This window comes from Streptomyces goshikiensis (assembly GCF_014650555.1).
GTDB classification, from domain to species: domain Bacteria; phylum Actinomycetota; class Actinomycetes; order Streptomycetales; family Streptomycetaceae; genus Streptomyces; species Streptomyces goshikiensis.
Genome location: NZ_BMVE01000002.1, coordinates 933,807 through 991,085, shown reverse-complemented (window position 1 = coordinate 991,085; position 57,279 = coordinate 933,807). Strand labels below are relative to the sequence as shown.

The following is a 57,279-nucleotide window of genomic DNA, read 5'->3' as shown; positions in this document are numbered from 1 at the left end:
ATGGGACCGACCAGACGCAGGCGTGGACGCCCCTCACCACGCGTGGCGTTCCAGGCCGTTCAGGCCCTCGGCGGCCATCGCGTCCTCCCACTTCGCCTTCAGTTGGTCGGCCCAGGCGGCGTCCACGCCTCGGGCGTAGGACAGCAGGCCGTCGATGTGGTTCACGAACCCCTGGAGCGAGCTGTATCCGGCATGAGCGACGTGGGCGGTGAGACCGAAGGACGTCGTGCCCCGGATGTGGTCTTCGAGCCTCCTGCGCGTATGGCGGGGCAGCCGGACCCTGTCGCCGTCCACGAGGAGGCCCAGGACGATCTTGCGGGCGCCCGGCGGGACGATCCGCGTCTTCTTCCTGTGGAGTCGAAACCGTGTCCTCGCCACCGTTGCCGAGATCTCGGCGACACAGCGGGTGAGAACGGAGCGGTCGAGGTTCCGCGAAGTGGAGAGCGTCATGTCGTCCGCGTAGCGGGTGTACGTCATGTCGTACCGGTCGGCGATGGCCACGAGCGAGTCGTCCAGGGTGCGAGCGATCAAGTTCGCGATGGCCCCGCTCGTAGGGGCTCCCTGGGGAAGGAACCCCAGGGTCCCCGTTCTGTACGTGGGGATGCCCTGGTACGCACTTCTGGTGTACGGCACGGTGTTCCCACCCGGGAGCCGGGTGCAGACGCGGGCGATCTCGAAGGAGACCAGCCGGTTGTAGCCGGACTCACGGACGAGTGCCTGGACCGCGCGCTCGTCAATGGAGTGGAAGAAGTCGTGCAGGTCGAACTTCAGCAGCCAGGAGGCGCCGAGATGACGCTGCGCGCACTGCACGGCAGAGCGGCCCTGTTGATAGGCATAGCTCGCTCGATGGGGCTGAATCCTGCCGAACAGGCCTGCCAGCAGCCAGCGCTGCACGTCCATCAGGACACCGTCCGGTGCGGCGATCACACGGGCCTTGCCGGGCTCGCGCTTGGGACGGGAGAACTCCGCGTAAGGGTCCCGGACTCGCTGGACGATCTCTCGCAGGTAGATGTACGGCGCGCCGGTCTGATGAGCGAGGTGCGCCAGCGTCAGCACGGGCGTGAGATCGCGCCCCTGTAGCCGCCGCGTCTGCGCCAGCGCCTCTTCGATGACGTCGGACGGGACGCCTCTCCGTCGGCCTTCGCTCCGGTAGCGCGCGGGAGAGTCGATGACGGCCTACCTTCGGTGCATGCCGCCAGGCGCTCGCGAGTCGCGCGCCAGGCCCACGTAGGAGCACCGGCGCCTCGCGAGATCCAGGCGTTCGACAGCTTGTCCACAGCATGCGGTTCACGACCGCAGCCTGACCCGCGCGTGCGGGTCGTTGACTCGGCGATGACCTCGCCGATCGCGCTAGACGTCACCGACTCTCTCGCAAGGCAACAGGGTAGTAGGGCTCCTGACTGCCCTGCAAACGGCTGACGACTTGTCGCGGACGGATCTTGGCGGCTCGAAGTTCATCCCGTCCCGCGTCGGTCAACCGGGTCTGGTCATCCACCAGGCCCCACCGTCGAGCTTGCGCGAGGATCTCCCTGGCCGCCGGAACGGAGACCGCCACCGCGCTCGCCAACTGCTCCGGATGCCTACGGCCCTTGGAGACGTGGGCCAGCACCTCGACGAGGTGACGGATCCCGCCGCGCGCATGGGTGTGGTGCTCGCCGGCCCGCGCGAGGCGCACCTGCCCCACAGCGCGCAGCCCCAGCAGCGGATCGTATGCGGGTCGGTATCCGACGAGTTCCCGCATGAGTCCCGGCGGGACCACACGGTTCATGAAGAACGGCGCCCACTGTCCGTCAGGACGCCTACTGCGTCCCTTCGTCTGGCGCAGGATGGCGGGGAGGTTGTTCGGCACCGTGTGCTCGAACACCAGGAGTCCCTCACTGCGCGACCAGCCCAGGCCCTCTTCCGGGCGCCGTGCGTACTCCAAGCACAGTTCGCTCACCTGCTTGACCTCTTGCCGACTCCACTGCATCGAGGCGAAGTCCATCCCGTGATGGATCACTGACACCTGGTCGTAGAGCCCACTGGAGCGGATGCGCCGCAGCCCGGCCGTCGTCGACGCGAAGAGCATCAGGTGCAGCCGGATGAGCTTCAGAGAGCGCCAACTGCGGATCGTCGCATTCCGCAGCCAGGCCCTCGCGTATGCCAGACACTCCTCGCCGGAGCCGGCGTAGTCGGAGACGAACACGAGGCTCCGGACACGCCTCGCCCGGAGGACGTCGATCGTCGTGGCGTTGCGCGTCAGGACGGCGGTGTCCAGACTCCGCTCCGTGGCCCGGAGGATGTTCTGAACGATCAACTCGCTGCCGCCTCCGTCGCCGCTGGAGACCAGCGGCGAGACGTCGCCGATGAACATCGTGTCCGTCGGCCGGCAGGAGCGGACGCTGTACAGAGCCGCCGGCACGTTCACCTCGGCCGTCAACGTCGACCTCAGCTGCTCCGACAGTTCCTGCCTGAACGTCGTCTCCGAGACGACGTGCAGGCTGTTGAGCAACAGCTGAGCGGCGGCGGTGTCCCCCGGGGCGAAATTGGTCAGCCACTCGATCCCCTGGCGGGTCTCGCTCGGCCTCGTCGGTACCCGCTCGCCCCGCATGCGCATCGCCATGTGACAACCCTGCCTCCGTCAGCAGGGCTTGCGCCAGGTGTCCAGTTCGGGGTTCTTGAGCATCGAGGAGAGTTTGAGGCGGCGGGAGTCGGCGCAGAAGGCGGCGGTGGAGCCCTCGTACTCGACGTGGAAGACGGCCTTGTCCGCCTTGACGAAGGGGGTGAGGGACGCGCACTCGTCGAACTGGGCGCACTCCTCGTTGACCGCGAAGTCGAAGTCGCCGACGAGTTGCGGGATCTGCGGCAGGTCGTTCTTGAGGCCGACCGAGAGGCCTCGGGCGTGGGCGATGGCGGCGATCATGCGGTTGAACGCGAGCTGGTGGTCGGCGGTGAGCGGGAAGCCGGTGTCGTTGCCGTAGCCCTCCATCAGGTCGGGCTCCACCGCGTCGAAGCCCTTGGACCGGCACATGTCGAAGCGCTTCTCCATGATCGGGCGCAGCAGGTCGATGCGGCGGATGTCCAGCCAGCGTTCGCCGCGCCAGCCGTTGGGCCGGCCGAGGAGCGCGCGCGGGAAGTCGGCCTGGTCGGGGCGGAAGTCCTCCCAGGCGCCCACGTTGATGTAGCAGATCACCTTGCGGCCGGCCTTGTGCAGTACGGCCACGTCGGCCGCCGAGTTCTCGAAGCCGTCGATGTCGTAGACGGGTACGTCGACCGAGGGGTCGGAGCGGCCGTCGAGCTGCCACTGCCAGGCGAGGCCGGGTTCCGGGTGCCAGCGGGACTTCGCCTGGTCGGGTGGTGCGGCTGATGTCCCCGGGGACTGCGAGGGTGTTCCCGGTGCCGGTGTTCCCTTTGATGGCTCCGGCGACGGTCCGTCCGACGGCGCCGGGGTCGCGGACCGGGAGGGTTGCGCGGGGGCGGTCGGGGGCGGGGGCTCGTCGTCGTCCGAGGTGGAACAGCCCGTCAGGACGAAGGCCGTCAGGGCGGTCAGCAGGCCGGCTCGGGCCAGTATCGTGCGGCTCATCGCTCCATCCCGGTGAGTGCGGGGGTCAATTTGTTCCAGGGGTTGGGCGGTTCGCCCGTGACCGGCCCCGACACCGCGGCGCCGCGTTCGCGCGCGGTGCGGACGGCGAGCGGGATCAAGGCCTCGGGTACCCCGTAGACGAGGTGGCAGAACCGCTCGGGAGGATGACGCGCCGTCCACGCCGGTCTGGTGAAGGCCGAGACGTACGTCGACCAGTGCCCCTCGAAGGTGACCGTCAGGTCGGCGAGGCGCACGTACCCGGCGGCCGGGTGGACGCCCGGGTTCAGCACCACGGTGGCCGCCCCGAGCCGGCGCAGCGACCGGACCAGCCGACGGCATTCGCCGAGCCCCTCCGGGGTCGCCGTCACCCGGTCGAGGAAGCAGCCGTCGGCGTCGTACCACTCCTGGTGCCGGCGCATCTCGTCCACCATCTGCGTCCGGTTGCGGGCCCCGTAGTCGGTGTCCACGTAGCCGAGCAGCCGTGCCCCGGCCGCGCGCAGCGCCGCGGCGGCCGCGGTGAACGCCGGGTCGGGGCGGGTGCCCGGTCCGTCGGCGGGGTTGAGCACGACCCCGTAGGTGCCGGCGGCGTCCGTGATCAGCCGGTGCCACAGGCCGGGTTCCTCGGCCGGGTGGACGTACAGCGGTACGAGCAGGCTCACGGTGCTCCGCTGCCTTCCGCGGCCGTCGCCGCCCACAGCGCGGCGAGCATGTCGCCGAGCCCGTGCGCGGGGCGCCAGCCGAGGGCTTCGCCCGCCGCCGTGATGTCGGAGCACTGCCACGACACCTGGGCCGAGCGGGCCGAGCCGCCCTCCTCTTCCTCGATCCGCCCCCGGAACCCCGCCGCGGCGGCCAGGGTGTGCACCAGGTCGCGGACCGGTACGGCGCGCCCGGCGCCGATGTTCAGTACGGGCGGCAGCGGTCCGGGCGTCGTGACCGTGAGCGCCACCGCCCGGGCGACGTCGCGTACGTCCACGAAGTCGCGGTGGGCGGACAGGTCGCCCAGCCGCAGCACCGCGTCCGGGTCCGGCCCGGCCCCGAGCAGCAGCGCGGCGATCCGGCCCGGCAGCCCGGTGACCGGTGCGCCGGGTCCCACCGGGTTGCCCACCCGCAGGACCACGCCGTCCAGGCCGGAGGCGGTCACCGCGACGGTGCCGGCCAGTTTCGTCGCGCCGTACGGGGTGACGGGGCGGGTGGCGGCCCATTCGGCGACCCGGGTGTCGGGCTCGCCGGGGCCGTACTCGGCGGCCGAGCCCAGGTGGACCAGGCGGGCCGCGGGCGCCGCTTCGTGCAGCGCGGCGCACAGCAGGGCGGGACCGCGGGCGTTGACCTCGGCGAGGGTCACGGCGTCCCCGCCGGTGGCGCCCGCGCAGTTGACCACCGCGTCGGGTGCCGCGGCGGCCAGGACCGCCGCGAGCCGGTCGGGCGGGTCGGCGGCGAGGTCGACGCCGAAGTCGGCGTCGGGAGAGCGGCCGCCGTCGAACACCCGCGCGCCCGGGAGGGCGCGCAGGCGGTCGGCGACGTGGGCGCCCAGGTAGCCGGTTCGGCCCAGGACGAGAATGCGCATGACGTGCTCAGGCTCCCTTGAGAAGCAGGGACTTGCGGCTGGTGAACTCGGCGTTGGCCCGGTCGTAGTCGTCGGGACGACCGATGTCGAGCCAGTAGCCGTCGAAGGCGTAGGAGTGCGGCGGGTTCTCGGCGCCGAGCAGGTCTATGACGAGTTCGTCGAAGCCGAGCGGCAGACCGGGTGTGTAGCCGTCGAGGGTGGACCGGCTGAGCCCGTACACCCCCATGGAGACGTGGTAGTCCATGCTGGGCTTCTCGGTGAAGCCGACCACACGGCTGTCGGCGGTGGTGAGCACCCCGAAGTCGATGTGCACCTTGCGGGGGTAGGTGGCGATGGTCAGGGGGGCTCCCGACGCCTCGTGGCTGCGGAGGACATCCGCGTAGTCCAGGTCGGTGAGGACGTCTCCGTTCATCACGAGGAAGTTCTCGGGGAGCCGGTCGCGCAGGTTCAGGAGCGGGCCCATGGTGCCGAGCGGGCTCTCCTCGGTGGCGTAGTCGATGTTCATGCCCCACTGCGAGCCGTCGCCGACGTACGCCCGGATGATCTCGCCCAGGTGGCCGATGGCGATGGTGCAGCGGGTGAAGCCGGCCCCCGAGAGCTGGCGCAGCACGATCTCCAGAATGGCGTGCTGGTCGCCGATGGGGACGAGCGGCTTGGGCAGGGCCGTGGTGTAGGGCCGGAGCCGGACGCCCTTGCCGCCCGCCAGGATCACTGCGTACATGGGTCTCCTCCTAGGTTGCGTGGGGGACGTTGCGTGGCGTGGGGATGTGGGTGTGCGTCGGCGGAACGCCCGGCGGTCAGATGTTGTAGATGCCGGTCTTGTAGCGGGCCAGGTTGGCCGGGTCGCGGAAGAACTCGACCGTGTGCGCCAGGCCCTGCTCCAGGGTGTGCGCGGGCTGCCAGCCGGTGGCGGCGGTGAGCCGGCTCGCGTCGGCGACCAGCCGCATCACCTCGGAGGCGGCGGGCCGCAGCCGCTCGCTGTCCTCGCGGACCTCGATCGGGGCGTCCATCACCTTGCCGATCAGCTGGACCAGGTCGCCGACCGAGATCTCCCCGCCGGTGCCGGAGTTGAAGGTGCGGCCCACGACCTGCTCGGCGGGGGCGGTGCCCGCCGCGAGGAAGGCCTGGGCGGTGTCCTTCACGTAGCTGAAGTCGCGGGTGGGCCGCAGGTCGCCGAGGGTGATGACGCGTTCCCCGGCCGCCACCTGGCCGATGACGGTGGGGATCACGGCGCGCATCGACTGGCGCGGTCCGAAGGTGTTGAACGGCCGGAGCGTCACCACCGGGGTGCCGAAGCTGGCGTGGTAGCTGTCGGCGAGCCGGTCCCCGCCGGCCTTGGAGGCGGCGTACGGGGACTGGGTGTTGATGGGGTGGTCCTCGGTGATCGGCACGGTCTGGGCGGTGCCGTAGGTCTCGCTGGTGGAGGTGTGCACGAGGCGCGGGGTGCCGAGCGCGCGGACGGCCTCCAGCACGTTGAGGGTGCCGGTGACATTGGTGTCGACGTAGCTGTGCGGCGCCCGGTAGGAGTACGGGATCGCGATCAGCGCGGCCAGGTGGTAGGCGGAGTCGGCGCCTTCGAGCAGGCCCCGGACGGAGCCGGGGTCGCGGACGTCGCCGAGGACGATCTCCACCTGGTCGAGGACGTCGGGGGCCAGCGTCTCCAGCCAGCCGTACGAGGAGAAGGAGTTGTACTGGGCCATGGCGCGGACCCGATGACCACGGGCGACCAGGGCCTCGGTGAGGTGGGAGCCGATGAAGCCCTCGGCTCCGGTGACGGCGGCGAGCGGTGCGGTGGTCAACTGAGGTGTCCTTCTTGTTGGTTGACGGGTGTTCGGACGGGAGGTCAGGCGTGCCGGGCGGGGCGGCCGAGGACCCACAGCGCGCATCCGGCGAGGCACAGCGCGGCGGCGCCGCAGCACAGCGGCAGGATCAGCGGGCCCCGAATCGGCGCGAGGAAGGTGACGAGGCCCGCCACCGCGGCGGCCGTCAGGCAGACGACGGCCGGCGGCCAGCCCACCCCGAAGGCCTGGAGCAGCAGCGCGGACCACAGGGTGGCCGCGAGCAGCAGCAGCGCGGCCGGTGCGGCGCCGGTCAGCAGGGCCACCGGCAGCAGGAGCAAGACGTAGGAGAACAGGCACAGGCCCAGCACTCCGGCCGATCGCAGCAGGAAGCCGAGGGGTGTCGCCGCCGCGCCGAGGGCGGTGACCGACAGCCCGCGGAAGCGGTAGAGCAGCCATTCGGCGGGACCCATGCTCACGGTCAGCGCGATCACCGCGTACGGAGCCTGCCGGCCCTCCAGCAGCACCAGTACGGCAGCCGCCAGCCCGAACAGCCCGTACGGGAGGGACCTCCGCAGCGGTGGCCGGGCCCCCGCCTCCCCGGCCGCGGCGGGGGCGGTGTGGGCGGCGCGCAGCGCCCGGCCGGCCGCGGCGAGCGTGGCGGCGAGCGCCAGCGCCGGAAGCCCGGTGCGCAGCAGCGGGCCCGGCTCCCACCAGGGCAGTACGGCGGCGCCGGCGATCAGCGGGGTGAGCGCGGCCAGCAGCAGCCGCTCCCGGCCCAGCACGAGCAGGACGCCCGCGGCCGCCAGGTAGAGCGACTGGGCGGCCGCCGCCCAGGTCACGGCCCCGCCCCAGGCGGCCAGCGCAGCGCCGGCGGTGGCGGCGGCGGCCCCGGCCGGGGCCCCCACCAGCAGGGTCCGGCCAGCCTCGCGCTGCCCGGCCACCATCCGCAGGTAGGCCCGGTGGCCGAGGGCCTGTCCCCAGGCCCATGAGATGACGCCGGCGACGATCAGCGCGGCTGCGTGCCGGCCGGGGTGCCACAGGGGTGCGGTGAGCAGGTACGCCAGCCCCGGGAGGGCGAAGAGCACGCCGCGCAGCAGGCAGCGCACGTGGTCCGGCCGCCAGGGGTCGGGCGTCGCGGCGGGCTCGGGGAAGACCCGGGGCACCCGTTCGTACAGGGCGGCCGCGAGGGAGAAGATGTTGGGGTGCCCGTACCGCTGCCGGATCATGTCGGCGGAGAGGCCGTCGGCCTCCAGCAGGGCGGCCACCTCGTACGGGTGGACGGCGGGGCCGACGCGGTCGGCGAGTTCGGCGGCGAGCCGGCTGACCTCCTCCTCGTTCGGGCCGAAGCCGGGCAGCCGCAGGGTGAGGGTGGCGTCGGCGGGCAGCCTGCGCGGGACGCGTCGGCGGGTGTCGGCCAGCCGCAGCGCCAGCGTGTCCTGTTCCGTTCCACCGGGTTCGAGTGCCATGGGTCCGCTCATCCGGCCAGACTCCCCGTGCCGGTGACGGAGGTTGCCTGGGCGTCGCGCGGTGACGGTCCGTCCGTCGCGCCCAGCCGGATCGCCGGTGCGGGCGTGAAGGCTCCGGCGGCATGCCCGGCGTGCGCGGCATGCCCGGCGGACACGGCGTGCGCGGCGACGGGCGCCGGGCCGGCCGGTACGGGCGCCACGGAACGGACGGCGGCGGCCCGCCGGGTCCGGCCGAGCGTCGGCAGGTCCTGGTAGATGGAGCGGAAGGTGTCGATGGTCTGGCGCAGGGTGAACTGCTCGATGACGCGCAGCCGCGCCGCCTCGCCCATCGCCGCGCGCCGCCCGGCGTCGCCCAGCAGTTCCAGCGCGGCTTCGGCCATGGCGGCCGGGTCGCGCGGCGGGACCACGAGACCCGCGTCGCCGACGGCCTCCCGGACCCCGCCCACGTCGGTGGACACGGTGGCCCGCCCGCAGGACATGGCCTCGATGAGGGTGAAGGGGAAGCCTTCGCTGATGCTGGAGAGCATCACGACGTTGCCCGCCGCGTAGGCGTCCTTGATGTCCTCGACCCGCCCCTCGAACGTCACGGCGTCCGCGTGTCCGAGGTCCCGGGCCAGTGCCTCGCACCGCTCCCGGTAGGCCTCGCCGCCGCGCGGGGTGCCGCCGAAAAGCCGCAGCCGGGCCTCGGGCACGCGCTCCCTGACGAGGGCGAAGGCTCGGATCAGGGTCTCCAGGTCCTTGATGGGGTCGACCCGCCCGGCCCAGCTGAGCGTGGGTGCCTGCGGCTCCGGCCCGGCCGGCGGGAAGGCCGCGGGATCGACGCCGTTGTAGACGGTACGGATGGCCTGCGGGTCGGCGCCGCCCTGTTCCTCCCACAGCCGGTTGTAGCGGTTGCCGGGGGTGATCAGCGCGGCCCGGCGGTAGCTCTCCTCGGCCAGCAGCCGGAAGAACCCGAGGACGACGGCCTTCACCGGCCAGCGGTACGGGGCGGTGCGGTACCCGAGGTAGCGCTCGCGCAGGTAGACGCCGTGTTCGGTCAGGAGCAGGGGTACCTCGTACCGGTCCAGCCCGGCCAGCCCGGGGAGGACAGCGACGCCGCCGCTGACGGCGTGCGCCACCCCCTGCTGCGGCGGCGGGGCGGCCAGCGGGCGCAGGGCGTGTTCCAGCAGTGAGGTCGCGGTCAGCGCGTCGCGCAGGGTCGGCCTGGCCTCGCGGGCGGCGATGCCGGGCCGGTTCCAGACCGCCGCCAGGATGGCGACGGCGTGGTCGCCGCGGAGGAAGGGGCTGAGGGCCCCGTCGGCGGCGGCGCGCGCCATCGCGTAGAGCGAGGGCCCGAACCGGTCCTCGGCGCAGGGGTCGAGCAGCGCGGTCAGGAACTGTTCGTAGACGGCGGACAGCCGGCGGTGGGCGCGGCCGCGGGGGGCGTGGCCCTCCGGCGGGTCGCCCCACATCGGGACGGGCCGGACGCCCACGACGTGGCCGGGCAGGTCCCAGACCACGGGTTCACGGCCGGTTCCGGTGACCGCGATGACGTCGAAGTCGAAGTCGGGCATGCCCTGGACGAGTTGGTCGCACCAGACGCTGACACCGCCGTGACTGTGGGGATAGGTGCCTTCGGTGAGCAGGGTGACGCGCGCCGCGCCGGGGCGTCGCGCGCCGTGGTGAACGTGCATGGGTGTGCTCCACGGCGGTGTGTGTGGGGTGGGCCGGTCCGGTCCCGGCCGCGCCGAGGCGGCCGGGACGCGCGTACGCCGGTCAGCTCCGGGCGGCGTCCGAGGAGCCGCGCTCGCGCACGGCGGCGGGGACGCGGGTGCCCGGGGCGGGGGCGGTGGCCGGAGCCGGCCGGGCGGCGGGCACCGCGGCGGTCGGGGCCGCGGGGGCCGACGACGGCAGGGTGAAGGTCAGCGGGGTGCCGGTCGAGCCGGTCCAGCCGGAGACCTTGCCCGCGTACGGGCTGCCGTAGGCGGCGGAGCCGATCAGGCTGCCGGTGGGCAGGGTCGCGGTGACCGCGACGCCGCTCGGAGCCGTGACGGTGACGCTGTCGCCGATGCGGTAGGCGCTGACCTGGCCGGCCTGGAGGGCGGACTTCCAGGCCGCGCGGCGCTGGAGTTCGGTGCCGATGTCCTTCATCCGCTGGTTCACCAGGGGCGTGTTGGCGGCGAACAGGGCGTCGTAGCCCTCGATGACGCCGTTCAGCACCGGGTACGCGAGGCGTTCCTCGGCCAGGTTGGACTGGTGGATGAAGTGCGGCTTCGGGTCGCCCGCGAGCACGTGCCCGAGGGCGGTGCGGATCTCCAGCGGCACGATGTGGTCGGCGTATCCGGTGGCGGTGGCGAGGGGCGCGGGCAGACAGGTGGTGGTGTCCGCGTGGTCCTCGCAGATCCCGCTGCCGCCCTGGGCCCGGGAGGTGTAGATCCAGTTGTACTCGTCGGCCGCCTCGGCGGCCTTCCCGACGTTGTAGTAGACGTTCATCGGGTAGCGGGCGACGGTGGCGGCCGAGCCGACCTGGCGCTGCTCGGGGTCCCGGGAGTTGTCGGAGGCGAGCCACTTGACGCCGTTGCCGGTCAGGGACAGGGCGAGGTTGGGGTTGTCCTGGGTCTGCTGCGGCAGGACGGCCATGCCGGAGTGCTCGCCGGTGACCAGTTCGTCGTTCTCCAGGGGCAGCCCGAGGCTCTGGCCCCAGACGCGGTTGAGGACGATCTCGTCGTCGATGGCGGTCCGGCTGACCCACTTGGTGCTGCCGCCCGGGTTGGTGGCGCACTTCCAGGGCACCGCGCTGATGTCCTGCTCGCAGCCGAGGAAGGCGTGCGTATAGGTGTGGTTGACCCAGCGGAACGCGCTCCGGTCGGCCTGGAGCTTGTCGGCGAGTTCGTCGACGCCGTTGTGGTCCTCGCGCTGGTCGAGGCTGCCGGCGCCGTTGTAGACCATGTCGAGGGTGATCCCGTGGGCGGCCTGCCAGGTCTTGGCGTACTCGGCGTCCGCAGCCGTCATGCGGATCGGGTTGGGCGTGCCCGCGCCGTTCGCGCAGTCGACGTCACCGGGGGTGCAGTTGAGCTGGGTGTCCCAGCGGTCGTCGGCCGCGAACACGTCGTCCACGTGGACGGAGAAGTTGTTGCGGGTGGAGCCCAGGTGCACGCCGCCGGTCATCCACTCGACTATGCCGCGGGCGAGCAGCCGGTACTGCTGCTGGTAGCGGTTGTACACGAAGGTCACGACGAGTTCGCGCCGTCCGTCGTGGCGGTACTCGCCGACGAGCGACCCGCGCCGCGACGAACCCGGGATGGGCGCGTCGACGTACGGGGTGAAGTCCGCGCCGGGAGCGGGCTGCGCCAGGTAGGCGTAACTCTCGCCCACTGAGGGCGAGTTGTCCTCGAAGGGCACGGCTCCTTCGAGGTAGCCGAAGGGCCCGGAGCGGCCGGCGGTGGTGATCGCGGCCTGCGCTCCGTCGACGCTGCCCGCGTAGCCGCCGGCGACGAAGTACTGGAGGCCGACCTGGGGGCGCGCGTAGGTGTACGCGTCGACCTGCGGGATCGCGTAGGTCTGCTCGTAGGCCGTCAGGGCCGTCATCTCGGCGGAGCCCGCCGTGAACGGGTTGTCGTTGGGCAGGACGACGGCCTGGTACTTGGCTCGCGGCCGGCCGTCCACGGTGTCGGCCAGGAACGCCGGGTTGATCGTGGGCCGGTCCGACCGGGTGAGGTCGACCTGCGTGTACGGCGTTCCCGTCGAGTCCAGCTCCGCCGTGATGGCCTGGACGGCCGGACCGCCGTCGGTCACGACCAGCACCCGCAGATCGACGCGGGGCGTGGTGGTGTCGGCGTGTGCCGCGGCGGTCGGCAGGCCGAGGGCGGCGATGAGCGCGCCCACCGTTAACACGGCGGTGCGAGTGCTTCGCTTCATGCGGTGAAAGTCCCCTCCCCGGGCAGGGGTGAGCGCAGCGCACGCGAAGCGGACGCTCCCCCTTGCGTGACGCCGGTGTCCCCCTCAGAAACCAGTCGTCGACGCATCCGTCGCGTCACATAGTGGTGCCTCTGTGTAGCTTTCGTGGTGGTGTTGCGAAAACCGACGGAAAAACGCAGGTGGACAACGGGGCGCTCGGGAGGGCTCGTTGAGGGTTCACACACCACCGGCACCCCGGCGGACCGGGACGGTCCGCCGGGCCGGGTTCCAGTGGTCCAGGCCAAGCCGGGTGGGCGCCTTCCGGCGAATTCAGGCCATCCGGGGCGGGACGACTGGACAGTGCGTCAGGCGCAGAGTACGCGCGTCTCGGGCGTGAAGGCCGGGCCGCCGCTGGTGCTGGAGCTGTCGCTGAACTCGGCGTAGTAGTACGAGTAGAAGCCGATGTTGCCGTTGCAGCCGGAGTCGGCGGCGACCTGGAGGGTCAGGGTGACGGTGCGGCTCTGGCCGGGCGGGATGGTGGCGCCGTAGTTGCCGCCGAGGTCGGACGGGCCGACACCGGAACAGGAGGCGGCACCGGTGGGGGTGGCGAGGCTGCAGCCGGTGAAGCTGTACTTCAGGTCCGGGCGCTGCGTGGTGAGCCAGGTGGGGCTGATGGTCTGGTAGACGAACCAGATGTCGTAGGTCTTGTTGTTGGTGATCGTCATGGAGAGGTTCACGGTGCCGCCGGGGGTGGTGGTGGCACTGCTGCTGGAGAACGTCAGGGCGGCAGGCGCGGGGTCGGCGCTCGCGGCGGGCGCGAGGCCGAACAGGGCCAGGACGAAGGCGAGGACGGTGGCGAGGCCGAGGCGGCTCTTCAGAGGTGATCTCATAGCCCGGGAGGCTAGGCAGCGCACGCGCGCGCCGTCTGCCCCCGCCGGGAGGCCGGAAGCGCGGAACGGCCGGAAGTGTGCGCCCTGTGAAGCTCTCGCGATGAACCCGTGATGAGTGATCACGTAAAGTATACCGGCAGTCCACACAGGGTGTCGGGCGGGGCGGGCGGTACCGGACGGGCCCTCGGGGCCACGGAGGCACGATTGGCGCGTACATGACGTGCGATAGGTGCGGAATTGGGGACACCGGTTACCGCTTCGGACCACTGTCGGCCGCCGCCCGGGCCGGATCCGACCCGGGCGGCGGCGCGGGGTGCCTCACAGTGTGCGGCGCACTCCCGCCTGGCGCTCCAGGTTGCGCAGCTGCACCGCCAGGTCGCCCTCGACCGCCGTGTGGGCGGGACCGCTGCGGCCGATGGGGAGCACCTCCTCGCTGCGCATGTCCTCCAGCATCAGGGCGTACGCGGCGTACGTGGCGACCAGCGCGACCGCCAGCCCGAGGGCCCCGGAGGCCCGGACGAGCCACTCCGCGCCGGTCAGCCCGGCCAGCCCCGTGGCCGCCCAGCGGGGCAGGGAGACCACCAGGACGAGCCACAGCGCCCGCTTGGGCCGGGTCACGGCGGCCATCAGCGCCCCGAAGCACAGGAACGCCAGGTTGAACACGCCGAGCACGCGCGGCCCGCCGGCCGCGCCGCTGCCCATCACCAAGGCGTACGCCAGCCAGCTCCCGGCGAAGGTGCCCATCAGGGTCGCCGCGATCACGTCCCGGGCCCCGAAGGCCAGCACGCTCACCAGGAGTTGCAGGGCGAACGCGGGCAGGACGCAGAGGGCGACGGCGCGCCGGTCGGCGGCCTCGAAGACCCCGAGCTGCATGCAGCCCGTCATCACCGAGGCGATCGCGACCGTGAAGAAGCCCAGCGGCATCGGCGAGGCGATGGGCCGCAGGTTGATCCGGGTCATCGACCGCAGGTCCGGTTCGAAGCGCCGCCCGGGGGTCTCGCCGGGTTCCGTACTCATCTGCTGGGTTCCCCTGTTCAGTGCGTGAAGCACGGGTCGACGAAGGGCGGCGCCGTCTCGGCCGGCGCGGCGCCGCGCGCGACGCGCCACAGCCGGTGCCGCTCGGATTCGGCGACCGCCTCGGACATCAGGTCCGCCTGGCGGGCGCCCGCCGCCTGGTACCCGCCGAAGTGGGCCACGGGGCTCCACGCCGGGCTGACGGGCGGGACGGCCTCGTCGAGGCCCTCGTACTCGGCGCTCGCGTAGACGATCCGGCCGCCGACGACGGTCAGCACGGCCTCGATGTCCGCGATGGCCGCCTCGGGCACGGTGAAGTAGTCCTGCGAAAGGATCGCGAGGTCGCCGTAACAGCCCTCCCGCAGCGTCCCCTTGACGTCCTCCTCGCCGGTCAGCCGGGCGCCGCCGCGGGTGTACAGGCCGAGGGCCGTCTCCCGGTCGATCAGGTTCTCGGCCGGGTAGAGCGGCGTACCCCCGACGGTGCGGCCGGTGACCAGCCAGTGCAGCGAGACCCACGGGTTGTACGAGGACACGCGCGTGGCGTCGGTCCCGGCGGCGACGGTCAGGCCCCGCTCCAGCATGGCGCGGACCGGCGGGGTGTGGGAGGTGGCCCCGGCCCCGTACCGGTCGAGGAACGCGGCTCCCTGGAAGGACATCCGGTTCTGGACGGAGACGGCACCGCCCAGGGCCGCGATCCGGTCCAGGCTGGCGCCCGAGACGGTCTCGGCGTGGTCGAAGAGCCAGCGGTTGCCGCCGGGGAAGAGGCCCTCGGCGGCGAGCTTCTCGAAGACGGCCAGATCGCGGCGGATCGTCTCGTCGTAGGTGGCGTGGAGCCGGAAGCCCCAGCCGTTCTCCAGCAGCAGCCGTACGGCCTGTTCGAACTCGGCCTCGTAGCCCCCGGCGAGTTCGGGCCTGGGCTCGGAGAAGTTCTCGAAGTCGGCGGCGGCCCAGGTCAGGTTCTCGCCGGCCCCGTTGAGGCGCAGCCACTCGTCGCCGTCCCCGGGCCGCACCGTCTCGGTCCAGCGCCTCAGGTCGGCGAGTTCCTGCCCGGCGGTCTGCGGGAACAGGTGGTAGGCGATGCGCAGCGACAGCTCCCCCGACCGGGCCAGGTCGATGACGGTGGCGTAGTTGTCGGGGAAGTTCTGGAACCCGCCGGCGGCGTCCACCGCCGAGGTGAGCCCGAAGCGGTTGAGCTCGCGCAGGAAGTGCCGGGTCGAGGTCCGCTGGTCGGCGGGGTCCAGGGTCGGTGCCTTGGCCAGGGTGGAGTAGAGGACGAGGGCGCCGGGCGCGGCCAGCAGGACCCCGGTCGGTTCGCCGTCCCGGCCCCGTACGATCTGTCCGCCGCGCGGGTCGGGGGTCTCGCGGGTGAATCCGGCGGCCAGGACGGCGGCCCGGTTCATCAGCGCCGACTGGTAGAGGTGCAGGACGAACACCGGGGTGTCGGGCGCGGCCGCGTTCAGTTCGGCCACGGTCGGCATCCGGCGTTCCGCGAACTGCTCGGCGGTCCAGCCGCCGACGACCCGGATCCACTGCCCCTTGGGGGTGCGGCCGGCCTGCTCGCGCAGCATGGCCAGGGCCCGGCGCAGGCTGCGGACGCCGTCCCAGCGCAGTTCCAGTACGTAGTTCAGGCCGCCCCGGATGACGTGCAGGTGCGAGTCGTTCAGCCCGGGCACCACCCGGCGGCCCAGCGCGTCCACGACCTTGGTCGCCGGGCCCACGAAGGCGGCGAGGTCGTGGTCGTCGCCGAGGGCCACGACCCGGCCGTCGCGGACGGCGACGGCGCGGGCCTCGGGGCGGCCGGGGTCGCCGGTGAACACCTTCGCGTTGCGGACGAGGAGGTCGGCCGCCGGCCGGCGGCCGTCCGGGGCCGGGAGGATGCCGGCCACGGGCATGCTCGCCGGGCCGGCGGCGCCGGGTATGCCCGTCATGCGAGGGCCTTGCGCAGGGTGTCGGCGGCGAGGCCGATGGCGAGTTCCGCGGCGTGCGTCTCGCGCAGCGGGTTCAGCATGACGAAGTCGTGGATCGCGCCCTGTACGCGCAGCGCGGTGACCGGGACTCCGGCGGCGCGCAGCTTGGCGGCGTACGCCTCGCCCTCGTCGCGCAGCACGTCGGCCTCGGCGGTGATGACGAGGGCGGGCGGCAGCCCGGTGAGCTGGTCGAGGGAGGCGCGCAGCGGGGAGGCGGTGATCTGGGCGCGCTCGGCCTCGTCCGTCGTGTACTGGTCCCAGAACCACCGCATGGCGTCGCGGCGCAGGAAGTAGCCGGTGGCGAACTGCCGGTAGGACTCGGTGTCGAAGGCGGCGTCGGTGACCGGGTAGAAGAGGACCTGGTGGACGATGTTCACGTCGCCGCGCTGCTTGGCCATGAGGGTGAGGGCGGCGCTCATGTTCCCGCCGACCGAGTCGCCCGCGACGGCGATCCGGGTGCCGTCGAGGTCCTTGTGGCGTCCCTCGCGGGCGACCCACTGGGCGACGCTGTAGTTCTGCTCGATGGCGACGGGGTAGCGGGCCTCGGGCGAGAGGGCGTAGTCGGGGAAGACCACGGCCGCGCCGGCGCCGACGGCGAGTTCTCGGACGAGGCGGTCGTGGGTGTGGGCGTTGCCGAAGACCCAGCCCGCGCCGTGGATGTAGACGATGACGGGGAGCGGGCCGGTGGCGCCGCGGGGGCGGACGATCCGGGTGCGGACGTCGCCGGTGGGGCCGCCTTCGACGGTGATCCATTCCTCGTCGATCTCGGGCAGGGTGACGCCCTCGCCGCTCTGGACCCCGTCCACGGCCTTGCGGCCTTCGGCGGGCGGGATCTCGTAGAGGAACGGCGGCTGGGCGGTGGCGTCGGCGAAGGCCTGGGCGGCGGTTTCGAGGACCGGCTGGTTAGGCATGGCGGGGATCTCCTTGGGGTGCGTGGGAGTTTCGGGGACGGACGGGGGTGGCCGGCGGGCCCGCGGGTGGCGCGGACCGCGTCCAGGATCACACCGTCGACCACTCTGGGCGCTTGAAAGGTCACGGTGTGTGAGGCGCGCGCCGTCGTGGCCCTTGGCGGGGCGTCAGCGCAGGAACGCGAGGAGCGCGGCGTTGACCTCGGCGGCGTGGGTCCAGGTCAGGCCGTGCGGGCCACCTTCGATGACCTCCAGCCGGGCGCCCGCGATGGCCTTGGCCAGCGGGATCGCCGTGGCGTCGATGGGCAGGGTGCGGTCGGCGTCGCCGTGGATGATCAGGGTGGGGACGTCGATGCGGGGCAGGTCCTCGCGGAAGTCCGTCAGCCAGGCCTGTACGCAGTCGAGGGTGCCCTTGGCGGAGGCGCCGACGGCCACGTTCCAGCTGCCCTGGAGGGCCTGCTCGCTGATGCGCTCGCCGCCGAGCACGTCCGCGTTGTAGAAGTCGGCGAAGAAGGCGGTCATGAACGCGAACCGGTCGGCCTTGATGCCCTCTTCGATGCCCCGGAACACTCCGGCGTCGACGCCGCCGGGGTTGTCGTCGGTGGCGAGGAGGAACGGCGGGACGACCCCGATCATGACGGCCTTGGCGATGCGCTCCGAGCCGTACGTGCCGAGGTAGCGGGTCACCTCGCCGGTGCCCATGGAGAAGCCGACCAGGACGGCGTCCCGCAGGTCGAGCGCGGTGAGGACCTCGTTCAGGTCGGAGGCGAAGGTGTCGTAGTCGTAGCCGTCGGCGGGCTGGTCGGAGCGGCCGAAGCCGCGCCGGTCGTACGTGATGACGCGGTGGCCGGCGTCGAGCAGTGCGGCGGTCTGCTTCTCCCAGGAGGCCCCGCTCAGCGGCCAGCCGTGGATCAGTACGACGGGCGCTCCGGTGCCGTGGTCCTCGTAGTACAGCGCGACGGGCGCGCTGTTGCCTTCGGCGACCTTGATGAACGGCATGGTGGTGCTCCTTCGTTGGTGTGGCAGGACATGGGACATGGGGTGACGGGGGGGGTGACGGCGTCTCAGAGGCCGTAGGCCTCGAACAGCCGCAGCCACACTTCGCTGACCGTGGGGAACGCCGGGACGGCGTGCCACAGGCGTTCGATCGGCACCTCCCCCACGACGGCGACGGTGGCGGTGTGGATCAGCTCGGTGGCGGCCGGTCCGGTGAAGGTGCAGCCGACGACCACCCGGCGGCTCTCGTCGATCACGAGCTTGGCGTGGCCCCGGTAGCCGTCGGCGTGGAGCGCGGCTCCGGCGACGTCGTCGATGCGGTACTCGACGGCGCGCACCGCCATCCCGGCGTCCCGCGCGGCGCGTTCGGTGAGCCCGACGCGGGCGATCTCGGGGCGGGTGAAGACGGCCTGCGCGGCGGCGACCCCGTCGGCGTGGGCGTTCCAGGGCTGCCACCGCCCGGTGTCGGGGCGGCGGCCGGCCGCGCGTTCGGCGATGGCGGCGGCGCAGGCCCGGGCCTGGTACTTGGCCATGTGGGTCAGCGGCGCGCGGCCGTTCACGTCGCCGACCGCGTACAGCCAGTCCCCGTCCAGGGAGGTGACGCGGCAGGTGTCGTCGACCGGGAGCCAGGAGCCTGCGGGCAGGCCGACGCTGTCGAGTCCCAGGTCCGCGGTGCGCGGCCGCCGGCCGACGGCGAGGAGCACCTCGTCGCAGACGAGGGCGGCGCCGTCGTCCGTCTCCACGGTCACGGCGCGGGTCCGGGCATCGCGGGCGGCCCTGGTCGCCGATACCCCGAACCGGATCGTGACCCCGAGGCCGGTCAGGCCCCGGGCGACCTCCTCGGCGGCGCAGGGCTCCCAGCCGTTCAGCAGGGCCTGGTCGCGGACGAGCAGGGTGACCGCCGAGCCGAGCGAGGCCCAGGCGGTGGCCATCTCGCAGGCCACCACTCCGCCGCCGATGACGACGAGCCGGGCGGGCACGGCCTCGGCCGCGGTGGCCTCCCGGCTGGTCCACGCGCCGATCCCGTCCAGCCCCGGGACGGACGGCCGGGCGGCCTCCGTGCCGGGGCTGAGGACGACCGCGCGCCGGGCCGAGAGCGTACGGAGCCCTCCCGCGGCCGTGGTGACCGCGACCCGGCGCTCGCCCGCGAGCCGTCCGCGGCCCCGTACGAGGGTGATGCCCGCGCCGCGCAGCCAGTCGGCCTGGCCGCTGTCGTCGCCCCGGGCGGTGAACCGGTCGCGCCGGGCCAGGACGGCGGCGGGGTCGAGGGCTCCGGTGACCGCCTCCCGGGCGCCGGCGACCGAGCGCGCCGACTCCAGGGCGGCGCCCGGCCGCAGCAGGGCCTTGCTGGGCACGCACGCCCAGTAGGAACATTCGCCGCCGACGGCTTCGGCCTCGACGACGGCGGCGGTCAGGCCGGCCCGGACGATCCGGTCGGCGAGGACCTCGCCGCCGGGGCCGGCGCCGATCACGACGACGTCGTACGTGTCGTCCATCAGGCGCGGACCAGCGGGGTGTCGACGAGGTGTTCGGCCAGGAACCACACCTGGGCCTCGCCGGTGCGGACGACCTCGGAGATCAGCAGGTCGTTGCTGCCCTCGTCGCCCTCGGCCGCGATCCGGGCGGCGGCGTCCCGGGCGTCGACGAGGATCCGCTCGTGGGCGTCGAGGAGCCGGGACAGCATGACGGGGACGGGCTCGACGCCGTCCGGCGGGCGGGGGATCGAGGTGAGCTCGGCGACGTGGCGGGGGTCGCCGACGGCGACCGCGCCGAGGCTCTGGATCCGCTCGGCGAGCGCGTCGACGATGGCGAGCTGCCGCTCGGCGTGCTCGTCCAGCATCAGGTGCAGCGCGTAGAAGGTGGCGCCGCGCATCAGCCAGTGGTGCTTCTTGTAGAGGGAGTACAGGATCTGCGTGTCGGCGAGCACCCGGTTCAGCCGCTGTCCGGCGTACATGCGGGTGTCGTGGCCGAGGCCGATCGGGAGCTGCTTCACGGTTCCGAAGGGCTGGGTCTCGGCGCCCTTCTGGTGCAGCAGCGGCTGGCCGCCCCCGGGTTGTCCGGGCGCGGTGGTGGGTGCGGGTCGCATGGTGCTCCTGGTCGGGAGGTGGTGGAGGGCCCGGCCGTCCGGGCAAGGGGGTGTACGCGGACGGCCGGACCGGTCGGTGTGCCGGGGGCGCTCAGTGCCCGGGCGCGGGGGCGGGGGTGGCGCGGTGCAGTACGAGCCGGGTCAGCAGCCCGCTGCCGGCGCCGGCGGCCACCGCGAACGCGGGCCACCAGGGCGCGTACGGGGTCAGCCCGGTCGCGGCGTCGAGCGACCACGCGCCGGGGCCCGTCGCGGCGAGGGCGGTGGCCGTGACGATGAGGAACAGGGGGTACTCGTAGCCGTCGTTCTGCACCCACAGGCCGTTGCGCCGTTTGACGGTGAGGGCGACGGTCATGACCCCGATGGCGCCCGTGGCGGCGAGCGGGGTCAGGAACCCGAGGGCCAGCAGCAGGCCCGATCCGATCTGGCCCGTCCCGGCGGCGAGGGCGGTGAGGGCTCCGCCGCGGAAGCCGTCGGCGCGGAACTCCTCGGTGCCGCCCGTGAGCCCCTTGCCGCCGAGGTGGGAGCTGACCTTCTGCACTCCGTGGCCCGCGATGAGCAGGCCGGCCGCGAGCCGCAGGATCAGCAGGCCGGTGTCCAACGCGGCTCAGCCCGCCGCGTGTGCGCCGATGACGGCCTGCGCGTAGACGACGCCCAGGCCGTAGGCGCCGGCGTGCTCCTTGACGACCTCCATGACGGCCCCGTACGTCTCCTCGCGGGCCCAGTCGCGCTGGAGCTCCAGCAGCACCTGGATCCAGGTCACGGGGACGGCGCCGGCGGCGAGCATGCGCTGGACGGCGTGCTCGTGGGCGGCGGGGCTGACGCCGCCGGACGCGTCGGAGACGACGTAGACCTCGTAGCCCTGCTCCAGCGCGGACAGCGCGGGCAGGACGAGGCAGACCTCGGTCCACAGGCCGGACAGGATGATCTTGCGGCGGCCGGTGGCCTTGACGGCCGCGACGAGCGCCTCGTCCTCCCAGGCGTTCATGGAGGTGCGGTCGATGACCTCGTGACCGGGGAACACCTCGGCGAGCTGCGGCAGGATCGGCCCGGAGAAGGACTCGGCGGCGACGGTGGTGAGCACGGCGGGCACGTCGAACGCCCGCGCCGCCTTGGCGAGCCCGACGGTGGCGTTCATGACGGCGGTACGGTCGCCGCTGCCGACGCCGAAGAACATCTGCGGCTGGTGGTCGATGAAGACCATCACGGAGTTGTCGGGCGTGAGCAGGTCCCCGCTCGGGCCGACGTGAACCTGGTTGATGTCGAACATGGTGCGTCCTCTCGGAACGGTCGAAGGGCGCCGCCGCGTTCCCCGGCGGCGGCACCCCCAGAAGCTATGACCGTCCCGGACCCCCCTGTTTCCCACCGGCGCGCCCGCACTAGCCCGAGAGCGCACAGGCGGCGGGGCGGGTCAGTGGTGGGTGAAGTGCGGGGGGCGTTTGTCCGTGAAGGCGGACATGCCCTCCTTCTGGTCGGCGGTGGCGAACACTGCGTGGAACAGGCGGCGTTCGAAGCGGACGCCCTCGGCGAGGGTGGTCTCGAAGGCGCGGTTCACCGCCTCCTTGGCCATCATCGCGACCGGCGCGGACATCCCCGCGACGGTCTCGGCGACGGCGAGGGCCTCGGCGAGCAGTTCGCCGGCCGGGACGATGCGGGAGACCAGCCCGGCGCGTTCGGCCTCGACGGCGTCCATGGTGCGGCCGGTCAGGCACAGTTCCATGGCCTTGGCCTTGCCGACGGCCCGGGTCAGGCGCTGGGAGCCGCCGATGCCCGGGATCACACCGAGCTTGATCTCCGGCTGGCCGAAGACGGCGGTGTCGGAGGCGAGCAGGATGTCGCAGAGCATGGCCAGTTCGCAGCCGCCGCCGAGGGCGTAGCCGGAGACGGCCGCCACGGTGGGGGTGCGCAGGTTGCCGAGGCGGTCCCAGGCGGTGAACCAGTCGCTGAGGTACATGTCCATGTAGCTCTGCGGGCGCATCTCCTTGATGTCGGCGCCGGCCGCGAAGGCCTTCGCGGAGCCGGTGAGGACGATGCAGCCGATGTCCGGGTCGCGGTCGAGGGCCTCGGTGGCGGCCACGACCTCGTTCATCACCTGGAGGTTGAGCGCGTTGAGCGCCTTGGGCCGGTTCAGGGTGAGCAGGGCGGTGCGGCCCTTGCGCTCGACGAGGATCGTCTCGTGGTCGGTGGTCTCGGTCACGGTCACGGGGTGGTTCCCTTCGGTGCTTCGGCCGCCGCGTCGCGCAGGACGTGGACGATGCCGGAGAAGTCTTGTGCGGCGCCGCTCGCTTCGGCGAACGCGGCGTACATCTCGGCCGCGCGCAGGCCGAGTCCGGTGTCGATGCCGCCCGCGCGCAGGGCGTTGGCGGCGAGTCCGAGGTCCTTGGCCATCAGCGGGGCGGCGAATCCGGGCCGGTAGTCGCGGTTCGCGGGGCTGGCCGGGACCGGGCCGGGGACGGGGCAGTTGGTGGTGAGCGCCCAGCACTGGCCGGAGGCGGTGGAGGCGACGTCGTAGAGCGCCTGGTGGGACAGGCCGAGGCTTTCGCCGAGGACGAAGGCCTCGCTGACGGCGATCATCGAGATGCCGAGGATCATGTTGTTGCAGATCTTCGCGGCCTGTCCGGCCCCGGCTCCCCCGCAGTGCACCGCCTTCTTGCCCATGGCGGCCAGGAGCGGCTCGGCCCGGGCGAATTCGGCCTCGCCGCCGCCGGCCATGAAGGTGAGCGTGGCCGCCTCGGCGCCCATCACGCCGCCCGAGACCGGTGCGTCGAGCGCCCGCTGCCCGGCGGCGAGGGCCAGTTCATGTGCGGCGCGGGCGTCGGCGACGTCGATGGTGGAGCAGTCGACGAACAGGGTGCCCGGCTTCGCGGCCGCGAGCAGCCCCTCGTCCCGGTAGAGGGCGAGGACGTGCCGGCCCGCGGGCAGCATGGTGATCACCACGTCCGCCTCGGCCGCGGCCGCCCGCGCGGAGTCCGCGATCTCCACCCCGGCCGCGGACGCGGTGGCCAGGGCGTCGGGGACGAGGTCGAAGCCGAGCACGCGGTGACCGGCCGCGACGAGGTTGGCGGCCATCGGGCCGCCCATGTGGCCGAGGCCGACGAATGCGATGACGGTGGTCACCAGGGCACCTCCTGGAGGGAATCGGTCGAGGCGAGGGCCAGTTCGTTGCGGTCGCCGAGCGGGGCGAAGTAGCGGGCCGTGTCGGCCTCCGTCACCTCGGCGAGCCGGGCGGGTGACCAGCGGGGGGCGCGGTCCTTGTCGATGACCTGGGCGCGGATGCCCTCGACCAGGTCGGGCGAGGACAGGGCCGCGCAGGAGACGCGGTACTCCTGCTCCAGTACGCGCTCCAGCGGTCCGAGCCGGCGGGCGCCGCGCAGCGCGGCCAGCGTGACCTTCAGGGCCGTGGGCGACTTGGCGGCCAGGGTGGTCGCAGCCTCCTTCGCCGCCGGGACGCCACTGGCGAGGAGCCGGGCCAGTACCTCCTCCACCGTGTCGGCCGCGTAGCAGTGGTCGATCCACTCGCGGTGGGAGGCGAGTTCACCGTCCGGGGCCGGGCCGACGTACGGGGTGAGGGCGTCGTGTACGGGCACCCGGGCCAGGTCCGCGGCCAGCGCTCCGAGCCGTTCGGACGGTACGAAGTGGTCGGCGAGGCCGCAGAGCAGCGCGTCGGCGGCGCCGACGGGGGCGCCCGTCAGGGCCAGGTGGGTGCCGAGTTCGCCGGGCGCGAGCGCGAGGAGGTAGGTCCCGCCCACGTCAGGGACGAAGCCGATGCCGGTCTCCGGCATGGCCACGCGGGAGCGTTCGGTGACGATCCGCACGGCGCCGTGGGCCGAGACACCGACCCCGCCGCCCATCACGATGCCGTCCATGAGGGCCACGTACGGCTTGGGGTAGCGGGCGATCAGCGCGTTGAGCCGGTACTCGTCGCGCCAGAAGTCCGCCGAGGCGCTGCCGCCCGTTCTGGCGTCCTCGTAGATCGCCCGGATGTCACCGCCGGCGCAGAGCCCGCGCTCCCCCGCTCCGGAGATCACCACCGTCTCCACGGCGGGGTCCTCGCGCCACGCCGTCAGGGCCTCCTCGATCCGGAGCACCATGGCGTGGCTGAGGGCGTTGAGGGCCTTCGGGCGGTTGAGCACCAGCCGGCCGGCCCGGCCCTCGACGCAGACGAGGACCTCTTCCTCCCCGCTCATCGCAGGGCCTCCGTGAGTCCGCGGGCGACGATGACGCGCATGATCTCGTTGGTCCCTTCCAGGATCTGGTGCACACGGAGATCGCGGACGATCTTCTCGATGCCGTATTCGCTGAGGTAGCCGTAGCCGCCGTGGAGTTGCAGTGCCTCGTTGGCCACGGTGAAGCCCGTGTCGGTGGCGAACCGCTTGGCCATCGCGCACAGCTCCGCGGCCTTCGGATCGCCCGCGTCGAGGGCCTCGGCGGCCGTACGGAGCAGGGCGCGGGCGGCGGCCAGCTCGGTGGCCATGTCCGCGAGCCGGAACTGGAGCGCCTGGGCGTCGAGGAGCCGGGCGCCGAACGCCGCCCGGTCGGCGAGGTGGGACAGGCTGCGGTCCAGCGCGCTCTGCGCACCGCCCAGCGAGCAGGCGGCGATGCCGAGGCGGCCGCCGTTGAGGCCGTTCATGGCGATGCGGAAGCCCTCGCCCTCCGCGCCGAGCCGCCGGTCGACGGGCAGGCGCACCCCGTCGAGGACGACCTGCCGGGTGGGCTGGGCGTTCCAGCCCATCTTCTGCTCGTTGGCGCCGAAGGAGACCCCGGGGTCGTCCCGCTCGACGACGAACGCCGAGATCCCCCGGGGCCCCGCCTCTCCGGTCCGGGCCATGACGATGTACACGCCCGCGGCTCCGGCGCCGGAGATGAACTGCTTGACGCCGGTCAGGACGTAGTGGTCGCCGTCCCGTTCGGCGCGTGTGCGCAGGGCGCCCGCGTCGGAGCCGGCTCCCGGCTCGGTGAGGCAGTAGCTGCCCAGTGTGTCGGCCGTGCAGAGGCCGGGCAGCCAGCGGCGGCGCTGGGCCGCGTCCCCGTACCGGTCGATCATCCAGGCGACCATGTTGTGGATGGACAGGTATCCGGCGATGGAGGGGCAGCCGGTGGCGAGGGTCTCGAAGACGAGGACGCCGTCGGCCCGGGTGAGTCCGCTGCCGCCCTGCTCCTCGCGGACGTAGACCCCGCCGAGGCCGAGGGCGGCGGCCCGCCTGATCACGTCGACGGGGAAGTGCTTGTCCCTGTCCCAGGCGACGGCGTGCGGTGCGAGGTGGTCCTGGGCGAAGTCGAGGGTGACCTCGGCGAGGGCGAGCTGGTCCTCGGTGAGGGTGGTCACGGCGCTCATCCCATCGTCGGGATGGTGAAGCTCGCGCTCTCCTTGGCCCCGGAGGGCCAGCGCGAGGTGACGGTCTTGGTGCGGGTGTAGAAGCGGATGGAGTCCGGCCCGTGCTGGTTGAGGTCGCCGAAGCCGGACCGCTTCCAGCCGCCGAAGGTGTGGTAGGCGACGGGGACCGGGATGGGGACGTTGACGCCGACCATGCCGGCGCCGACCCGGCGGGTGAAGTCGCGTGCCGTGTCGCCGTCGCGGGTGAAGATCGCGACGCCGTTGCCGTACGGGTGCTCGGTGGGCAGGCGCAGGGCTTCCTCGTAGTCGGCGGCCCGGACCACCGAGAGCACCGGGCCGAAGATCTCCTCGCGGTAGATCCGCATGGAGGGGGCGACCCGGTCGAAGAGGGTGGCTCCGGCGAAGTAGCCGTTCTCGTGGCCGGGCAGGGTGAACCCGCGTCCGTCCACGACGAGTTCGGCGCCCTCGTTGACACCGATGTCCACGTAGCGCCGGACGCGGTCGAGGGCGTCCCGGCTGACCAGGGGGCCGAAGTCGGCCTCCGGGTCGTCGGAGGTGCCGATGCGCAGGGCGGCGATCCGTTCCTTCAGCTTGCCGACCAGCCGGTCGGCGGTCTCCTCGCCGACCGGGACGGCGACGGCGATGGCCATGCAGCGCTCGCCGGCCGAGCCGTAACCGGCGCCGATGAGCGCCTCCACGGCCTGGTCGAGGTCGGCGTCGGGCATCACGATCATGTGGTTCTTGGCGCCGCCGAAGCACTGGGCGCGCTTGCCGTGCGCGGCGGCGGTGGCGTAGATGTGCGCGGCGATCGGCGTGGATCCGACGAAGCCGAGGGCCTGGACGCGGGGGTCCTCCAGCAGGGTGTCCACGGCTTCCTTGCCGCCGTTGACCACGTTGAGCACGCCGGGCGGCAGACCGGCCTCCAGGAACAGCTCGGCGAGCCTCAGCGGTACGGAGGGATCGCGCTCGGAGGGCTTGAGAATGAAGGCGTTTCCGCAGGCCAGGGCCGGGGCGGCCTGCCACAGCGGGATCATCGCGGGGAAGTTGAACGGGGTGATCCCGGCGACCACGCCCAGCGGCGCGCGCAGGGAATGGACGTCGATGCCGGTGCCGGCGTTGTCGGTGAACTCGCCCTTGAGGAGGTGCGGGATCCCGGCGGCGAACTCGACCACCTCCAGGCCGCGTTGCAGGTCGCCGTGCGCGTCGGCGACGGTCTTGCCGTGCTCGGCGGACAGCAGCCGGGCCAGCGCGTCGCGTTCGCCCTCGACGAGCTGGAGGAAGCGCAGCATGACGCGGGCGCGCCGCTGCGGATTCCACTGACCCCAATCGGCCTGCGCCTCCTCGGCATTGGCGATCGCGGCCTCGGTGTCGGCGCGCCCGGCAAGGGGGACCCTGGCCTGGACCGCACCGGTGTTGGGGTCGTACACGTCGGCGAAGAGACCGGACGCGCCGGTGGTGTGCTTTCCGCCGATGAAATGGGTGAGCTCGCGGACCATCGAAGCCTGCTCTCGTCAGGTGAGATCCGAGGAAGGCGCGGCAGACGGCGGCGGCGCACCGATCGGGGTGCGCGCCGCGGGGCAGACCGCGGGACAGTGAAGGCGCGGATGCCTTCGTCGAGTCACGAACGCGCGGACAGGGCCGCGTACTTCGGATACTCCGCCGGATCACCTGGGCCGTGGTCACGTACCGGTGCCATGCGTGTCTGCTCCATCCTCGTGGACAACACGGAACACCCCACGGCCGGTATCCTGACTCCCGGATCAACGCACGCTCTCCGGCCTTCCCGACGGATGGATTCCGTCAGTGGCCTGTACTGCTGGAGAACGCACTTCCCGGTCACAGTGGCGGGACCGCGCCGGATTCACACCGGCTTCCCTGCACCGCGGGCTTGTCACGAACATATAGTTGGACGTCCTAGTAAGTCCACCCCCACCCGCGGCGCGAACGGGTGCGAAGGGTCCCCGGGCCAAGGCCTACAGTCGGGGAATGCGCATCGTCTCGCTGCTCCCCGCGGCCACCGACATCGTCGCCGAGCTCGGCCTGGCCGCCGATCTGGTGGGCCGGACGCACGAGTGCGACTGGCCGCCGCGGGCGGTGGCGGGGGTACCGGTGGTGACCTCCGCCGGGTTCTCCCCGGACGACCTGAGCAGCCGGGAGATCTCCGCCGCGGTCGGGGGCGCCGCGCACAGCGGGTCCTCGCTCTACGCCCTCGACACCGAGGCGCTGGGCGCGCTGCGGCCCGAGGTGGTCCTCACCCAGGACCTGTGCGACGTCTGCGCCGTCTCCTACGCGGGGGCGAGCCGGGCGGTGCGCGTCCTGGACGGCGGGCCCCGGGTGCTGAGCCTGGAGCCGCGCACCCTGGAGGACGTACTGGACTGCCTGGTCACGGTGGGCGAGCTGCTGGGCGTACGGGAGCACGCGCGGGAGCGCCGGGCGGCCCTCGCCGACCGTCTGGAGGCCGTGCGCGAGCGGACGGCGGGCCGGCGGCCGCGGCCCAGGGTCGTGGCGATCGAGTGGCTCGACCCGCTCTGGCCTGCCGGGCACTGGGTGCCCGAGCAGATCGCGTACGCGGGCGGCGAGGCGCTGCTCGCCGCCCCGGGCGAGCACACCCGGCCGATGGACTGGGAGGCGGTCCGGGCCGCCCGCCCCGACGTACTCCTCCTGATGCCCTGCGGGTTCGCCCCGGAGCGCACCCTGCGCGAGCGGGAGCTGCTGACCTCGCTGCCCGGCTGGGAGGAGCTGCCCGCGGTACGGGCCGGCGCGGTGTGGGTGCTGGACGGGCCCGCGTACTTCAACCGGCCGGGGCCCCGGGTGGTGCGCGGCGCGGAGGTGCTGGCGCAGGTCCTGCACGGGGTGGCGGCGGGCGCCCCGGTGACCCCGACGGAGGCCTTCCGCCTGGGCTGACCGCCGCCCCGGCCCGGCCCGGTCCCTCCCCCGGGCTCAGCGCGCCCGGTCGGCGACCTGGTACGGGACGAAGGTGCTGGTGTTCTCGTCGACGGCGAGCGGCCGCCCGAGCGGCGGGACGGCGCGCTGCGGGCAGTCGAGGCGTTCGCAGATGCGGCAGCCCATGCCGATGGGGGTGGCGGCCGCGGTGTTGCCGAGGTCGAGGCCGTCGGAGTAGACGAGCCGCGAGGCGTGCCGGATCTCGCAGCCCAGCCCGATCGCGAACGTCTTGCCGGGCTCGCCCCAGCCGCCCCGGTGCCGGGTCAGGGCGCGGGCCGTCCACAGGTAGCGCTGCCCGTCCGGCATGGCGGCGACCTGGACGTGGATCCGGCCGGGCGCGGCGAAGGCCTCGTAGACGTTCCACAGCGGGCAGGTGCCGCCCGCGCGGGAGAAGTGGAATCCGGTCGCGGACTGTCGCTTGGACATGTTCCCGGCGCGGTCGACGCGGACGAAGGAGAACGGGACCCCGCGCAGCCTGGGGCGTTGAAGGGTGCTCAGGCGGTGGCAGACCGTCTCGTAGCCGATGCCGAAGTGGTCGGTGAGCCGCTCGATGTCGTAGCGGAATTCCTCGGCGGCCGTGTGGAAGGCGCGGTACGGGAGGATCAGCGCGGCGGCGAAGTAGTTGGCGATGCCGATCCGGGCCAGGGCGTGGGCGGTGGAGCCGGCCGGGAAGTCCTCGCAGGCGAGCCGGTCCAGCTCCTCGGCGTACTCCAGCAGCGCGAGCTGGGTCGCCATCCGGAACGCCTGCTGGCCGGGCCGCAGCCGGGCCGAGAGGTGGAGCACGCGGGCGGATTCGTCGTAGTGGTGGAGCCGCTCGGAGTCGGCGGCCAGCCGGACCCCGTGGCGTTCGGCGAGCCGCGCCGCGAGGGCGCGTACGACGTCGCCGCGGCGGATCCCGATGGCGCGGGCCAGCTCCTCGGCGGCGAGGTCGGTGTCGTGCAGGTAGTTCTGGCGGCGGTAGAAGAACTCCCGGATCTCCTCGTGCGGTGAGCGCGGGGCGCCCGGGGCCCCCGTCGCGGCCCCCGGCCCCGGCCCCGCTCCGGCGTCGCGGCCGTCGGCGGCGCCCGCCAGCCCCTCGGCGAGCAGCTGGCCGCGCCGCCCGAGGTCCAGCAGCACCTGGGCGACCGCCGGCATCCGGGAGGCGAGTTCCGCGAGGTCGGAGGCGGACACCCGGGCCGCCGCGACCTCCCCGGCCAGCGCCTCGCGCAGGTCGGCCACGAGCCGGCTGGTGTCCCGCTCCGAGAAGAAGCCCGGGTCCACGCCGAAGGCCTCGGTCAGCCGCAGCAGCACGGGCACGGTCAGCGGGCGGGAGTCGTGCTCCATCTGGTTGAGGTAGCTGGGCGAGATCGCCAGCATCCGGGCCAAATCGGCCTGGCTCAGGCGGCGCTCCTCGCGCAGCCTGCGCAGCCGCGCTCCCGCGTAGGTCTTGCTCACGGCGTCCCCCTCGTGTCGGTCGTCAGCCTAGGCGAGAAAGCCCCTCACCGGACCTTCGCAGACTTGGCAAACGGCCCCGGAAAGATTCGCAGAACTTGGCATCCGTCCACGGTTGATGGCACTGGGTGTCATTGGGAGAGTCGTCCTGCGGCCCGCTGGACACCCGGTGGCAGCAACATTGCTCAGCTCGTTCCCCAGGAGAACAGCGGGCCGCGACCTTGGATGCGGCACACAGTGCCACTCCTTCGCACATGTGACGGACAGACGCAGCTCAAGCGGCTCAAGCGACTCAAGCGACTCATGGAGACGGTGACGGTCATGGCTTCCACCAGCACGACGAACGCGACGGACACGACGGACACGACGGCGGCGGCAGCGGAACTCGCCGGGCGCTGGGCCACTGATTCCCGCTGGGCCGGGATCGAGCGGACGTACACCGCCGAGGACGTGGTCCGCCTCTCCGGCAGCGTCCGCGAGGAGCACACCCTCGCCCGGCGCGGCGCCGAGCGGCTGTGGCGCCAGCTCCACGAGCGGGACTACGTCCACGCGCTCGGCGCGCTGACCGGCGGCCAGGCGGTCCAGCAGGTCAGGGCCGGGCTCCAGGCGATCTACCTCTCCGGCTGGCAGGTGGCCGCCGACGCCAACCAGGCCGGGCACACCTACCCGGACCAGAGCCTCTACCCGGTCAACTCGGTGCCCCAGGTGGTGCGCCGCATCAACAACGCGCTGCTGCGCGCCGACCAGATCGCCACCGCCGAGGGCGGCACGGACACCACGGACTGGCTGGCCCCGATCGTCGCCGACGCGGAGGCCGGGTTCGGCGGCCCGCTCAACGCCTTCGAGCTCACCAAGGCCATGATCGCGGCGGGCGCGGCGGGCATCCACTACGAGGACCAGCTCGCCTCCGAGAAGAAGTGCGGCCACCTCGGCGGCAAGGTCCTCGTCCCGACCTCGCAGCACATCCGCACCCTGAACGCGGCCCGGCTCGCGGCGGACATCGCCGACACCCCGACCGTGATCATCGCCCGCACGGACGCCCTCGCGGCGAACCTCATCACCAGCGACGTCGACGAGCGCGACGCCCGGTTCGTCACCGGCGAGCGCACGGCGGAAGGCTTCCACCGGGTGCGGAACGGCATGGCGCCCGTGATCGCCCGCGGCCTCGCCTACGCCCCGTACGCCGACCTGATCTGGGTGGAGACCGGCACCCCGGACCTGGCCCAGGCCCGCGAGTTCGCCGAGGCCGTCCACGCCCAGTACCCGGACCAGATGCTGGCGTACAACTGCTCCCCGTCCTTCAACTGGAAGGCGGCCCTGGACGACGACCAGATCGCCAAGTTCCAGCGCGAGCTGGGCGCCATGGGCTACCGCTTCCAGTTCATCACCCTCGCCGGGTTCCACTCCCTCAACCACGGCATGTTCGACCTGGCGCGCGGCTACGCCGAGCACGGCATGACCGCGTACGTGGACCTCCAGGAGCGCGAGTTCGCCGCGCAGGAGCACGGCTTCACCGCCGTCAAGCACCAGCGCGAGGTCGGCACCGGCTACTTCGACCTGGTCTCCACCGCCGTGAACCCCGCCTCCTCGACCACCGCGCTCGCCGGCTCCACCGAGGAAGAGCAGTTCCACTAGGCCCCGCGTCCCGCTCCCCCCTCTCCCCTCCCCGTCTTGAGGAGATCCGTATGCCCGCCCACGCAACCGCCCACCGCGTCCAGGTCCTCGGGACGCGGGGGGAGCGTCACGAGGAGATCCTCACCCCCGCGGCGCTGGACTTCGTCGCCCGCCTCCACGAGGCCTTCGCGCCCCGGCGCCCGGAGCTCCTGCGGGAGCGCCTGCGGCGGTCGGGCAACCTCGCCTCCGGCACGCCCCTGGACTTCTCCCGCGCCACCTCGGCCGTCCGCGCCGACCCCGACTGGCGCGTCGCCCCGCCGGCGCCCGGCCTCATCGACCGCCGCGTCGAGATCACCGGGCCGCCCGACCGCCGGATGACGGTCAACGCCCTCAACTCCGGCGCCCAGGTGTGGATGGCCGACTTCGAGGACGCCACGTCCCCCACCTGGGACAACCTCATCGGGGGCCAGCTGAACCTGCTCGACGCCATCGAACGGCGCATCGACTTCACCACCCCCGAAGGCAAGGAGTACCGCCTCGGGGACTCCCCCGCCACGATCGTGGTCCGCCCCCGCGGCTGGCACCTCACCGAGGAGCACCTGGAGATCGACGGCCGGCCCGTCCCGGCCTCCCTGGTCGACTTCGGCCTCTACTTCTTCCATTGCGCGCAGCGGCAGATCGACGCGGGCCACGGTCCGTACTTCTACCTCCCCAAGCTGGAGAACCGGTACGAGGCACGGCTGTGGAACGACGTGTTCCTGCTCGCCCAGGAGCTCCTCGGCATCCCGCGGGGCACGGTCCGCGCCACGGTTCTCATCGAGACGGTCACCGCCGCGTTCGAGATGGAGGAGATCCTCTACGAACTGCGCGAACACTCCTCGGGACTGAACGCGGGCCGCTGGGACTACCTGTTCAGCCTGATCAAGAACTTCGCCCACCGCACCGACTTCCTGCTCCCCGACCGGGCCAAGGTCACCATGACCGCCCCGTTCATGCGGGCGTACACCGAACTCCTCGTGCGCACCTGCCACCGCCGGGGCGCCCACGCCATCGGCGGCATGTCCGCCCACGTCCCGGGCGGGGACGCGGCGGCGAACGAGGCCGCGCTCGCCAAGGTCCGGCTCGACAAGGAGCGCGAGGCCGAGGACGGCTTCGACGGCTCCTGGGTGGCGCACCCCGGGCTGGTCCCCGTCTGCCGCGCCGTCTTCGACGGGGTGCTGGGCGAGCGGCCCCACCAGATCGAGCGCACCCGCGAGGACGTGGAAGTGCACGCCGCCGACCTGCTGTCCGTACGCCGGATCAGCGGGCCACCCACCCCGGAGGGGGTCCGCGCGAACGTCGCCGTGGCGCTGCGCTACTTCGACGCCTGGCTGCGCGGCAGCGGAGCCGTGGCCCTGGACGGGCTGATGGAGGACGCGGCCACCGCCGAGATCGCCCGGGTCCAGCTGTGGCAGTGGCTGCGGCACCGCACCGTCACCCGTGAGGAGGTGCTCGGGCTGCTCGACGGCGAGTGCGCGGCCCTGGCCCGGGAACGGCCCGACGCGCTGGTCGCCGAGGCCCGCGCCGTACTGGAGGACACCGCGCTCGGCCGCGAACTGCCCGCCTTCTTCACCCCGGCGGCCTACACCCGCCACCTCGTCCGCCGTACGGAGGCCCGCGCATGAGCCCTGACCCGAGCCCGCTCGGTTCCGCCGCCCACCACGTCCACCGCGTCGGCGTCGTCGGCGGCGGCCAGATGGGGGCCGGCATCGCGGAGGTCTGCGCCCGGGCCGGCCTGGACACGGTCGTCTGCGAGGCCGACGCCACCGCCGCCCGCGCCGCCCGGGAACGGGTCGCGGTCTCGCTGGAGCGGGCCGTACAGCGCGGAAAGCTCGACCGGCTCTCCGCCGAGGACGCCCTGGCCCGGCTGCTGTTCACCGGTGACCTCGACGATCTCGCGGACCGGCAGCTGGTCATCGAGGCCGTCGTCGAGAACGCCGACGTGAAGACCGAGGTCTTCACGGCCCTCGACAAGATCGTGGAGGATCCGGAGGCGATCCTGGCCTCCAACACCTCAGCCATCCCGGTCATGCGGCTGGGCATGGCCACCCGCCGCGCCGACCGCGTCGTGGGCCTGCACTTCTTCAACCCGGTGCCGGTGCTGCCGCTGGTGGAGATCGTCTCCTCGCTCCACACCACGGCGGACACCGCCGGGCGGGCGGAGGCCTTCGTCGTCGACGCCCTCGGCAAGACCGCGATCCGCTCCCAGGACCGGTCCGGTTTCGTGGTCAACGCCCTGCTGGTCCCCTACCTGCTGGCGGCGGTCCGGATGGCCGAGTCCGGGTACGCGACGGCCGCCGACATCGACGCCGGGATGGTGCTGGGCTGCGCCCACCCGATGGGGCCGCTGAAGCTCGCCGACCTGATCGGCCTGGACACCGTGGCGGCGATCGCCGAGTCCTTGTACGAGGAGTTCAAGGAGCCGCTGTACGCCCCGCCCCCGCTGCTCCAGCGGATGGTCCAGGCCGGACTCCTCGGCCGCAAGACCGGGCGCGGGTTCCACATGTACGGCCGGGACTGAGGGGCCCCGGTGCGCCGGCGGTGCTGAGGGTGCCGACGGCGCGGCGAATCGGGGGGCCGGGCGACGGTGCAGGCGCGCGGCCCCCCGATCGCGCGTTCGGCCGCCGTACGGACCCGCCGCACTCGGCGCCCGCCGCGTTGCGCGGCGCCGCCCCAGGGGGCAGGGTCGAGGAGGCTGCCGAGCCACCAAGAGGAGGACGCGAGGATGGCCATCGCCACGGTGAACCCGGCGACGGGTGAGACGGTACGCACCTTCGACGCCCTGGGCGCCGACGACATCGAACGGTGTCTCGCCGAGGCCGCGCGGGCCTTCGGCTCGTACCGCACGACGGGCTTCGCCGAGCGGACCGCGCTGCTGGGACGGGCCGCGGACCTGCTGGAGGCGGACAACGAGGACATCGCGCGGACGATGACCGTCGAGATGGGCAAACCGCTGGCGGCGGCCCGCGCCGAGGCCGCCAAGTGCGTGAAGGCGATGCGCTGGTACGCCGATCACGCGGAGGCCCTGCTCGGCGACGAGCGCCCCGCCGACGCCGATGTCCGCGACAGCGGCGCCTCGGCCGTCCGGACTCTCTACCGGCCGCTCGGGGTGGTCCTCGCCGTGATGCCGTGGAACTTCCCGCTCTGGCAGGTGATGCGCTTCGCCGCGCCCGCCCTGATGGCGGGCAACGTCGGCCTGCTCAAGCACGCCTCCAACGTCCCGCAGACCGCCGTCTACCTGGGCGAGCTCTTCGAGCGGGCGGGCTATCCGCGCGGTTGTTTCCAGACCCTGCTGATCGGCTCGGGCGCGGTGGAGTCGGTGCTGCGCGACCCCCGGGTCGTGGCGGCGACGCTGACGGGCAGCGAACCGGCGGGGCGCGCCGTGGCCTCGGTCGCGGGTGACGAGGTGAAGAAGACGGTCCTGGAGCTGGGCGGCAGCGATCCCTTCGTCGTGATGCCCTCCGCCGACCTCGACAAGGCCGTGAAGACCGCCGTCACGGCGCGGGTCCAGAACAACGGGCAGTCCTGCATCGCGGCCAAGCGCTTCATCGTGCACACCGACGTGTACGACGCGTTCGCGGAGCGGTTCGCCGCCGCCATGGCGGCGCTGCGTGTCGGTGACCCGCTACAGGAGTCCACCGAGGTCGGGCCGCTCGCCACCGAGCAGGGCCGGGCCGATCTGGAGGAGCTGGTCGAGGACGCGGTGCGCGGCGGGGCGAGCGTACTGTGCGGTGGGCGCCGCCCGCCGGGGCAGGAGCGGGGCTGGTTCTACGAGCCGACCGTCCTCGCCGGCATCTCGGCGGACATGCGCATCGACCAGGAGGAGACCTTCGGGCCGGTGGCGACGCTCTACCGGGTGGCGAGCCTGGACGAGGCGGTGGAGCGGGCCAACCACACGCCCTTCGGCCTCAGTTCGAACGTGTGGACGCGCGATGACGCGGAGGTGGAGCGGTTCGTCCGCGATCTGGAGGCCGGCGGGATCTTCTTCAACGGCATGACCGCCTCGCACCCCGCGCTGCCGTTCGGCGGTGTCAAGCGCTCGGGGTACGGCCGGGAGCTGTCGGGGCACGGCATCCGCGAGTTCTGCAACGTCACCACGGTCTGGCAGGCCGCCGGCTGACCGCCCTGGTGTCCGGTGACGACGCGGACGGCCCCGCCCCGGCCGCCGGGTGCGGTCGGGGCGGGGTTCGGGATCAGGCCGACAGGGTTTCCCGGGTGAGCGCGGCCGGGACCGGGGCGTAGCCCGTGGGGCGGGCGGTGAAGGTGCCGCGGCCCTGGGTGCGGCTGCGGAGCCGGGACGCGTAACCGAACAGTTCGGCCAGCGGGACGGCCGCCGTGATCACGGTGGTCCCGGTGCGCGCGGCCGAGCCGGAGACCCGGCCGCGCCGCGCCGCCAGGTCACCGAGGACCCCGCCGACGGCGTCGTCGGGGACGGTCACCACGACCTCGACGACCGGTTCCAGCAGCTCCATCACCCCGGCCCGCAGGGCTTCGCGCAGCCCGAAGCGGCCCGCCGCGCGGAACGCCATCTCCGAGGAGTCCTTGGAGTGGGTCGCCCCGTCGGTCAGGGTGACCCGCAGCCCGGTCACCGGGTGTCCGCCGAGGGGACCCTCGACGAGCGCGTCCCGGCAGCCCGCCTCCACCGCGCGGACGAACTCCTGCGGAACCCGGCCGCCTACGACGGTCGAGCGGAACTCGAACCCCTCGCCGTCGAGGGGCTCGACGTCGATGACCACATGGGCGAACTGGCCCGCGCCGCCGTCCTGTTTGACGTGCCGGTACACCAGGCCCGACACCCCGCTCGCCACCGTCTCCCGGTAGGCGACGCGCGGGCGGCCGACCTCGATCCCGAGGCCGTGGCTGCGGCGGATCTTCTCCACCGCGACCTCCAGGTGCAGTTCGCCCATGCCGGACAGCACGGTCTGGCCGGTCTCGGGGTCCGTCCTCAGCACCAGCGACGGGTCCTCCTCGACCAGCCGGGCCAGCGCCGTGGCCAGCCTGCCGGTGTCTGCGGCGGTGCGCGCCTCGACCGCCACGGAGACCACCGGTGCGGCCGCCGTGGGCGGTTCGAGGACCAGGGGCGCGTCCGGTGCGCACAGCGTGGACCCGGCGCGGGTGGTCTTGAGGCCGACGACCGCGACGATGTCGCCGGCCACCGCCCGCTCGACCTCGGCGTGCCGGTCGGCCTGGACCCGTAGGATCCGGCCGATCCGCTCGGTCCGGCCGGTGCCCGCGTCCAGCACGGTGTCCCCCTTGCTCATCGTTCCCGAGTACACGCGCAGGCAGGTGAGCCTTCCCGTGGCCGTCGCGTTCACCTTGAAGGCGAGCGCGGCGAACGGCGCCGCCGGGTCGGGGCGGCGTTCCTGCCCGGCCGCGCCGAGGGTGCCCCGTACCGGCGGCATGTCGGCGGGCGCGGGCAGGTAGGCCACGATGGCGTCGAGGAGCGGTTCGACGCCCCGGTTGCGGTACGCCGTTCCGCACAGCACGACCACGCCCTCGCCGCCGCGGGTCAGCTCGCGCAGCGCGCCGGCCAGCGTGTCCGCGGAGAGCTCGGAGGTGGCGCAGTACTCGTCCAGGGCGGCGGGGTGGAGCTCCGCCACCTGCTCGTCGAGCAGCCTGCGCCGCAGCCGTGCCTCCTCGCGCAGCTCGTCGGGTACGGCGGACACCCGGCAGGTGTCCTGGCCTGCGCCCCAGACCAGTGCGCGCATCCGGACGAGGTCCACGACCCCGGTGAAGCCGTCCTCCCGCCCGATGGGCAGCTGGACGACCAGGGGGACGACGTGGAGCCGCTCCCGCAGGGAGGCGACGGCCGCGTCGAGGTCGGCGCCGACCCGGTCCATCTTGTTGACGAACGCGATGCGCGGCACGCCGTGCCGGTCCGCCTGCCGCCACACCGACTCGCTCTGCGGTTCGACGCCCGCGACGGCGTCGAACACGGCGACCGCTCCGTCGAGGACGCGGAGCGAGCGCTCCACCTCGTCGGAGAAGTCCACGTGTCCCGGGGTGTCGATCAGGTTGATCCGGTGGCCGTCCCAAGCACAGCTGACGGCGGCGGCGAAGATGGTGATGCCGCGGTCGCGTTCCTGGGTGTCGAAGTCGGTGACGGTCGTTCCCTCGTGGACCTCGCCGCGTTTGTGGATGGCGCCGGTGGCGTAGAGGACGCGTTCGGTGAGGGTGGTCTTGCCGGCGTCCACGTGGGCGAGGATGCCGAGGTTGCGGACGTCGGTGGCGGCGTCACGGAACGTGGTGGGCGTGGTGGTGCGCATGGCCCGGGGCCTTTCTGGATGATCTGGAGAAGGGCAGCGCGATGTCCGGACGTGGCGGCGGGGCGCGGCCGTGTGGTGCCGCTGCCCGGCGCGGTGCGCGCGGGCAGGGGTCACACGGTGCGGCGGGCCGCGGGAGGAAGGAGCTTGTGGTGTTCGTCCGGGGCTTCCCGGTGAGGGCCGCGCGGCCGTCACCGGGAAGCGGAAGACACCAGGATCACGTCGTACCTCGACGGGGGAACGCGAACGGCGGCGTGGTCACACACGGCCCGGCTCCCCTCGCTCGACGGATGAAAGCGCCGCGTCTGGTGGCGGCGCACACCGCAGAGTCTAGGGATCCGCTCCCGTCACGGCACCGGAATTAACCCGGCAGCTGTCGGGTGCGCGCGATCAGCAGGGCGACGTCGTCGCGGTCGTCCGGCTGGCGGAGTTCGCTCAGCAGCCGGTCGCAGGTCTCTTCGAGGGACGGGTTGGGGTGGCTGAGCAGGGTGGTGAGGGTGCGCAGCCGGATGTCGATGTCCTGATCACGGGTTTCGACGAGGCCGTCGGTGTACAGGACCAGGCCGTCGCCGATCGCGAGGTCGAAGGCGACGGCCTCGAAGGGGACGCCGCCGACTCCCAGCGGTGCCCCGGTGGGCAGGTCGAGCAGCTCGGGCGGTCGGCCGGGCCGGGTGCGTACGGGGGGCAGGTGACCGGCGGTGGCGATGCGGCAGCGGCCGCGGTGCGGGTCGTGGACGGCGATGACGCAGGTGGCCATGGTGTGCCCGAGGCCGGTGGTGGTGTGGTCGAGGCGGGTGAGGACCGCCGCCGGGTCGAGGTCGAGCTCGGCCAGGGTACGGGCGGCGGTGCGGAGCTGGCCCATGGTGGCGGCGGCGTTGATGCCGCTGCCCATGACGTCTCCGACGACGAGGGCGGTCTTGTCGTCGGGCAGCGGGATGACGTCGAACCAGTCGCCGCCGACCTCGCCGACGGCCGCGGCGGGCTGGTAGCGGTAGGCGATCTCCAGCCCCGGGGTGGGGGTGGGATGGTGGGGCAGCAGGTGGCGCTGGAGGGTGAGGGCGGCGGACCGCTGCTTCTGGTACCAGCGCGCGTTGTCGATGCAGACGGCCGCGCGGGCCGCGAGCTCCCCCGCGAGCAGGGCGTCGTCGTGGTCGAACGGCAGCGGGTTGCGGGTGCGTTGGAGGCCGAGCACGCCGATGACCTCGCCTCGGGCGATCAGCGGGACGGCGAGGTACGAGTGGATGCCGGCCTCGGCGAGGAGGGCGGCGGCCGGGGCGTCCCGGGCGATGCGGACGAGGTCCTGGTCGGAGACGTGCGCGATGAGGAGCATCCGGCCGGTGCGCACGCACTGGGTGACCACCCGGGTGGCGTCGTAGCGCGCGAGCTCGCCGACGGGGTCGGCGGCGAGGGTGGCGGGCGACGGGTAGGCCGCCTTGATGGCGAGGGCCCGGAACTGCACGGCCTCGTCCCTGCGCACCTCCGGGGGGCGGTCGGCCGAGAGGACGGAGTCCAGGACGTCCACCGTGGCCAGGTCCGCGAGGGCCGGTACGGCGATCTCGCCCAGCTCGCGCGCGGTGACGCCGAGGTCGAGGGTGGTGCCGATGCGTACGGAGGCGTCGGCGATCAGCGCGAGCCGCTGCCGCGCGAGGGCGACGGCTGTCGCCGACTTGTGCTGCGCGGTGACGTCCACGACGGAGGCGGCGACCCCCAGCGGCCGCCCGGCCGGATCGTCGAGCCGGTAGACGGAGACCGACCAGGCGTGGTCGTGGCCGGGGTCGGCGGGGGTGCGGCCGGTGGTGAACCGGTTCAGCTGCGGTGTGCCGCTGTGCAGGACCTCGCGCATGGCCGACTCGATCGGCATGGCGTCCAGCTGTGGGAGGGCCTCGTGGACGCGTTTGCCGAGGTGCTGGGCGACCGGCAGGCCGTTGAGGCGTTCGAGGGCCGGGTTGACGAGGACGTAGCGCAGGTCGGTGTCCATGACGGCGAGGCCGATCGGCGACTGGGCGACCAGTCGCGTCGACAGCGCCAGGTCGCGCTCGACGCGCCGTACGGTGGCCTGGTCGGAGGCGATCCCGAGGGCGTAGCGCCGGCCCTCCCGGTCCTCCAGCCGCATGTTGCGGAACTCGGTGTACAGGACGCCGCCGTCCCGGTGCCGTACGGGGAACGCCCCGTCCCAGGCTCCGGAGCCGTTCATCACCTCGTCGAAGAGGGCGACGACCAGGTCCAGGTGCTGCTCGTCGACCAGGAGCCGCGCCGCGTACCGGCCGAGCACCTCCTGGGGGGTGTAGCCGAACAGTTCCTGGGCCTGGGGGCTCCACAGCGCGATCCGGCCCTCGTCGTCGAGCACCACGGCGGCGACGCCGAGGAGGTCGAGGAGGCCCGGCCCGGTGGACGGACCGGCGGGCTGGGGGTCCGGTCCGGCCCGGAAGGCATCCGCCTCGCTCATGCCGGGCCCTCCTTCCCGCCCCCGACGGCGTGAGCGGTGGGTCGGCCCGCTCTGTTCAAGACCATCAGCACGCACCCCGGGGTGTCTCCCATCGTCCCTCGACTCCACACGACCGGCAGCCGCAGCCTCGGCCGCCGTACGCGGCTCCGGCTCAGCCCTCGGCGCGCCGGGTGGCGGGGGCTCCGGTCTCGTCGCCGAGGACGCGCGGGGGGCCAAAGGCGCCGGTCTCGCTCGCGTCGGTGGCTTCGGTCACGTCCGGGGACCGTACGCCACCCGCGCCGCGCAGGGGCCCCGGCGGCCTGGCCGCAGGCGCACTGTCACCCCAACGGTCGCTCGGGGAACACGCGCACCGCCACCACCCGCGCCGGGCGCGGGTGGTGGCGGTGAGGGGTGAGGGGTGACGCGACCGCGCTACGAGGGGCCCTCCGACGGAGCGTCCGAAGCGCCGGCGTCATGATGCATCTCATGGGGGGTGCCGGCGTCGGGAGCGTCCGAGTCGGGAGCGTCGGGGGCGGGGGTCCCGGATCCGGAGGCGTCGCCGTGGGAGGCGCCACCGTGGGAGGTGCCGGATTCGACGGTTCCACCGATCCGCTTCCGCAGCGGTGCCAGGGCGTCGGGCGAGGCGGCGACGACGACCCAGCGGTCTCCCACGAGGTAGGTGCCCCCGTAGTTCTGCGACTCGTCCAGCCAGGCGCGCTGCCCCTTGTCGGCGGCGAAGGTGAGCATCCGGTACGCGCTCTCCCCCGCCCCGCACGCCCCTTCGCGCAGTTCCTCCGCGTCGACCATGATCTCGGCCGTACAGCCGAGGGCGGCGGCGATGTCCTGGAGCGAGGCGGGGCGGGCGGTGGAGGTGGGGGTGGGGTTGCCCACCACCTCGGTCCGGGCTGCCGCGGTGGTGTGCTGCCCGGCGCATCCACCGCACAGCAGTGACGCGAACATCACGGCGACACATGGCAGCACGTGGCGGGCGGTGACGCGGGGTGAAATCGGCACTTCTCCCTCACAGGGGTCCGGGGCGAATACGCGGTGGGGGGACGGGGCGGGAGCGGGGGACACGGCTCTCGCACCGTTTCGGTCTTCGATCGGTCGGTCGGTCCGGGTCGGCTCGGGTCGGGGGCCTCGGACTATCCGGCCGCGGGGACCTTCTTGCCGGCCTCGTTCACCGCGAACCAGAGACCCTGCTTGTTGTGCCCGTTGGTCTGGCCGGGCTCGGTGTCACCGGTGAACAGGTAGACGGGCCAGCAGTCGATGGTCAGCTGCATCGATCCGTCCGGCCGCTTCACGGACCCGACCAGTGCGGACGGAATTCCGGACGCCTTCGCCTTGTCGACGGGGGCGGCGGGCTTCCAGGTGTCCAGGCAGGCTCCGAGGCAGCCGAACTTCATCGGCCAGGCACTGTCCTTGTTGAATCGGTAAAGCGTGCGCCCCTCGGCATCCACCAGAATCTTTCCGAGCTTTTCATTGGCCACGATGGAGAGTTCCGCACCCGCCTTTCCGGTCTTGTCGCCCGTTCCGGCAGCGGGTTTCTGAGCGGTGTCCTGGCCGGCTCCGGATTCACCTCCCCCGCCCTGCTCGCCGCCCTTCGCGCCACCGCCCTTCTGATCGATGGCCTTCTTCCCGTCGGCCGCCAGGGCGTGCCACGTGCCGCCGACGCCCTCGCCCTTCGCGTCACCCGCCTGGGTGTCCTTGGCGTAGCGGTAGACGGGCCAGCCGCCGAGCGTCAGCTGCTTGCTGCCGTCGGTCCGGACGACCTCGCCGAGCAGCGCGGCGTCGATGCCCTCGGAGGCCGAGGCGTCGGAGGCCGGCACCGCGGGCCAGGTCTTGGCGCAGTCCCCGTCGCAGTTGGACTTGGGCGGCTTGTTGCCGTCCTTGTCGAAGCGGTAGAGGGTGGCCCCGGCGTTGTCGGTGACCACGCTGCCGACGTCCGGGATGTCCCGTACGGCCAGCTGTCCGGCCGGCCCGACCTTGTCCCCGGCGCCGGCTGCCGAGCCGCCCGAGGGGTCCGCGCCGGTGCCTCCGGACCCGTATCCCGAATCCGCTCCGTATCCGCTTCCGATGGCCTTGCTGTCACTCGCCGGCAGAACGGAATTCGCGCTCTTCGCGGACGTGCTGTCACCGGCTCCGCATCCTGCCGCCAGCAGTATTACCGCGGCCACTGATCCGGCTGCCATCCCACGACGCTTGTTCTTCACGATCACTCCTTCGGGTTCCATCCGGTGTTTTCGTGTACTGCCTTATTCATAGAACCTTCGGAGCCCGTCGAATTCGGATCACCCGGAATTTGTCAGATCGCGCCAAAGGGTGAACTCGACCCTGCCTCGGCCGTTCACCGGGAGGTCATTCCTGAATACGCAGGGCGAGCGCGGGGCAGCGGCGGATGGCGCGCAGCGCCATCGGCCGCAGCCGCCCGGGGACCGGCATGACCGCCTTGTCCGGGAATCCGTCGGCGTCCAGGCGTACGACGTCGGGCAGCAGGTCCACACAGAGCCCGTGGCCCCTGCACAACGTCCAGTCCACGACGAGCCGTTCGGGGGTCTCGTCGGCGGGCACCGGCAGGGCGCCGACCACGCGCCGCCCGCAGCCGCTGCCGAGGGCGTGGTCGCGCAGTTCGTCCGCGAAGACGTTGAGCGCGGACGCCACGAAGCCGGAGGTGCCGTCGGGGTGGCTGCACGCTCCGCGGCCCCGTACGGCGCGCATCCGGGCCTCCACGGCCTCGAAGGTGGCCCGCCCTCCCCCGGCGACCATCTGTTCCACTGCGGTCGCGAGCGAGGGGAGCCCTCTGACACAGGGCCCGCACTGGCCCGCGGTCTCGTCCGCCATCCAGCGGGTCACCCGGGCCACCTCGCCGGCCGGGCAGGTGTCCTCGGGCAGCGGCAGCACCGCGCCGGCCCCGAGCACCGCGTCGAACGCGGCCAGGGACTGCCGGGAGAGCAGCGCCTGGCTGGCGTCCTCAGGGGTGAGCCACCGGCCGTGGTAGCCGCCGACGAGGACGCCCTGGCCGGGACTGGAGCCGCAGAGCTCCAGGACGTACGCCAGTGAGGTCCCGCTCGGGATCTCGACGGCCGTGGCACCGCTGACGGTGAGCATCAGGGTGCCCGGTTCGGCCGGCAGGCCCACCGAGTTGTAGCCCGCCGCGCCGAGCCGTGCGGCGATGGCGAGCTGGGCGTACGTCTCGGTGTTGGACAGCAGGGTGGGCAGGCCGGTCAGGCCCCGTTCGCTGGTCCGTACCTTCTGGCCGTTGGGTACCGCGGGGTTGCCCTCGATCCCGTTGATCATCGAGGTGCCCTCGCCCGTGACGAAGCGCTCGGGCAGCCGGCTGACACGGAGCCGGGTGCCCGGGCCGCGTTCGGCGATCGCGTCGCGCACCGACCGCTCCACGTCGTCCCGGGTCACGCCCACGACCACGTCCTCGGCACCGAGCGCGTCGGCGGCCAGCTGGGCGCCGTCGAGCACCACGTGCGGGACGTGCAGCAGCAGCGCGGTGTCCTTGAGGCAGCTCGGTTCGCCCTCACTGGCATTGACGACGACGGCGCTGCGCCCCTCCTTGGCCCGCGCGGAGCGCATCACGGCCCGCAGTTTGCGGTGGAACGGGAAGCCCGCTCCGCCGCGACCCCTCAAGTCGATGGCCTCGGCCAGATCGATGAGGTCATCGACGCGGTACTGGGGCAGTGCCCCGTGCACGGTGAGGTGCCCCACGCGGTCCAGCCGCGCGGCGGTGTCCAGTCCGGCCAGCAGTCTCGGCTGCCCCACACAGCCGAGCGTCGGCTCCACCAGGCTCGTCACTGACGCCCCCGCAGCCCGTCGAGGGGTTCACCGGGCAAACCGTCCGAGGCGGGTCCGCGCATGCTGGGGATGAACACCGAGGAGTACCCTCCGACGCCGTCGGTGGTGAACGCCGCGCGGGAGGGAGGCTGTTCGCCGGGCCGTCCCATCGGGATGATCGGCTGCTGGACCGTCTCGTCGAAGGACTGGGCGTAGGAGGGCTGCGCGTAACCGGGCTGCGCGTAACCGGGCTGGGCATAGCCGGGCTGGGCGTAACCGGGCTGGGCGTAGGGCTGCTCCACGACCTGGGCGGCCGGTTCGTACGAGGGGTCGTAGGCGGGCCGGAACTCGGCCGGCTCCTGTTCCTCCGGCTGGTCGGTGGGGCGCCACTCCAGTTGCTCCGCCGGCCGCGCCGTCAGCTGCTCCACGGACCGCTCGGCCGGCTGCCGCACCAACGGCCGCGGGGCGCGGGGCGGTCCCTGCCGTCCGGGCGCCGCAGGCTTCCCGGCGGACTTCGCGGCGGACTTCGCAGTGGACTTCGCGGCGGCCGGGGTGTCGGCCGGGGTGGGCTTGGCCCGCAGCCGCGCCCGCAGGCGGATGGCGAGGATCACGGCCATGCCCACGAGGCCCAGGCCGTAGGACACGGTCACCCAGGGGGCCGCGGGGCGGCCGGCCTTGAGCCCGTGGATCAGAGAGGCGCCCCAGGCCGGGTACGCGCCCATGTGGAGGGCACGCCACCACATGGAGCGGCCCTTGGTGGCGAAGGCGCTGCGGACGGCGCCGGAGACGGCGACCGATACGAAGAGGTAGCCGGCCACGGTGCCGAGTCCGATGAGGACAGGCTTATTCCGGTCCGCCAGGGGCAGGAATATGGACGTGGCTCCCGTATGGGACTCCGCGACCTTGACCCAGATGTGCAGGGCCAGGAAGGCCAGTCCGGAGACAGCCAGGCCGCGGTGCACGCCCTGGGCGAGCAGCCGGTGACCGGATGTCAGGACCTTGCGGTCGGTGGCCGCCAGGCCCCACAGGACGGCGGAGGTCAGGGAGACGAGCGAGAGCACGCCCGCCCCGTAGTCGAGGAAGTCCCACAGCCGGGTGAAGGCACCCGCGCGGCCGGCCACGCCCAGCGTGACCAGGGCGGCGAGCGCGCCGAGCGCGAGCGCGGCGGGGCGCGGGCCGCCGCCCGAGGACAGCAGGGGAGCCCGCCGGAAGGCCCGCCGTCCGGCGGCCGCGGGCGCCGCGCCGGCATGGCGTCTGGTTTGGCCGGCCCGGTGTGAGCTCGGCGTTCGGGTCAGGGGCAAGGGCATCGCGTTCTCCCATACGCCCAGGCCCGAGCACTCCACCTCGCACTCGGCGCCCGGGGTAGTCGTCGGAACTGCTCCGTGGCGGGCGGGAGATGGATGTCTCGCCGACCGGGGAGCGGGGGGCCGGAGTGCAGAAGCATTGTGGAGCTTCGCAACGCCTCCACAGTATTTATCTAATCGTGACAACTTCTGGGTCGCGCGGCATCATCAACCCCAGCACCCCCGGAAGATTCCGTTCCAGCGGTGCGGCTGCGACGTGGTTGACGCCTCGTCCGCTGCCACACCTCCCCGACGGCAAAATCGAGGCAAAGTCGCGGGACTGCAAGTGGATGACGCACTCCTGGAAGGAGTAGAGGTGCTCGACCGCCTCGCCGGCGCCGTTGCCGGTGAGGAAGGAAGCGGCCTCGAAGGGCTTGTCACCCCTTCCAAGGGACAGGTCAACCCCGGCATGAACGAGGTAACAATGTGCGAACTTCTGAACCGCATCTGGTCCCGCCCCCGCGGGGAATGGACCCGGGTCCTGCGAAAGGAGCTGCCCGCGCTCGCCGCCGGGATAGTGGAGGAACTCCGTGAGGGGATCCCCGGGTTCTCCGAGTTGGTGGAGGACATCGGCGACGAGGCGGCCAGGCAGCGGGTAGAGGCGAGTCTGCTGACCGTCCTCGGATACAACGAGTGCGCGACGCCGCGGCAGCAGGGCGGCGAGCGCACCGAACACGGCCGGGCCGCCGAGCGCGGCAGGGCGCCGGAGCACGACGCGGCCCCGGCAGGGCACGACGTACGCGACGCGAGCCCCGGAATCCCACGGCCGCGCGCCCCCCACGGAGAGTCCACCTCCGATCCGCGCCGACGTGCGCACACCGCTCCCCTGAAGGTCGTCCCCCCGGAGGGGCTCGGCACGGCGCCCGAACGCGCCCGGCGTGAGCTCTTCGCCGCACTTACGGGTGACATGGCCATGTCTGAAATTGCACTGGCCGAGCTCTCCCGGGTCGCCGGCTGGCCCCTGCCCTCCGAAGTACGGGTCGTCGCCCTCGCCTCCCCCGGCGAGACCCAGCAGCTGGCGGCCCTCGTGGACGACGCCCTCGCCGGCATGGTCGGGGCCCAGCCCTGCCTGCTGGTCCCCAGCCCCGACCCGGAGGCACGTACCGTCCTGGAGGCCGCGCTGCGCGGGCGGTTCGCCGCCGTCGGCCACACCGTCCCGCTGCGGGACACCGCCTCCTCGCTGCGCTGGGCGCTGCGACTGCTCTCCCTGACCCCGGCCCGCGCCGGCATGGAAGCGCGGGCCATCTTCGTCGACGACCACCTCTCGACCCTGTTGCTGCTCCAGGACGAGCCCCTGGCCCACGCCCTCGCCGCCCGCTGGCTGCGGCCGCTGGCGGACCTGACGCCACGCCAGAGCGAGCGGCTCGAAGTCACCCTCCTCGCCTGGCTGGAGGGAGGTGGCGCACCCGAGGCCGCGAAGGCCTTGAGCGTGCACCCCCAGACCGTGCGCTACCGCATGCGGCAGCTGGAGAAGCTCTTCGGACCCGGACTGCGGGACCCGCGCACCCGCTTCGAACTGGAGATGGCCCTGCGCAGCCGCCGTCTCATCGCCCAGGTACGGCGCCAGCACTCCCGGGTGACCCGCCGGGCCCGCGCGGTGACGGCCGACTTCCGTCCCGCGGTGGGCGTGGGGCGCATGGCCCGCGTCAACGGCCTCTAAACGACAGATCTCCGGCGGCCCCGGCCCCTCCCCCGCATACCGGCGGGAAGGGCCGGGGCCGCCGGCGCGTCCAGCGGCCGGCGCATCGGAAAGGCCAGAGCGTCCAGCGGCCAGAGCGTCCAGCGGCCGGCGCGTCCGGTCGTCGGCGCGTCTAACGGTCGGCGAGGACGGCGCAGGCCCCGGTGCGCAAGGCGGCGTCGAGGTCGAGCAGTTCGGCGTACGCCCGCGAGCAGAACCGGCAGGACTCCAGGTGCCGGGCGAGGCCGCGCCCGGCGGGGCGCCCGCGCCGCCGGGCCGCCGCCCCGAGCGCGGCGCCGTAGCCGCGGCACCGCTCGTCGGGCGCGGCGACCAGATGGGCGGTCAGATACGCCTCGCGCAGCCCCTCACGGGCGCGGAACGCCAGCGAGGTGACGGCGCTCGGGGTGATGCCCAGCAGCAGCGGAACGTGGTGCGCGCAGTCGTCCTCCACGAGCGTGTGCCACAGGACGGCCTTCCAGCGCTCGGGCAGCGTGTGGAAGGAGCGGGCGACGAGCCGGCGGTCCTCGCTGTCCAGCAGCTGGCGCTGCGGGTCACCGCCGGCCGGCCCGGGCCTGCACCAGGCCTCGACGTCGGGCGTCAGGACGGTCCGGCCGTCTCCGGCCCGCCACTCGATGGCGGTGTGACGTACGACGGTCAGGAGGTACGGCCGCCAGCCGTCCCGGGGACCCGCCCCGGACCGGACGGCCTGGAAGGTCCGCATGAAGGCCTCGGAGACGAGGTCCTCGGCGTCCTGCGGGACCCGGCAGCAGGCGCGGGCGCAGGCGAGCACGGCGGCTCGGTGGCGCCGGTACAGGAGATCGCAGACGGCCTGGTCCACCGCGCCGGACGCGAAGGACCTTCTGAGCCGGCGGGTGAGGTCCCGGTCGGAGGGCGGCGGGACTTCGGGCACGCCGCCCTCGTGGTGCGGACCGGCCGTGGTCTGACGAGAGCCGGACATGACACTCCTCGTGTGTTCGAGGGCCCGCGGGCCCCTCCGGGCGGCGGTACGCGGGCTTCCCCCGCGGTGTCGGCGGCGACCGCGGCGGAAAACGCGTACGCGGTGCCGGTCCGAAGTCGCTTCGGACCGGCACCGCTCTCGGTGCGACGCTGGGGAGGTGGGAGGGTGAGCGCCGCCCGAGGACCGGGCGGATCGGCCGGTCAGGTGGCCGACCCGTCGGGGTTGGGGGGCGACCGGTCAGGGGAACGGCCGGTCGTCGGGGAACCGGCCGGCTGTCAGCCGGCCGTCAGCCGGTCAACGGCACGCGCGGCCGTCGTTGATGCAGCGCACCGCGTTGGCCATCAGTCCGTCCTTCATGACGTTGATGAAGTCGCCGTGGTCGGTCACCGGCTTGTGCAACTGCTCGGGGAAGCTGTCCACGGCGAACTGGGAGCCGGCCGGCACCGCGTAGACGATCCGCTGCACCAGCTGCGGGATGGCCTTGAAGCCGTTCGGGCAGCTGCCGTTGGCGTTGGCGAAGGCCACGTGGGTGCGGTGGTTGGCGCTGTCGATGTTCTTGCCGTCCCAGCAGCTCTGGAACTTGAAGGTGCGCACCACGTCGCTGCCCTTGGGGCACACCGGGTACTTGTCCTTCAGCTGGCGGTTCTCGAATCCGGTGCAGCTCCAGGAGGCGTTGGCGTTGCCCGGGCCGTTGGTGAAGGCCTTGGCGTCACCGGTGATGATGCGCATGAAGCGCGGCATGGCCGTGACCTTGCCGTTGGGGCTGCCCTTGAAATCGGTCGTGACCTGCTTGGGCTTCAAGATGGTGCCGACGTTGGCGTCCTGGCCGCCGCCGGGCGCGTTGACGTCCTTCTCGGCGCGGCCGTCGCGCAGCCGCAGCACGGGCCAGTAGTACGCGGACTGGTCGCCGTTGGTGCAGGTGGTGCCCGCGGCGGCGAGGCTGTTGTTGGTGGAGAAGGCGTCCGTGATCTTGTTGCCGACGTAGTCGTGCATGTGGTGGGCGCCGTTGCTCACGCCGGGGGCCACGATGACGTTGTCCGGGTTGAAGTGGTTGTTCTCGTTGCGGCCGCACTGCACGGAGAGGGAACCGGTGGACGCGCCGTTCCGGTTGGCGGGCGTCTTCACATTGGGACGTATGGAGGAAATGGAGACGAAGTCGCTGCGGGCCGGGCCGCCCTTGCCCTGGGGGGCCTTCCCCTGCGCGGCGGCGCCCTTCGCCGCGGCGTTCTGGGCGGCTCCCGCGTCCGCCGGATCGGCGGCCGCGGCCTGCTTCATCGTGCAGGCGACGAGGGACTCCATCCCCTTGGGACGTTCGGCGGACTGACCGATCGAATTGGACAGCTGGTTGATGGTCTGGCCCCGCTGCTGCTTCAGCTGGCCGAGCAGCGCGTCGCCGCGGGCCTGGCCCGTGGACAGTTTCTGGTAGGCGTCGGCGATCTGGGTGTCCAGCTGGGCGAGCTTCTTGTCCACGTCGGCGCGCGCCGCTTGGGGGACGTTGGTCAGCTTGTCGCCCACGTCAGGACAATCGATGGTCGCGGTCACCGGGGCCTTGGAGCCCTGCCCGGCGGAAGCGCCCTGGGCGATGATCATGATCCCGCCGCCGCCCAGTACGAGGGCGGACACTGCCGCGAGGGCTTTGTGCGCGGGCTTGAGGCGGCGTTTATGGCCCTTTTGACTCATGCGATCACTTCACTTCGTCGGTGGGGAAACGGTGGAGGGGGACGGGGAGGCGTCCGCGAGGCCGTCGAAATCGACCAGCCCGCTGTCCTCAAGGACCGTGATGTGGTCCAGGACGGTGGTGTTGGCGTCGTTGGCCAGGGCTCGCACCATGGAGTTGCGTGTCTGCGCCCGTATCTGGGCCACCAGCTGGAACACCTTTCCGTGCGCCCGGCGCAGCAGCTGGACGAAAAGCCGTTCGTACTGGGCTCCCTGTGCCTGGTCCATCTGGCGCAGCCAGTCCTGCTGTTGGTCGCTGGGCTGATTGGGGAGGTCGACGGCGAGGGCCTGGCCCACTTCGATGACCCGCCGGTCCAGTTCGGTGTGACCGTCGATCAGATGCTGCCCGGCGGTGCGAATCGCGGGGCGGGTACCGCGCTGCTGCGCCTGCCGTCCCGCGGGCAGTTCCCAGAGGCCGGCGAGCCTCACCTTGCGGATGAAATCCCGGTCCTGGGGGGTAAGGGGCCCGAAGGCCGTGCTGATCGTCCCGGCGCCGTCGTCCGTGCCGGCGGGGGCCGCCGCGGCCGCGGCGGTCGTTCCGCCGAAGCTCTGGACTGGGATCAGCAACGCGATCAGTGTGAAGGCGAGGGCGCCGATGACGACGCCCGTGCCGATCACGTGTTTCGACGCGAGCGACAAGCTCCCGACGGTCGACCGGCGGAATGACAGCACTGTGCCTCCTTGGCTCCTGGGCCGGGAGGGATGCGGGGTCGGAGGCTCCGACATTCGTGCCGTGTCCACCCGCGCTCCCGGGTGGCAAGGGACGCTAGTGCCAGTTGTGGGGGCTGTGTCGCAGCACCATCACGAACGGACAAACATCCGGGCAACACCTCGAAAGGCTGGTACGGTGCCGCACTTGGCCCCGATGCGCACGGTCGGGGGCTCCCCTACGGCGTGCCCGCACTCTCCGTCGGCACGCACAGGACGGGGATCGGCGACAGGTGCAGCAGCTTGTGCGGGGTGGAGCCCAGCAGAGCTCCCCGGATCGGGCTGTCCCCCCAGCTGCCCACGATGATGACGCGGGCGTCGTGCCGCCGCGCGGCGTCGAGCAGGGCCTGTGCGGGCTTCTCGTCGACGACCTCGACCGTGGAGGGCACCCCCGCCTCGTCGGCGGCCGCGACGGCCCGCGCGAGGGCGCTGCGCCCCGCCTGGAGGACGGCCTCGCGGTGCGCGCGGTACTCCTCCCCGGCGGCGCCGGGCGCGGCCGCGCCGTAGACGAGGACGAGCGGCTCGCCGAAGGCGGTGGCGACTTCGAGCGCCACGTGCAGGGCGCGCTCGGCGCCGGGCGACTCGTCGTACCCGAGGACCACGGACATCAGGGGTTCCTCACTTCTTGCCGTGGACGAGGTCCGGGTCGGCGACGCCGCGGCGCTCCTGCCAGAACCTGCCGTCCCGGACCCGCCAGAAGCACATGATCAGTACGCCGACCACGGCGATCCCGATCCCGATGACCAGCGGGGGGCCGAGCCCGAACCAGGAGATCCCGCTGGCCGAGTTCGCCGGGTTCGCCATGTCGCCCACCGACTCCACCAGCAGCCAGGCCAGCAGGCCGGCGCCGACCAGCGGCCCGAGGCCGATCAGCAGGAAGTTGTGCACGCTCTCGAACAGGTGGCGGCGGTAGTAGATCACGCAGGCCAGGCCGGTGAGCGCGTAGTAGAAGGCGATGAGCAGGGAGAGCGCGGTCAGCGAGTCCAGGAGGGCGTTCTCGCTGATCTGGTTCACGACGAGGTACCAGGCGATGGCGATGCCGGCCACCCACCAGGTGCTCACGTCCGGGGTCCGGAAGCGCGGGTGGATGTGGGCCAGGTGCGGCGGCAGCGCGTGCCTGCGGGCCATGGACAGGGCCGTCCGGGAGGCCGGGATGATGGTGGTCTGCGTGGAGGCGAGCGCGGAGGTGGAGACGGCGAGGAGCACCATCCAGTCCCAGCCGCCCATCACCTCGTGCGCGAGGACGGCGAAGATGGCCTCCTCCTCGCCCGCGTTGTCGGCGAGGAACCGGGTTCCGGCGTACGCGACGACGGCATAGCCCACGGAGAGGTAGGTCACCAGCAGCACCACGGTCGACCAGATGCCGGCCTTGCCGGGCGCCGTGGCGGAGTTCTCGACCTCCTCGGTGAGGTTCACCGCGGACTCCCAGCCCCAGTAGATGAACACGCCGAGCAGCAGGCCGGCGGTGAGGGCGGAGCCGCCCGCGCCGAAGGGGTTGAGCCAGGTGATGGACGGCTCGATCGGGTCGAGGGTGCTGGTGCCCGCGTACACGCGGTAGATGGCGACCACGGCGAAGGCCAGCAGGAAGAAGACCTGGGCGAGGATGAGGATGTCCTGGAGGTGGGCCGACAGTTCGGTGCCGATGACACAGATGGCCGTCATCACGAGGATCACCACGACGGTCAGGGTCTGGCGGACCACCTGGTTCGTCGCCATGCCGTCGAGGCCGAAGGCGAGCAGCCCGAAGTGGACGGCGACGTCGGCCAGCGAGCCGATGACCAGGACGCCGGTCATGGTGATCGCCCAGCCGCCGAGCCAGCCGGCCCAGGGGCCCATGGCCCGGGTCACCCACGAGAAGGTCGTCCCGCAGTCCTGGTCGACCTTGTTGAGGTAGTAGAAGGCGGCGGCGATCAGCAGCATCGGGACGAAGGACGCCAGCATCACCCCCGGCGCGTAGATCCCGACCAGCGCCACGATCGGACCGAGGACGGCGGCCAGCGAATACGCGGGCGAGGTGGAGTTCAGCCCGATGACGAGGGCGTCGAGGAACCCGATCGCGCCGGCCTTGAGCCCCGCGTCCGCCGGGAGCGTGGTGTCCGGTCCGTCACCGGCACGGTCGTGGGCCATGTACGCATCCTCACGCACCCGGCGGCGGCGCGCGATCGGGGACCGGCGAACCGGGGACGCCCGCCGCGGCGCACCGGTGGCCGGGCTTGCTCAGGGGTGGGTGTTCCAGCCCGCGATGACCGGGAGGCCGTGTTCGGTGGACAGCACGCTGACCGTGCCCGTGCGCAGCAGGAACAGCCGGCCGTCCGCGGGCGGGAGCCCCAGGTAGCGGGCGGTCAGGACCCGCAGGAAGTGGCCGTGGGCGACCACGACGGCGCCGCCCCCGTCGGCGCGCAGGACCGGCGCGACCCGGGCCAGGGCACGGTCCGCGCGGGCGCCGACCTGGTCGGCGCTCTCCCCCGGGTGCTCCGCGTCGCCGGGCGGGACCCCGTCGGTCCACAGCGACCAGGACGGTTGGGTCCGCTGGATCTCCGCGGTGGTGACGCCCTCGTAGCCGCCGTAGTCCCACTCGCACAGGTCGGGATCGGGAACGCCCCCGGAGAGCCCGGCCAGCTCGGCCGTGACCACGGCACGGCGGAGCGGGCTGGTCAGCACCAGGTCGGGGCGGCGGTCACGGAAGTAGGGGGCCAGCGAGATGGCCTCCTCCACTCCGTTCGGGGTCAGCGGCACGTCGGTGAGCCCGGTGTGGCGCCCGTTGGCGCTCCACTCCGTCTCACCGTGCCTCACCAGCAGCAAGTCACTCACCATCGGACCTTAAGCCATCCGGCATGTCGGGACCGCAGGTACCCGGCGGGCGTGTCACTGTCGGGCGTCATGGATGTGAGCACGTTCTACGCCCTGTTCGCCGCCACCTGCTTCACCCTCGTCGGGCTCTGGTGGAACGTCGTGCAGAGTCATCCGGAGTGGCTGCGCGTGCCCGCCCTGCGCCGGGTGGTCGGCGGGATCTACCTGTCGTTCCTGCTGCCCGCGCTGATGGGCCTGTTCGCCCAGGTGGGAGGTACCGAGCAGCCGGGGATCTGGCGGTCGGGGTTCATCGTGGCCGCCGTCGTCGGATGCGCGTCCACGCTGCGGCTGCTGACCCGGGAACGCGCCGACGGCACCGGTTCCGGTCTGCGCTGGCACCGGATCGCGGTGGCCGTGCTCTACGCGCTGGTCGCGGTGGTGGGCGCGGCGCCCGAGATCGCCGACGCGGTCGGCCTGCGCCCGATCCAGGCGGAGGCGCTGCTGCTGATCCTTTTGGTGATGCTGGGGCACGCCCTGGTGTGGCGGTTCATGGCGGGCGAGGGCCGCCCCTCGGAAGCGGGCTGAGGCGGGCGAGCGGGCGGTACGGCCGCGGCCGGCCGCGCGGCCGCCTTCCCCTCAAACGCTGCGCAAACGCTGCGCGTTGTACCGGGCCGCCACGACTCGCGACGCTCTGCCCATGAACGACGCGGAAGCCGGGCCACGACACGACCAGAGCCCCGACCAGCGCCCCGAGCGGGTGCGCGTACGGGCCCGCGAGCAGGCCCGCGGCCGGGAACCCGGGCAGCGTCGCGTCCCGCCCCGCGAGAGCGGCGACCACCGCATCGCGGCCGGGTTCGCGACGGGCGACGAGGCCTGTGTGGACGCCGTCTTCCGCCGCTGGGGCCCGCTCGTCCACTCCCTCGCCTGGCGGGCGCTGGGCGACGAGCGGGAGGCCGAGGACGTGACCCAGCAGGTGTTCCTCGCCGCCTGGCGCGGCCGTCGCGGCTACCGGCCGGGCACGGCGCCGGGCGGGCTCGCCGCCTGGCTCAGCGGGATCACCCGGCACAAGGTGGCCGACGCCCTGGAGGCCCGGACCCGGCGGGTCCGGGCGGCCGACGCGGCGGCCGCCCACCACCCCGACGCCCTCGCGCACCCCGGTTCCGGAACCGGTCCGGAGCAGGCCCTGGACCGGCTGCTGCTCCTCGCCGAACTGGCCCGGCTGCCGTCGGCGCAGCGGCGGGTGCTGTGCCTCGCCTTCTACGGGGACCTGACGCAGGCCCAGATCGCGGACCGCACCGGCCTGCCGCTGGGCACCGTGAAGAGCCATATGCGGCGGGCGCTCGGCGTCCTCAGACTGGCACTGGAACCGTCCCCGCCAGCGCGGCGATGACATCGAGCCCCGAGCGCAGCCCGTACAGCCGCTCGATGTTCGCGGTGGGGGCGCGCCCGGTCCAGCCGGGTCCCGCGAGCAGCAGGGCCGACCGCCCCCGGGCGCCCCGCAGCCCCCACTCGATGCCGGCGACCGACCGGGCGAGGGCGCGGTCGGCGGTCGTGCGGGACTGCGCCCACAGCACGACGGCCCGGGGCCCGGTGCGCCGCACCGCGTCGTGCAGCGCCTCGGCGGGCAGGGCCGCGCCGAACATCCGCACCGGCAGGGCCTGCTCGCCGAGGGCCGCGGCCAACGCCTCGATGGGCAGCGTGTGCTGTTCGCCGGGCACACAGGCGAGCAGCACGGGTGGCGCGTCCGTCGCGCCGGGCGCGGGCCGGACCCGGTGCAGGGCGGAGGAGACCTGCCAGGACAGCAGGTGCTCCACCTCGACGTAACGCTCCCCCGCCGAGGCCCATTTGCGGCCCATGGCGTGCAGGGTCGGCGCGATGACCTCCTCCCAGGCGGTGACCAGCCCGTGTTCCGCCAGCGCGGTGTCGAGGAGTTCCCGCACGGTGGGCGCGTCCAGGCGTACGGCTGCCCGCGCGAGCCCTCGGCACTCCGGGCGGACCGTGCCCAGCGGGAGGGTGTCGTTGCCGCGCGGGACCCCGGTCCCGGGCCGGGCGACGGCGCGGGCGTCCGGGTCTTGGGCCCGCGCGATCCTCGCCGCCTCGGCCGTCGGCACGCCCCGCGCGGTGAGCCGGCACATCAGCTCCAGCCGGGCGATGTCCTGCGGGGTCCACCTGCGGTGGCGCCCGTCCTCACGCCGCTCCGGGCCGATGGCGTAACGGCGCTCCCAGGAGCGCATCGTGGTCGGTGACACCCCCAGGCGCCGGGCGACGGCGCCGGTGCTCAGCGCTGCGGCGGGGGCGTCCGGCGGGGTTTCGGGCGGCGGCCGGCGGTCCATCCGGCTCACGATACGGCGCGCTCCGGGCGCGCGGCGGCCGATCACCCGGAGGAGCGAACGGGCCCCGGGGCCGGGGTCGTGAGCTCGGGATCCGGGGAGGGGCACTACTCGATCCCGCGACCCCGCTTGAACCGGTCGAGCCCGTCGGAGAGTTGTACGAGCGGCTCCGGATAGTCGTACCGGGCGCGCTCCTCGGGCGGCAGCCGCCACGGCTCGTGGACGTACGGCGCGCCGAGCCCGGCCAGCTCCGGCACCCAGCGGTGCACGTACCGGCCCTCGGGGTCGTAGCGCAGGCTCTGCCGGACGGGGTTGAGCACCCGGTTGGGCCGGGTGTCGGTGCCCGTGCCCGCCACCCACTGCCAGTTGAGCTGGTTGTTGGCGAGGTCCCCGTCCACGAGGAGCTCCAGGAAGTGGCGGGCCCCGATCCGCCAGTCCACGTACAGGGTCTTGGTCAGGAAGCTGGCCGTGAGCAGTCTGCCCCGGTTGTGCATCCAGCCCTCCTCGCGGAGCTGGCGCATGGCCGCGTCGACCACGGGGTAGCCGGTGCGGCCCTCCTTCCAGGCCTCGGTCTCCTCCTCGGCCGCCTTGCCGGCGCGCCAGCGGTCCTGCCGGCCGCGGTAGTCGGCGGCGGCGATCGCGGGCCGGGCGGCGAGCACCTGGTGGTGGAAGTCGCGCCAGCACAGCTGCCGGACGAAGGCCTCCGCGCCGGGGCCGCCGGCCGCGCGGGCGCGCTGGACGGCCTCGGCGGGCGAGAGGGTGCCGAAGTGGAGGTGCGGGGAGAGCCGGGAGGTGGCGTCGCCGGCGAGGTCGTCGTGGGTGTCCTGGTATGCGGCGAGGCCGTGGCGTACCCAGCGGGTCAGCAGCCGTCGGGCCTCGCTCTCGCCTCCGGCGGCCAGGCCCGGGGAGGTCCCGGAGACGGCGGCGCGGGCGGGCAGCGGCTCGGAGCCGAGGTCCTCGGGCACCCGGACGACCCGGGGCGCGGTGGCCACGGCCCGCGGCGGCAGCTCCGCCCAGCGGCGGAAGTAGGGGGTGAACACGGCGAAGTGGTCGGACCCGGCGGGCGTCACCGCCCCGGGAGCCACGGCGGTGACGACCATGTCGTGCACGTACAGCCGGCGGCCCTCCGCCTCCAGGGCGGCGCGCAGCCGCTCCTCGCGGGCGTGGGCGTACGCGCTGACCCCGGCGGCCATGTGCACCTCGTCGGCGTCGGCCTCCTGGACGAGGGCGCACACCTCGGCGACGACGTCCCCGGAGCGGACCACCAGACGGCCGCCACGCTCACGGAGCCCGGCGTCGAGGTCGGCGAGGCAGTCGGCGAGGAACGCGGTGCGGTTGGGCGCGGCGAACCCGGCGGCCTCGATGCCGCGGTCGCGCACGAACAGCGGCACCACCTGGTCGCAGGAGGACAGGGCCGCGCGCAACGGAGGATGGTCGTGCAGGCGCAGGTCGGAGGTGTACAGGACCACCGCGAGGTTCATGGGCTCTGGCTCCGCGTCGGGCTGGGGGAAAGCTGTCACCGGTTACTTCGCACGCCCCCCTCCCCCCGGATGCGCCCGGACCGGACGGAGCCCCGCCGAGTCCGGGGCGAGCCCGGGGGCAGGGCCGGGTCCGGGGAGTGTCCCGCCCGGCCGAGGCGTGACGCCCTCCCGGGGGGACGCCCCTCCGGGGGGACGGCCCACCGGGAGGACGCCCCACCGGGGGGGATGACCCACCGGGAGGATGGCCCACCGGGGGGGATGACCCGCCGGGGGGATGACCCGCCGGGGGGACGGCCCACCGGGGGGACGGCCCGCCTGGGGGGACAGCCCGCCGG

47 protein-coding genes and 1 riboswitch are annotated in these 57,279 nt (G+C 73.2%); of the genes, 8 read left to right on the top strand and 39 right to left on the bottom strand.

What is annotated here, in order from left to right; translation table 11 throughout:
- Nucleotides 1-33 precede the first annotated feature (33 nt).
- The 24 genes from IE248_RS09565 to IE248_RS09450 form a co-directional block, all read right to left on the bottom strand.
- Complete coding sequence (locus IE248_RS09565) at nt 34-1,056, bottom strand: reverse transcriptase family protein (RefSeq protein ID WP_190030393.1); 1,023 nt, start codon at nt 1,054-1,056, stop codon at nt 34-36.
- A 301-nt stretch (nt 1,057-1,357) separates the two neighbouring features.
- Nucleotides 1,358-2,602 (bottom strand): phosphoribosyltransferase-like protein, encoded by a 1,245-nt coding sequence (locus IE248_RS09560; RefSeq protein WP_190030392.1) that lies wholly within the window; start codon nt 2,600-2,602, stop codon nt 1,358-1,360.
- 18 nt (nt 2,603-2,620) lie between these two features.
- A complete protein-coding gene (locus IE248_RS09555) occupies nt 2,621-3,562 on the bottom strand; it encodes an endo alpha-1,4 polygalactosaminidase (RefSeq protein WP_229895199.1) in 942 nt (313 codons plus the stop codon).
- Entirely contained in the window at nt 3,559-4,221 is a 663-nt protein-coding gene (locus tag IE248_RS09550) for a spherulation-specific family 4 protein (protein ID WP_073797007.1), read from the bottom strand. Before IE248_RS09550 ends, IE248_RS09555 begins: the two co-directional genes overlap by 4 nt.
- On the bottom strand, nt 4,218-5,126 hold the full coding sequence (locus tag IE248_RS09545) for an NAD-dependent epimerase/dehydratase family protein (protein WP_190030391.1): 909 nt from the start codon (nt 5,124-5,126) through the stop codon (nt 4,218-4,220). Before IE248_RS09545 ends, IE248_RS09550 begins: the two co-directional genes overlap by 4 nt.
- Nucleotides 5,127-5,133: 7 nt before the next feature.
- Entirely contained in the window at nt 5,134-5,847 is a 714-nt protein-coding gene (locus IE248_RS09540; protein ID WP_008740216.1) for a nucleotidyltransferase family protein, read from the bottom strand.
- A gap of 76 nt (nt 5,848-5,923) precedes the next feature.
- Complete coding sequence (locus IE248_RS09535) at nt 5,924-6,925, bottom strand: GDP-mannose 4,6-dehydratase (protein WP_073796679.1); 1,002 nt, start codon at nt 6,923-6,925, stop codon at nt 5,924-5,926.
- Nucleotides 6,926-6,969: 44 nt separating this feature from the next.
- Nucleotides 6,970-8,385: a hypothetical protein gene (locus tag IE248_RS09530; RefSeq protein ID WP_037798655.1), complete on the bottom strand. Its 1,416-nt coding sequence runs from the start codon at nt 8,383-8,385 to the stop codon at nt 6,970-6,972.
- A complete protein-coding gene (pelF, locus tag IE248_RS09525) occupies nt 8,382-10,046 on the bottom strand; it encodes a GT4 family glycosyltransferase PelF (RefSeq protein ID WP_073796680.1) in 1,665 nt (554 codons plus the stop codon). Before pelF ends, IE248_RS09530 begins: the two co-directional genes overlap by 4 nt.
- An 82-nt stretch (nt 10,047-10,128) precedes the next feature.
- Nucleotides 10,129-12,270: a hypothetical protein gene (locus IE248_RS09520; RefSeq protein ID WP_190030390.1), complete on the bottom strand. Its 2,142-nt coding sequence runs from the start codon at nt 12,268-12,270 to the stop codon at nt 10,129-10,131.
- A gap of 344 nt (nt 12,271-12,614) precedes the next feature.
- On the bottom strand, nt 12,615-13,139 hold the full coding sequence (locus IE248_RS09515) for a hypothetical protein (protein WP_008740208.1): 525 nt from the start codon (nt 13,137-13,139) through the stop codon (nt 12,615-12,617).
- 318 nt (nt 13,140-13,457) lie between these two features.
- Complete coding sequence (locus IE248_RS09510) at nt 13,458-14,156, bottom strand: GPR1/FUN34/YaaH family transporter (RefSeq protein WP_053065819.1); 699 nt, start codon at nt 14,154-14,156, stop codon at nt 13,458-13,460.
- A 17-nt stretch (nt 14,157-14,173) separates the two neighbouring features.
- On the bottom strand, nt 14,174-16,081 hold the full coding sequence (locus IE248_RS09505; RefSeq protein WP_373301496.1) for an amidohydrolase: 1,908 nt from the start codon (nt 16,079-16,081) through the stop codon (nt 14,174-14,176).
- Entirely contained in the window at nt 16,078-17,031 is a 954-nt protein-coding gene (locus tag IE248_RS09500) for an alpha/beta hydrolase (protein ID WP_190030389.1), read from the bottom strand. The genes IE248_RS09505 and IE248_RS09500 overlap by 4 nt, the downstream gene beginning before the upstream one ends.
- Before the next feature lie 165 nt (nt 17,032-17,196).
- On the bottom strand, nt 17,197-18,027 hold the full coding sequence (locus tag IE248_RS09495) for an alpha/beta fold hydrolase (RefSeq protein ID WP_190030388.1): 831 nt from the start codon (nt 18,025-18,027) through the stop codon (nt 17,197-17,199).
- Between the two features lie 65 nt (nt 18,028-18,092).
- Nucleotides 18,093-19,520, bottom strand: a complete 1,428-nt coding sequence (locus IE248_RS09490; RefSeq protein WP_190030387.1) for a dihydrolipoyl dehydrogenase family protein — start codon at nt 19,518-19,520, stop codon at nt 18,093-18,095.
- On the bottom strand, nt 19,520-20,110 hold the full coding sequence (locus IE248_RS09485; RefSeq protein WP_073796686.1) for a Dps family protein: 591 nt from the start codon (nt 20,108-20,110) through the stop codon (nt 19,520-19,522). Before IE248_RS09485 ends, IE248_RS09490 begins: the two co-directional genes overlap by 1 nt.
- 91 nt (nt 20,111-20,201) lie before the next feature.
- Nucleotides 20,202-20,708, bottom strand: coding sequence for a DoxX family protein (locus tag IE248_RS09480; protein WP_100580192.1), 507 nt, complete (start codon nt 20,706-20,708; stop codon nt 20,202-20,204).
- A 6-nt stretch (nt 20,709-20,714) separates the two neighbouring features.
- Nucleotides 20,715-21,377 (bottom strand): hydrolase, encoded by a 663-nt coding sequence (locus IE248_RS09475; protein ID WP_190030386.1) that lies wholly within the window; start codon nt 21,375-21,377, stop codon nt 20,715-20,717.
- Between the two features lie 141 nt (nt 21,378-21,518).
- A complete protein-coding gene (locus tag IE248_RS09470; RefSeq protein WP_190030512.1) occupies nt 21,519-22,304 on the bottom strand; it encodes an enoyl-CoA hydratase in 786 nt (261 codons plus the stop codon).
- A gap of 2 nt (nt 22,305-22,306) precedes the next feature.
- Nucleotides 22,307-23,224 carry a 3-hydroxyisobutyrate dehydrogenase gene (gene mmsB, locus IE248_RS09465; RefSeq protein ID WP_190030385.1) on the bottom strand — a complete coding sequence of 306 codons (918 nt, stop codon included), beginning with the start codon at nt 23,222-23,224 and terminating at the stop codon, nt 22,307-22,309.
- Nucleotides 23,221-24,294: an enoyl-CoA hydratase/isomerase family protein gene (locus IE248_RS09460; RefSeq protein WP_190030384.1), complete on the bottom strand. Its 1,074-nt coding sequence runs from the start codon at nt 24,292-24,294 to the stop codon at nt 23,221-23,223. The genes mmsB and IE248_RS09460 overlap by 4 nt, the downstream gene beginning before the upstream one ends.
- Nucleotides 24,291-25,442 carry an acyl-CoA dehydrogenase family protein gene (locus tag IE248_RS09455; RefSeq protein ID WP_190030383.1) on the bottom strand — a complete coding sequence of 384 codons (1,152 nt, stop codon included), beginning with the start codon at nt 25,440-25,442 and terminating at the stop codon, nt 24,291-24,293. The genes IE248_RS09460 and IE248_RS09455 overlap by 4 nt, the downstream gene beginning before the upstream one ends.
- Nucleotides 25,439-26,938 (bottom strand): CoA-acylating methylmalonate-semialdehyde dehydrogenase, encoded by a 1,500-nt coding sequence (locus IE248_RS09450; protein WP_008740193.1) that lies wholly within the window; start codon nt 26,936-26,938, stop codon nt 25,439-25,441. The genes IE248_RS09455 and IE248_RS09450 overlap by 4 nt, the downstream gene beginning before the upstream one ends.
- A gap of 225 nt (nt 26,939-27,163) precedes the next feature.
- Nucleotides 27,164-27,342: riboswitch (cobalamin riboswitch) on the bottom strand.
- Nucleotides 27,343-27,428: 86 nt separating this feature from the next.
- On the opposite strand from IE248_RS09450, the gene IE248_RS09445 reads away from it, so the two are divergent.
- Complete coding sequence (locus tag IE248_RS09445) at nt 27,429-28,346, top strand: cobalamin-binding protein (protein WP_190030382.1); 918 nt, start codon at nt 27,429-27,431, stop codon at nt 28,344-28,346.
- A gap of 36 nt (nt 28,347-28,382) precedes the next feature.
- Here the strand turns inward: IE248_RS09445 and IE248_RS09440 are convergent, their stop codons facing one another.
- Entirely contained in the window at nt 28,383-29,819 is a 1,437-nt protein-coding gene (locus IE248_RS09440; RefSeq protein WP_190030381.1) for a short-chain fatty acyl-CoA regulator family protein, read from the bottom strand.
- Between the two features lie 318 nt (nt 29,820-30,137).
- Between IE248_RS09440 and aceA the strand changes: the two genes are divergently transcribed.
- The 4 genes from aceA (at nt 30,138) to IE248_RS09420 (ending at nt 35,589) form a co-directional block, all read left to right on the top strand.
- Nucleotides 30,138-31,451, top strand: a complete 1,314-nt coding sequence (aceA, locus tag IE248_RS09435) for an isocitrate lyase (RefSeq protein WP_008740185.1) — start codon at nt 30,138-30,140, stop codon at nt 31,449-31,451.
- 50 nt (nt 31,452-31,501) lie between these two features.
- Nucleotides 31,502-33,094, top strand: a complete 1,593-nt coding sequence (gene aceB, locus IE248_RS09430) for a malate synthase A (RefSeq protein WP_190030380.1) — start codon at nt 31,502-31,504, stop codon at nt 33,092-33,094.
- Entirely contained in the window at nt 33,091-33,990 is a 900-nt protein-coding gene (locus IE248_RS09425) for a 3-hydroxybutyryl-CoA dehydrogenase (protein ID WP_073796694.1), read from the top strand. Before aceB ends, IE248_RS09425 begins: the two co-directional genes overlap by 4 nt.
- 204 nt (nt 33,991-34,194) lie before the next feature.
- Nucleotides 34,195-35,589, top strand: coding sequence for an NADP-dependent succinic semialdehyde dehydrogenase (locus IE248_RS09420; RefSeq protein WP_073796695.1), 1,395 nt, complete (start codon nt 34,195-34,197; stop codon nt 35,587-35,589).
- Nucleotides 35,590-35,662: 73 nt separating this feature from the next.
- On the opposite strand, the gene fusA is transcribed toward IE248_RS09420, so the two are convergent.
- From fusA to IE248_RS09390, 6 genes are all read right to left on the bottom strand, one after another.
- Nucleotides 35,663-37,735: an elongation factor G gene (gene fusA / locus IE248_RS09415; RefSeq protein WP_190030379.1), complete on the bottom strand. Its 2,073-nt coding sequence runs from the start codon at nt 37,733-37,735 to the stop codon at nt 35,663-35,665.
- Nucleotides 37,736-38,093: 358 nt separating this feature from the next.
- Entirely contained in the window at nt 38,094-40,178 is a 2,085-nt protein-coding gene (locus IE248_RS09410; RefSeq protein WP_073796697.1) for a SpoIIE family protein phosphatase, read from the bottom strand.
- A 411-nt stretch (nt 40,179-40,589) separates the two neighbouring features.
- Nucleotides 40,590-41,171 carry a hypothetical protein gene (locus IE248_RS09405; protein WP_159031920.1) on the bottom strand — a complete coding sequence of 194 codons (582 nt, stop codon included), beginning with the start codon at nt 41,169-41,171 and terminating at the stop codon, nt 40,590-40,592.
- A gap of 131 nt (nt 41,172-41,302) precedes the next feature.
- Nucleotides 41,303-42,349 carry an SCO0930 family lipoprotein gene (locus IE248_RS09400; RefSeq protein WP_229895198.1) on the bottom strand — a complete coding sequence of 349 codons (1,047 nt, stop codon included), beginning with the start codon at nt 42,347-42,349 and terminating at the stop codon, nt 41,303-41,305.
- A gap of 166 nt (nt 42,350-42,515) precedes the next feature.
- Entirely contained in the window at nt 42,516-43,961 is a 1,446-nt protein-coding gene (locus IE248_RS09395; protein ID WP_008740162.1) for an NADH-quinone oxidoreductase subunit NuoF family protein, read from the bottom strand.
- Nucleotides 43,958-45,247 carry a hypothetical protein gene (locus tag IE248_RS09390; RefSeq protein WP_073796699.1) on the bottom strand — a complete coding sequence of 430 codons (1,290 nt, stop codon included), beginning with the start codon at nt 45,245-45,247 and terminating at the stop codon, nt 43,958-43,960. Before IE248_RS09390 ends, IE248_RS09395 begins: the two co-directional genes overlap by 4 nt.
- A 322-nt stretch (nt 45,248-45,569) precedes the next feature.
- Here IE248_RS09390 and IE248_RS09385 point away from each other — a divergent pair, with 322 nt between their 5' ends.
- Nucleotides 45,570-46,943 (top strand): PucR family transcriptional regulator, encoded by a 1,374-nt coding sequence (locus IE248_RS09385; RefSeq protein WP_373301494.1) that lies wholly within the window; start codon nt 45,570-45,572, stop codon nt 46,941-46,943.
- Nucleotides 46,944-47,094: 151 nt separating this feature from the next.
- On the opposite strand, the gene IE248_RS09380 is transcribed toward IE248_RS09385, so the two are convergent.
- The 6 genes from IE248_RS09380 to IE248_RS09355 all read right to left on the bottom strand — a co-directional run bounded on the left by IE248_RS09380 (nt 47,095) and on the right by IE248_RS09355 (nt 53,154).
- The gene (locus tag IE248_RS09380) at nt 47,095-47,919 is read right to left on the bottom strand and encodes an RNA polymerase sigma factor (protein WP_079196092.1); all 825 of its coding nucleotides are present in this window, start codon (nt 47,917-47,919) and stop codon (nt 47,095-47,097) included.
- Nucleotides 47,920-48,213: 294 nt separating this feature from the next.
- Nucleotides 48,214-49,599 carry a DUF1996 domain-containing protein gene (locus IE248_RS09375; protein WP_100580200.1) on the bottom strand — a complete coding sequence of 462 codons (1,386 nt, stop codon included), beginning with the start codon at nt 49,597-49,599 and terminating at the stop codon, nt 48,214-48,216.
- Between the two features lie 9 nt (nt 49,600-49,608).
- Entirely contained in the window at nt 49,609-50,376 is a 768-nt protein-coding gene (locus IE248_RS09370) for a DUF4142 domain-containing protein (protein WP_008740157.1), read from the bottom strand.
- Between the two features lie 146 nt (nt 50,377-50,522).
- A complete protein-coding gene (locus tag IE248_RS09365; protein ID WP_100580202.1) occupies nt 50,523-50,951 on the bottom strand; it encodes a universal stress protein in 429 nt (142 codons plus the stop codon).
- Between the two features lie 10 nt (nt 50,952-50,961).
- A complete protein-coding gene (locus tag IE248_RS09360; RefSeq protein ID WP_073796702.1) occupies nt 50,962-52,470 on the bottom strand; it encodes an APC family permease in 1,509 nt (502 codons plus the stop codon).
- Between the two features lie 90 nt (nt 52,471-52,560).
- Nucleotides 52,561-53,154 (bottom strand): histidine phosphatase family protein, encoded by a 594-nt coding sequence (locus IE248_RS09355; protein WP_037792280.1) that lies wholly within the window; start codon nt 53,152-53,154, stop codon nt 52,561-52,563.
- 69 nt (nt 53,155-53,223) lie between these two features.
- Here IE248_RS09355 and IE248_RS09350 point away from each other — a divergent pair, with 69 nt between their 5' ends.
- Both IE248_RS09350 and IE248_RS09345 read left to right on the top strand, forming a co-directional pair.
- Entirely contained in the window at nt 53,224-53,718 is a 495-nt protein-coding gene (locus IE248_RS09350; protein WP_073796703.1) for a hypothetical protein, read from the top strand.
- A 112-nt stretch (nt 53,719-53,830) separates the two neighbouring features.
- On the top strand, nt 53,831-54,523 hold the full coding sequence (locus IE248_RS09345) for an RNA polymerase sigma factor (protein ID WP_190030378.1): 693 nt from the start codon (nt 53,831-53,833) through the stop codon (nt 54,521-54,523).
- On the opposite strand, the gene IE248_RS09340 is transcribed toward IE248_RS09345, so the two are convergent.
- Complete coding sequence (locus IE248_RS09340) at nt 54,483-55,466, bottom strand: MerR family transcriptional regulator (protein WP_190030377.1); 984 nt, start codon at nt 55,464-55,466, stop codon at nt 54,483-54,485. The genes IE248_RS09345 and IE248_RS09340 overlap by 41 nt on opposite strands.
- Before the next feature lie 104 nt (nt 55,467-55,570).
- Complete coding sequence (locus IE248_RS09335; protein ID WP_190030376.1) at nt 55,571-56,944, bottom strand: cryptochrome/photolyase family protein; 1,374 nt, start codon at nt 56,942-56,944, stop codon at nt 55,571-55,573.
- Nucleotides 56,945-57,279: the final 335 nt, after the last annotated feature.

What these genes read in the sequence shown, in the direction of transcription:
- IE248_RS09445 (WP_190030382.1), top strand. Translation starts at nt 27,429, where the DNA reads ATGCGCATCGTCTCGCTGCTCCCCGCGGCCACCGACATCGTCGCCGAG.
- IE248_RS09515 (WP_008740208.1), bottom strand. Translation starts at nt 13,139, where the DNA reads ATGAGATCACCTCTGAAGAGCCGCCTCGGCCTCGCCACCGTCCTCGCC.
- IE248_RS09340 (WP_190030377.1), bottom strand. Translation starts at nt 55,466, where the DNA reads ATGGACCGCCGGCCGCCGCCCGAAACCCCGCCGGACGCCCCCGCCGCA.
- fusA (WP_190030379.1), bottom strand. Translation starts at nt 37,735, where the DNA reads ATGCGCACCACCACGCCCACCACGTTCCGTGACGCCGCCACCGACGTC.
- aceA (WP_008740185.1), top strand. Translation starts at nt 30,138, where the DNA reads ATGGCTTCCACCAGCACGACGAACGCGACGGACACGACGGACACGACG.
- IE248_RS09420 (WP_073796695.1), top strand. Translation starts at nt 34,195, where the DNA reads ATGGCCATCGCCACGGTGAACCCGGCGACGGGTGAGACGGTACGCACC.
- IE248_RS09380 (WP_079196092.1), bottom strand. Translation starts at nt 47,919, where the DNA reads ATGTCCGGCTCTCGTCAGACCACGGCCGGTCCGCACCACGAGGGCGGC.
- IE248_RS09530 (WP_037798655.1), bottom strand. Translation starts at nt 8,385, where the DNA reads ATGAGCGGACCCATGGCACTCGAACCCGGTGGAACGGAACAGGACACG.
- IE248_RS09365 (WP_100580202.1), bottom strand. Translation starts at nt 50,951, where the DNA reads ATGTCCGTGGTCCTCGGGTACGACGAGTCGCCCGGCGCCGAGCGCGCC.
- IE248_RS09510 (WP_053065819.1), bottom strand. Translation starts at nt 14,156, where the DNA reads ATGAGTACGGAACCCGGCGAGACCCCCGGGCGGCGCTTCGAACCGGAC.
- IE248_RS09390 (WP_073796699.1), bottom strand. Translation starts at nt 45,247, where the DNA reads ATGCCCTTGCCCCTGACCCGAACGCCGAGCTCACACCGGGCCGGCCAA.
- IE248_RS09375 (WP_100580200.1), bottom strand. Translation starts at nt 49,599, where the DNA reads ATGAGTCAAAAGGGCCATAAACGCCGCCTCAAGCCCGCGCACAAAGCC.
- IE248_RS09500 (WP_190030389.1), bottom strand. Translation starts at nt 17,031, where the DNA reads ATGCCTAACCAGCCGGTCCTCGAAACCGCCGCCCAGGCCTTCGCCGAC.
- IE248_RS09495 (WP_190030388.1), bottom strand. Translation starts at nt 18,027, where the DNA reads ATGCCGTTCATCAAGGTCGCCGAAGGCAACAGCGCGCCCGTCGCGCTG.
- IE248_RS09460 (WP_190030384.1), bottom strand. Translation starts at nt 24,294, where the DNA reads ATGAGCGGGGAGGAAGAGGTCCTCGTCTGCGTCGAGGGCCGGGCCGGC.
- IE248_RS09545 (WP_190030391.1), bottom strand. Translation starts at nt 5,126, where the DNA reads ATGCGCATTCTCGTCCTGGGCCGAACCGGCTACCTGGGCGCCCACGTC.
- IE248_RS09400 (WP_229895198.1), bottom strand. Translation starts at nt 42,349, where the DNA reads ATGGCAGCCGGATCAGTGGCCGCGGTAATACTGCTGGCGGCAGGATGC.
- IE248_RS09475 (WP_190030386.1), bottom strand. Translation starts at nt 21,377, where the DNA reads ATGTTCGACATCAACCAGGTTCACGTCGGCCCGAGCGGGGACCTGCTC.
- IE248_RS09360 (WP_073796702.1), bottom strand. Translation starts at nt 52,470, where the DNA reads ATGGCCCACGACCGTGCCGGTGACGGACCGGACACCACGCTCCCGGCG.
- IE248_RS09555 (WP_229895199.1), bottom strand. Translation starts at nt 3,562, where the DNA reads ATGAGCCGCACGATACTGGCCCGAGCCGGCCTGCTGACCGCCCTGACG.
- IE248_RS09520 (WP_190030390.1), bottom strand. Translation starts at nt 12,270, where the DNA reads ATGAAGCGAAGCACTCGCACCGCCGTGTTAACGGTGGGCGCGCTCATC.
- IE248_RS09560 (WP_190030392.1), bottom strand. Translation starts at nt 2,602, where the DNA reads ATGGCGATGCGCATGCGGGGCGAGCGGGTACCGACGAGGCCGAGCGAG.
- IE248_RS09485 (WP_073796686.1), bottom strand. Translation starts at nt 20,110, where the DNA reads ATGCGACCCGCACCCACCACCGCGCCCGGACAACCCGGGGGCGGCCAG.
- IE248_RS09410 (WP_073796697.1), bottom strand. Translation starts at nt 40,178, where the DNA reads ATGAGCGAGGCGGATGCCTTCCGGGCCGGACCGGACCCCCAGCCCGCC.
- IE248_RS09455 (WP_190030383.1), bottom strand. Translation starts at nt 25,442, where the DNA reads ATGAGCGCCGTGACCACCCTCACCGAGGACCAGCTCGCCCTCGCCGAG.
- IE248_RS09345 (WP_190030378.1), top strand. Translation starts at nt 53,831, where the DNA reads ATGAACGACGCGGAAGCCGGGCCACGACACGACCAGAGCCCCGACCAG.
- IE248_RS09540 (WP_008740216.1), bottom strand. Translation starts at nt 5,847, where the DNA reads ATGTACGCAGTGATCCTGGCGGGCGGCAAGGGCGTCCGGCTCCGGCCC.
- IE248_RS09425 (WP_073796694.1), top strand. Translation starts at nt 33,091, where the DNA reads ATGAGCCCTGACCCGAGCCCGCTCGGTTCCGCCGCCCACCACGTCCAC.
- pelF (WP_073796680.1), bottom strand. Translation starts at nt 10,046, where the DNA reads ATGCACGTTCACCACGGCGCGCGACGCCCCGGCGCGGCGCGCGTCACC.
- IE248_RS09490 (WP_190030387.1), bottom strand. Translation starts at nt 19,520, where the DNA reads ATGGACGACACGTACGACGTCGTCGTGATCGGCGCCGGCCCCGGCGGC.
- IE248_RS09450 (WP_008740193.1), bottom strand. Translation starts at nt 26,938, where the DNA reads ATGGTCCGCGAGCTCACCCATTTCATCGGCGGAAAGCACACCACCGGC.
- IE248_RS09505 (WP_373301496.1), bottom strand. Translation starts at nt 16,081, where the DNA reads ATGACGGGCATACCCGGCGCCGCCGGCCCGGCGAGCATGCCCGTGGCC.
- IE248_RS09350 (WP_073796703.1), top strand. Translation starts at nt 53,224, where the DNA reads ATGGATGTGAGCACGTTCTACGCCCTGTTCGCCGCCACCTGCTTCACC.
- aceB (WP_190030380.1), top strand. Translation starts at nt 31,502, where the DNA reads ATGCCCGCCCACGCAACCGCCCACCGCGTCCAGGTCCTCGGGACGCGG.
- IE248_RS09335 (WP_190030376.1), bottom strand. Translation starts at nt 56,944, where the DNA reads ATGAACCTCGCGGTGGTCCTGTACACCTCCGACCTGCGCCTGCACGAC.